This window comes from Enterobacter sp. MGH120, from assembly GCF_001037725.1.
Classification (GTDB): Bacteria; Pseudomonadota; Gammaproteobacteria; order Enterobacterales; family Enterobacteriaceae; genus Enterobacter; species Enterobacter hormaechei_C.
The window spans coordinates 2436185-2493855 of record NZ_KQ089940.1 but is presented as its reverse complement, the minus strand read 5'-3'; the positions used below and the strand labels follow the sequence as shown (position 1 = coordinate 2493855).

Below are 57671 nucleotides of genomic sequence, written 5' to 3'. Positions count from 1 at the left end.
TAAAGGCGCTGAACTGGCGAACTCCTTCAAACCTGATGTGATCATCGCACTGGGTGGCGGTTCCCCAATGGACGCCGCGAAAATTATGTGGGTGATGTACGAACATCCGGAAACTCACTTCGAAGAACTGGCGCTGCGCTTTATGGATATCCGTAAACGTATCTACAAGTTCCCGAAAATGGGCGTGAAAGCGAAAATGATCGCCGTCACCACCACTTCCGGTACTGGTTCAGAAGTGACGCCATTTGCCGTTGTGACTGATGACGCAACCGGTCAGAAATACCCGCTGGCTGACTACGCACTGACGCCAGATATGGCTATCGTTGACGCCAACCTGGTCATGGAAATGCCGAAATCACTGTGTGCGTTCGGTGGTCTGGATGCGGTAACTCACGCTCTGGAAGCTTACGTTTCCGTACTGGCTTCTGAGTTCTCTGACGGTCAGGCTTTGCAGGCGCTGAAACTGCTGAAAGAAAACCTGCCAGCTTCTTACAACGAAGGTTCGAAAAACCCTGTTGCGCGTGAACGTGTACACAGTGCGGCAACCATCGCGGGCATTGCGTTTGCTAACGCCTTCCTGGGTGTCTGTCACTCCATGGCGCACAAGCTAGGTTCACAGTTCCACATTCCTCACGGTCTGGCGAACGCCCTGTTGATCAGCAACGTTATCCGCTATAACGCCAACGACAACCCAACCAAGCAGACTGCATTCAGCCAGTACGACCGCCCACAGGCGCGCCGTCGTTATGCTGAAATCGCAGATCACCTGGGTCTGAGCGCACCGGGCGACCGTACTGCCGCGAAGATCGAGAAACTGCTGGCATGGCTGGAGAGCCTGAAGGCTGAACTGGGTATTCCTAAATCTATCCGCGAAGCAGGCGTTCAGGAAGCTGACTTCCTCGCTCACGTAGATAAGCTGTCTGAAGATGCATTCGATGACCAGTGTACTGGTGCTAACCCGCGCTACCCACTGATTTCCGAACTGAAACAGATCCTGCTGGATACTTATTACGGTCGTAACTTCACTGAAAGCGATGTCGCTGCCGTAAAAGTTGAAATCCCCGAAGTTGTAAAGGCTGACAAGAAAGCGAAGAAAAATGCTTGATTGACAGTATGATAAAAAAACCCGCCGCTGGCGGGTTTTTTTATATCTGAGGATCCGTAAAACATTCTTATTATTTTCGATTGTCGCCCTGTAACGCCGTCAGCGAGCCTACAGCCAGCGCCTCTTTATAATGCTTGCGGCAGACCGAGACATAACGTTCATTGCCTCCTATCACCACCTGCTCGCCATCAGCATAGGGTTTACCCGACTGGTCCAGGCGAAGAACCATACTTGCCTTGCGGCCACAAAAGCAGATTGTTTTCAGCTCAACCAGCTTATCCGACCAGGCGAGCAGATACTGACTGCCGGCAAATAACTCCCCACGAAAATCGGTACGTAATCCATAGCAAAGAACGGGAATATCCAGCTCATCAACGACCTCTGAAAGTGCATGGACCTGCTCTCGGGTCAGGAACTGGCTTTCATCTACCAGCACGCAATGGACAGGCTTAGAGGCATGCTCGGCACGAATGTCCTCCAGCAGGTCCGTTTCAGGGTTAAACAGCCTTGCAGGCGACGAGAGCCCTATTCTTGAGCTCACCTTCCCTGCCCCAAAGCGATCGTCGATTTCGGCGGTATAAACAACGGTACGCATCCCCCGCTCCTGATAATTGTATGAGGATTGCAGTAACGCCGTCGATTTCCCTGCATTCATTGCCGAATAGTAGAAATAAAGTTGTGCCATTGGCCGAAGAACCCTAATCAATGTGTAATATTCCCGATGGATCATTGTACCATATTTTGTACCGTCATCAGCGGCGGGCTGCGCTCTCCAGCCTGCCATGCATCAGTAAATCCTTCGCGAATAGCGCAAAATAATGCGTTAAAACAGGCAGTAAAGGCATTAAACACTGACAATAAGGTGAGTCCGCAACCAGAGATAACACTTCTTTTTATAGTGTCTTCTTCGTTCATTAAAATTCACTATTTATTAACTATTCTTGTCTTCGCTGCGCTTACTCGGGGTAATACAAAAGGCTGATATTTATCAACCGCAACTATAATTCCTGAGGTAAAAGTCACAAAACATACACGCAAATGACGCGCTTTTGCCGTTTGAAACGATATCTCACAGACCCAACAAACAATGAAATTTAAGTTAGCGTAATTAATAATAGCGTCGTTTATTTTGTATTTTTTGAATTCCTTACATTCCCACCTATTGCACAAGTGAAATTAAGGCTCTATTATTAGGACAACAAACCCACCCCCATTATAAGTTTGAGATTACTACAATGAGCGAAGCACTTAAAATTCTGAACAACATCCGTACTCTTCGTGCGCAGGCAAGAGAATGTACCCTTGAGACGCTTGAAGAAATGCTCGAAAAATTAGAAGTTGTAGTTAACGAACGTCGTGAAGAAGAAAGCGCTGCTGCGGCTGAAATCGAAGAACGTACACGTAAACTGCAACAGTATCGTGAAATGCTGATTGCCGATGGTATCGATCCAAACGAATTGCTGAACAGCATGGCTGCGGCTAAAACCGGTACCAAAGCAAAACGCGCGGCACGTCCTGCTAAATATAGCTACATCGATGAGAACGGCGAAGAGAAAACCTGGACCGGCCAGGGCCGTACTCCTGCTGTAATCAAGAAAGCAATGGACGAACAAGGTAAACAACTGGATGACTTCCTGATCAAGGATTAATCTGGAAAGATTCTGAAAAATCCCGCTTAATGCGGGATTTTTTATGCCTGTAATATTTGCCCGAACATCTCCTTACATTCTGTCATATTGTGAGGCTCCCTATTTAACGTCCCTGACAATCCCCCGCCAATTACGGAGCGACAGGCATAAAAAAACCGGTGGGCATCGCTCCACCGGTCTTGTTCACTGGGCTGTGAGTTTATTACTTAATACCCACGCTACCTTTGAGCCAGGCTTTAAATTCTTCACCCAGGCTGTTATGGCGAATACCATATTCGACGAATGCCTGCATATAACCGAGCTTATTCCCGCAGTCATGGCTCTTACCTTTCATATGGTAGGCTTCCACGGTCTCTTTCTCGATCAGCATATCGATAGCATCCGTCAGCTGGATTTCATCGCCCGCACCCGGAGGCGTTTTCGCCAGCAGAGCCCAAATTTCAGCGCTCAGTACGTAACGACCAACGACAGCAAGGTTAGACGGCGCGACGTCCGCTTTAGGTTTTTCAACAACGCCAACCATCGGTACGCTTTCGCCAGGTTGCAGGTCAACGCCTTTGCAGTCAACCACGCCGTAAGCGGTCACGTCGTCGACTGGCTCAACCATAATCTGGCTGCTGCCGGTTTCGTCGAAGCGTTTAATCATTTCCGCCAGGTTTTCCTGGGAAAGATCGGACTCGTACTCATCAAGAATCACGTCAGGCAGAATAACCGCGACCGGCTCATCGCCCACTACCGGGTGTGCACACAACACTGCGTGCCCCAGGCCTTTCGCCAGCCCCTGACGAACCTGCATAATGGTAACGTGTGGAGGGCAAATAGACTGCACTTCCTCCAGCAGCTGGCGCTTAACGCGTTTTTCCAGCATTGCTTCGAGTTCGAAACTGGTATCGAAATGGTTTTCGATAGAGTTTTTAGATGAATGCGTCACCAGCACAATTTCGGTGATACCTGCTGCAATACATTCATTCACGACATACTGGATTAATGGCTTATCAACCAGAGGCAGCATCTCTTTTGGGATTGCCTTCGTCGCTGGCAACATCCTGGTACCCAATCCCGCCACCGGGATAACGGCCTTTCTGACTTTCGAATTAAGGGCAGCCATTGAAATTCTCCTGAACTGTTCAAGTTTTGAACTTTTATGCATTGAATAACGCGTTGAGTATACAGTCTCAGCCACTAATACGGGTCTGAAAAGAACGCGTTGCCGATCAATTAAGACAAATACGCATGAAACTTGCAGCAATAGTAGCACTGCCAGCAAAAACACAGGTAAAGCAATCTGAAAAATAAAATCTGACTGCTTACTCCGTGGACAACATTAAGCGTAACCGCCCTCCGGCACCCCAAATTTGGCACTGCCAGGAGGTGCAGCGATGGCTAATTTGATTAAGGTAAGTATTTCCCAGCGTACCCAACGGCACGCCGTTGCTCACCTGAATATGGTGTTCGCCAGTATTCAGCGTGGCATTTAAACCCGCAGAGACCAGAATAAGGTTATTCAACCCGCTGTGATAATAGCCAACCAGAAGCGGGAACTGCCCCGGCAAATTGGCCTGGCGAAAAAGTTGGTTGACCTGTTTTAGTAAACTGCCTAACTCAGGAAGTCGTTGCCCCTGATGGGATAATTGTTCCTGTAGCAATCCATTAAACAGCGCACGGAGTAATAAGGCCGCCAGAACGCCGTTATCTCCCGCCCGGGTAACATCCAGGCAATAAAAAGCGAGGTCAGAATCTGATAACGGCGCAATATCCAGCACCAGCCCAGGCTGGTCAGCCGCTACCAGCTGGCGATAATTTACTCTGCAATGAGAGATATTTTGCTGCACCGGCGGCTGAAGTTCCTGAAGCAGCTTCGCGGCCGCGAGCGGATTACTGACTAAAGCATCCCAGTCCTGGAAAAGACGTTCTTCTTCTTCCACCCGGGAATTAAACATATTGGGATACAGGCAGGCCAACACCGTTTCACGCAGACGGTTCAAATCTTTAACCGGTTTGAGCAGAATATCCTGCACACCTAAACGCAACGCCTTAGCAATATCCGCCATATTTTCGGTTGCCGAGATCACCAGTATCGGTGTCTGATAACCTTCATTACGCAGGTTTTCCACCAGCATTAATCCGTCCATGCGCGGCATTTCAAGGTCGCAGATCATCAGATCAGGCGCCATGCTGGCCATTTTTTCCAGTGCCTCGACGCCATCTTCGGCAAGGGACGTGGTTGCACCCAGTGAGGATAACCACGAATCCAGTAGCGATCGGAAAACGGGCTCGTCTTCTACTATCAAAATATGTTTTCCGGCCAATGGCTGTGTCATGGTTCCTCCCCTGGCTGACAGTTACTCAATAGTGGCATGCTATTGGTACTATCGCCTGTCAGATTTTGCTGAAGTAATCAAAAAAGTGCTCAACGTGCTGTACGCACAAAAGGCAACAGTTCATCTATTTTCTTTTCGACGGCTAACGAGCCCGCTGCTATGGCGGCCTCAGCCCGGTGGAAATCAAGGGTAGAGATTTGTGGACAATAGGGTTGAATAAGAATATCCGGAGGATCGCCAGCCATACGGTTTCGCTTCAGGCGATTCTCAAGGATTTGAATAGAGGTCGTCATGATTTCAATGGCGTTCGGCGCGGTCACCGCGCGACGGGCGGTCAGGCGCCCTATTCTGCCGCGTAATCGCGCATGCCAGGCAAGTTTCTCTTCTTCCGTGTCATCGCTCTGAAGATTAACCGGCATCAAATCCTGCTGCATAAGGTGTGCGTCGTGCTGTAAATCCACGGCAATAACGATATCCGCCCCCATGGCGCGCGTCAGAGAGACAGGGACAGGATTCACTACGCCCCCATCAACGAGCCAGTAGCCGTTGTGAGGCACAGGCGCCATTAACCCCGGCATGCTACAGGATGCACGAACGGCGAGATGTATATCCCCTTCAGTGAGCCATAACTCCCTGCCCGTACTGAGGTTGGTTGCAACGGCCCCGAAAGGCATTTGGCAGTGGCTGAAGTCAGCGAGGGGCATTATCTTACGAAACTGATTGAACACGCGTTCGCCGCGCAGCAGGCCGCCACGCTGCCAGGAGAGATCCATCAGGCGCAGCACATCCCAGTAACTGAAGGAGCGCACCCAGCTTTCAAGCTCCGGAAGCTTACCGCAGGCGTACGCGGATCCGACCAGCGACCCGATAGAACATCCTGCGACAATATCAACGTCAATCCCCATCTGGTTTAAGGTATTGATAACGCCAATATGTGACCAACCCCGGGCTGCACCTGAGCCCAACGCCAGTCCAATTTTTACCTTTCTCATTAGCCCTGTTTTACTTCCCCTGGATTCCCGACATAGCGTCAACGCACCTGCTCAGTTAACATATTGCTACCTTAAGCGTTTAACGCCTTATTTTTTGTTCCAGGAAGAGAATCGTGTCTCAACTCTGCCCCTGTGGTAGCGCTCTGGAGTATAGCCTATGTTGCCAGCGATATCTTTCTGGCGAGCAGGTTGCACCAGACCCGTCACACCTTATGCGCTCGCGGTATACTGCTTTTGTGATCAAAAACGCAGACTACCTGATTAAAACCTGGCATCCGTCCTGCCATGCTGCCGATTTTCGCCAGGAGATTGAAGCCGGATTTGCCAACACCGTCTGGCTGGGCCTCACCGTCTTTGAAGCCGCTCCCGGCCGCGATGCCAACGAGGGCTATGTCAGTTTTGTCGCCCGCTTTAGCGAACAAAACAAACCCGGCGCCATCATTGAACGCTCACGGTTCTTAAAGGACAGCGGGCAATGGTATTATATTGACGGCACACGTCCGCAATTCGGTCGTAACGATCCCTGCCCCTGTGGTTCAGGAAAAAAATTTAAAAAGTGTTGCGGCAGTAATGCCTGACAACTCAGACTTCGCAAATACATAAACAGGATTTCCCGGCGATGCAATCATTACAACGTAAAGTTCTGCGCACTATCTGTCCCGATCAAAAAGGGCTGATCGCACGAATTACCAACATTTGCTACAAGCATGAACTGAATATCGTGCAGAACAACGAGTTCGTTGACCACCGTACCGGTCGCTTCTTTATGCGTACCGAACTGGAAGGCATTTTCAACGACACAACCCTGCTTGCCGATCTGGACAGCGCCCTGCCGGAAGGCTCGGTGCGTGAGCTTAACCCGGCGGGCCGTCGCCGCATTGTCATTCTGGTCACCAAAGAGGCGCACTGCCTGGGCGATCTGCTGATGAAAGCCAACTACGGTGGCCTGGACGTCGAAATTGCCGCCGTCATTGGCAACCACGAGACGCTGCGTACGCTGGTTGAACGTTTCGACATTCCGTTTGAACTGGTCAGTCACGAAGGCCATACCCGTGAAGAGCACGACAACCTGATGGCTGCTGCGATTGAAGCGCATAACCCGGACTACGTGGTGCTGGCGAAATATATGCGCGTGCTAACGCCATCCTTCGTGGCGCGCTTCCCGAACAAGATTATCAACATCCACCACTCCTTCCTGCCCGCCTTTATTGGCGCGCGTCCGTATCACCAGGCATACGAGCGTGGGGTGAAGATCATTGGCGCAACCGCGCACTACGTGAATGACAATCTGGACGAAGGCCCAATCATCATGCAGGACGTAATTCACGTGGATCACACCTACACGGCAGAAGATATGATGCGTGCTGGCCGTGACGTTGAGAAGAACGTACTGAGCCGTGCGCTGTATCAGGTACTTGCCCAGCGCGTCTTTGTGTACGGCAACAGAACGATTATTCTTTAATCCTTCGGAAAATGAATTGATTAGCTTTACGCCTTTACGGATAAAAAGCAGGCAAACAGCTTCATTTCCCTAAAGGAATGCTTTACAGGGGCGTCTCATTTGATATGATGCGCCCCGCTTCCAACAGGAAGCAGGCCAGTTAAAAGCATTACCCCGTGGTGGGGTTCCCGAGCGGCCAAAGGGAGCAGACTGTAAATCTGCCGTCATCGACTTCGAAGGTTCGAATCCTTCCCCCACCACCATCTCCAGCTTTACCTCAAAATATGAATTACCCCTGGTGGGGTTCCCGAGCGGCCAAAGGGAGCAGACTGTAAATCTGCCGTCATCGACTTCGAAGGTTCGAATCCTTCCCCCACCACCATCACTTCCAGATTCTTAAGCACTCATTCAAGCACAATGCACCATATTTCTCGATGCCGGGAGTAATCCTTCCCTGCCTGTTTTCCACGGTGGCGCTTCGCTTACCGGGGCTACAAATAGGGTCTGTAGGCCGGGTAAGGCGCAGCCGCCACCCGGCATCCGCACGCCCCGCTGGATCGGGGACAAAAAAAACCCCGCAAATGCGGGGTTGTATTAATACAGCGAATCAGCGACGAGCACGCACAATCTGATATTTGCGCGTCAGGTACTCCACCGGCGCACTCCAGATGTGCACCAGGCGAGAGAACGGGAACAGCACAAACAGGGTCATACCCAGCACCAGGTGAACGCGGAAGATAAACGCCACGCCGTCCAGATGCTCAGAAGCGCCCCCGCGGAAGGTCACGACAGACTGCGCCCATCCCACCAGCTTCATCATTTCGCTGCCGTCCATATGCTGCGCAGAGAACGGAATGGTCAGCAGACCAAGCGCACACTGCACCATCAGCAGGGAGAGGATCAGGATGTCCGCTCCGGTCGTGGTAGCCCGCACGCGTGGGTTGAACAGACGGCGTTTCAGCAGCAACAGACCACCCACCAGGGTCATCACGCCGCAGGCGCCGCCGGCAATCATCGCCATCTTCTGCTTCACGTCAATCGGCAGCCACGCTTCGTACATCCAGTGCGGGGTCAGCATCCCCAGGAAGTGACCGGCGAAAATCCCCAAAATCCCGATGTGGAACAGGTTTGACGCCAGGTTCATCCCTTTACGATCCAGCATCTGGCTGGAGGCAGCACGCCAGGTGTACTGGCCATAGTCATAACGCAGCCAGCTTCCCACCAGGAATACGGTGCCCGCGATATACGGGTAAATGTCAAAGAAGAACATATTCAGGAAGTGCATTAGTGCTGTCCTCCGTTAGAGATATTCAAATATTGCGGAGCCACCGCTCCGGCAAAACGACGCTGATGCGCGGAGATTTCAGATTCGCCACAGCTCTGGTCAGCAAAGAATTTCACCTGCTCCTCTTCCCAGACGGCATCCAGTGCTTGTGGGGTATCGTCACGGGCTTCATCCGCGATTTTTTCCGCCACTTTTTGACTGTCAACCGAGGCGTTAGCCAGTTTCACCAGCAGATCGAACAGGACTGCATAGCTGCTCTCACGTTGCTGGAGACGCGCGCCGAGCAACGCCAGAATGGGAGCAATGTCCTGCAACCCGCCCAGCGCTTCCTCTTTCGGCAACTGCGCCAGATATTCCAGATACAGCGGCAGGTGATCCGGCAGCTCGCGGCTGTCGAGTTGCAAACCGTGCTGCTCGTACTGGCCCATCAGATCCACCATCGCCTGACCACGGTCGCGGGATTCACCGTGAACGTGTTCGAACAGCAGCAGAGACGTGGCACGGCCCCGGTCAAACAGCTGGCTGTAGTCCGCCTGCGCATCAAGAAGATCGCGTGCCAGCAGATCGCGGAGGAAAACGCCCAGCTTCTGGGCATCCTCTTTATCCAGGTTTTCAGATGACGCGAGTGCATCAAAGAGTTCCTGTTGATGCTGCACAAGCGCAGCATCAGGGTACTCGAGCAGACGCGAAACAATGACGAGTTCAATCATTGGTGCGGCTCCGTTTTGCTGGTCACATCCATCGCGTCAATGCGGCGGCTGTTGAACAGGTTGAATTTGCTGTCTGACCCGTGGCAACCGTCGCCAAAGGTAAAGCCACACCCACTTTTCTCCGGGAAGGCCTCGCGAGCCAGTTCACGGTGGCTGCTCGGCACCACGAAACGATCTTCGTAGTTAGCGATTGCCAGATAGCGGTACATCTCCTGCGCCTGCGCTTCGGTCAGACCAACCTCCTCCAGCGCGCGGGTATCGTTAACGCCGTCAACGGTTTCGGCACGTTTGAAGTGACGCATCGCCAGCATACGTTTCAGCGCCAGCAGGACCGGCTGGGTATCCCCTGCGGTGAGCAGGTTGGCCAGATACTGAACCGGAATACGCAGGCTTTCCACGTCCGGCAGAATGCCGTTGCTACCCAGTTCACCCGCGTCCGCCGCAGACTGAATCGGAGACAGCGGCGGCACGTACCAGACCATCGGCAGCGTGCGGTATTCCGGGTGCAGCGGCAGGGCCAGCTTCCAGTCCATCGCCATTTTGTACACCGGGGACTGCTGTGCGGCGTCAATCACGCTCTGCGGAATACCGTCTTTCAGCGCCTGCTCAATAACCTTCGGATCGTTTGGATCGAGGAAGACGTCCAGCTGACGCTGATACAGATCTTTCTCGTTCTCGGTGCTTGCGGCATTTTCAATCGCGTCCGCGTCGTACAACAGCACGCCGAGGTAGCGGATACGACCTACGCAGCTCTCTGAGCAGACGGTCGGCATACCGGCTTCGATACGCGGGTAGCAGAAGATGCACTTCTCAGACTTACCGCTCTTCCAGTTGAAGTAGATTTTTTTGTACGGGCAGCCGGTGATGCACATACGCCAGCCGCGGCACTTGTCCTGGTCGATCAGCACAATGCCATCTTCTTCACGCTTGTAGATGGCGCCGCTTGGGCAGGTCGCCACGCAAGCCGGGTTAAGGCAGTGTTCGCACAGGCGCGGCAGGTACATCATGAAGGTGTTTTCGAACTGGCCGTACATCGCCTTCTGCATGTTCTCGAAGTTCTGGTCTTTGGCGCGTTTTTCGAACTCGCCGCCCAGAATCTCTTCCCAGTTTGGACCGCTGGTAATTTTGTCCATGCGCTGGCCGGTGATCAGCGAGCGAGGACGGGCGATCGGCTGGTGTTTGCTTTCCGGCGCGTTGTGCAGGTTCTGGTAGTCGTAATCAAACGGCTCGTAGTAATCATCAATGCCCGGCAGATGCGGGTTAGCGAAGATTTTACCCAGCAGCATGGCACGGTTACCCATGCGCGGTTGCAGTTTGCCGTTGATTTTACGGATCCAGCCGCCCTTCCACTTCTCCTGGTTTTCCCAGTCGGTCGGGAAGCCGGTGCCCGGCTTACTTTCCACGTTGTTGAACCAGGCGTACTCCATACCTTCACGGCTGGTCCAGACGTTTTTACAGGTGACTGAGCAGGTATGACAGCCGATGCATTTATCCAGATTCAGCACCATGCCGACTTGTGAACGAATTTTCATTTTACGCTCTCCTGTACCTGGTCATTACCTTCGCCATCTAACCAGTTAATATTCTTCATCTTACGTACCACCACGAACTCATCGCGGTTCGATCCTACGGTGCCGTAGTAGTTAAAGCCGTAGGCCAGCTGGGCATAACCACCGATCATGTGGGTCGGCTTCGGCGTAATACGGGTCACGGAGTTGTGAATACCGCCGCGCTGCTCGGTGATCTCAGACCCCGGCAGGTTAACGATACGTTCCTGCGCGTGGTACATCATGGTCATCCCGGCCGGTACACGCTGGCTCACCACCGCACGTGCCGTCAGGGCGCCGTTGCTGTTGAACACTTCGATCCAGTCGTTATCTTCGATACCCAGATCTTTGGCGTCCGCTTCGCTCATCCAGACGATTGGCCCCCCGCGCGACAGCGTCAGCATCAGCAGGTTGTCGCTGTAGGTGGAGTGGATACCCCACTTCTGGTGCGGCGTCAGGAAGTTCAGCGCCTTCTCAGGGTTACCGTTCGATTTCGCGCCCATCACCGCTTTCACGGAGCGGGTGTCGATTGGCGGACGGTAAACCAGCAGGCTTTCACCGAAGTCACGCATCCACTGGTGATCCTGATACAGAGACTGGCGGCCAGAAAGCGTGCGCCATGGGATCAGCTCGTGAACATTGGTGTATCCGGCGTTATAGGACACATGTTCATCTTCGAGGCCAGACCAGGTCGGGCTGGAGATAATCTTGCGCGGCTGGGCCTGTATATCGCGGAAGCGGATTTTCTCTTCCTCTTTATTCTTCGCCAGGTGCGTGTGGTCACGACCGGTAAACTCACTCAGGGCCGCCCACGCTTTCACCGCCACGTGGCCGTTGGTTTCCGGGGCCAGGGTCAGGATCATCTCTGCCGCATCAATTGCCGTGTTCAGCATCGGCTGGCCTTTCGCCGGACCGTCTGCTTTGGTGTAATTGAGCTTGCGCAGCAGATCCATTTCGCTCTGGGTGTTCCAGGCGATGCCTTTACCGCCGTTACCGATCTTCTCCATCAGCGGGCCGATAGAGGTAAAGCGTTCGTAAGTTGCCGGGTAATCACGTTCAACCGGAATAATGTGCGGCGCGGTTACGCCCGGGATCAGATCGCACTCGCCTTTTTTCCAGTCCTTCACGTCCAGCGGCTGCGCCAGTTCGGCAGCGGAGTCGTGCTGGATTGGCAGCGTCACCACGTCGGTCTCTTTGCCCAGGTGCCCTACACAGACTTCAGAGAATTTCTTCGCAATGTCTTTGTAAATTTCCCAGTCGCTTTTTGATTCCCACGCCGGGTCAACGGCCGCCGACAGCGGATGAATAAACGGATGCATATCCGACGTATTCATGTCGTCTTTTTCGTACCAGGTGGCAGTAGGCAGCACGATGTCGGAGTACAGGCAGGTACTGGACAGACGGAAGTCCAGCGTCACCACCAGATCCAACTTGCCGTCGAGACCGTTGTCTTTCCACTCCACTTCTTCCGGCTTCACGCCGCCCTGCTTGCCGAGATCTTTACCCTGAATACCGTTTTCGGTACCGAGCAGGTATTTCAGCATGTACTCGTGGCCTTTACCGGAAGAACCCAGCAGGTTAGAGCGCCAGATGAACAGGTTACGCGGATGGTTTTTACCGTTCTCCGGCTGTTCTGCCGCGAAGCGGATTGAGCCGTCTTTGAGGGATTTAACGGTGTAGTCCACCGGTGACATGCCCGCCTGCTTCGCCGCTTCCGCAATACGCAGCGGGTTCGTACCCAGCTGCGGCGCAGACGGCAGCCAGCCCATACGCTCAGCGCGCACGTTGAAGTCAATCAGGTGGCCGCTGTAGCGGGATTTATCCGCCATCGGCGACAGCAGCTCCTGGGCGGTAACCGTCTCGTAGCGCCACTGGCTGGAGTGGTTATAGAAGTAGGAGGTGCTGTTCATGTGACGAGCCGGACGCTGCCAGTCAAGGGCAAACGCCAGCGGTTGCCAGCCGGTCTGCGGACGCAGTTTTTCCTGGCCCACGTAGTGCGCCCAGCCGCCGCCGCTCTGCCCGACGCAGCCGCAGAAGATCAGCATGTTGATCAGGCCGCGATAGTTCATATCGAGGTGATACCAGTGGTTCAGACCGGCACCGACGATGATCATGGAGCGACCGTGGGTTTTGTCGGCGTTTTCCGCAAATTCGCGGGCGATACGGGTGATCTGGGCGCGTGGCACACCGGTGATCTGCTCCGCCCAGGCTGGGGTATAAGCCTTCACGTCATCATAGCTGGTCGCGCAGTTTTCGTCGTTCAGGCCGCGCTCCAGGCCGTAGTTCGCCATGGTCAGATCGTAGACGGTAGTGACCAGAGCAGTAGAACCGTCCGCCAGTTGCAGGCGCTTCACCGGCAGCTTGTGCATCAGAACGTTTTGCAACTCAACCTTGTTGAAGTGCTCGGAACCTTCACCACCAAAGTACGGGAAGCCGACATCGGCGATCTCATCCTGGCTGCCCAGCATGCTGAGACGCAGCTCCGTCTCTTCACCCGTAGTGCCGTTACGCTGCTCCAGGTTCCATTTGCCTTTTTCGCCCCAGCGGAAGCCGATAGAACCGTTTGGCGCCACCAGCTCGCCGTTGCTGTTGCAGGCGACCGTTTTCCACTCCGGGTTGTTTTCCTGACCCAGCGCATCCACCAGATCCGCGGCACGCAGCATACGGCCTGCGGCGTAATAGCCGTCACGCTCTTCGAGCATCACCAGCATTGGCATGTCGGTATAGCGACGCACGTAATCGGTGAAATACTGGCTTGGCTTGTCGAGGTGGAATTCACGCAGCATGACGTGGCCCATCGCCAGCGCCATTGCGGCATCGGTACCCTGTTTCGGCGCCAGCCACAGGTCGCACAGTTTGGCGATTTCGGCGTAGTCCGGGGTCACGGCGACGGTTTTGGTCCCTTTGTAACGTACTTCGGTAAAGAAGTGCGCATCCGGGGTACGGGTCTGCGGAACGTTAGAGCCCCAGGCGATGATATAGCTGGAGTTGTACCAGTCAGCGGACTCCGGCACGTCGGTCTGCTCGCCCCAGGTCTGAGGCGACGCTGGCGGCAGGTCGCAGTACCAGTCGTAGAAGCTCAGGCAGGTACCGCCGATGAGTGACAGGTAGCGCGCGCCGGAGGCGTAAGAGACCATCGACATCGCCGGGATTGGCGAGAAGCCTGCCACACGGTCAGGACCGTAGGTTTTCACGGTGTAGACGTTAGAAGCCGCAATCAGCTCGTTCACCTCTTTCCAGGAAGAACGAACGAAACCACCGCGACCACGCGCCTGTTTGAAGCTTTTCGCTTTGTCGGCATCTTCAATAATGGAGGCCCAGGCATCAACCGGATCGCTGTGCTGCACTTTCGCTTCACGCCACATTTTCATCAGGCGTTTACGCATCAGCGGGTATTTCAGACGGTTGGCGCTGTAGAGATACCAGGAGTAGCTGGCCCCACGCGGGCAGCCGCGCGGCTCGTGGTTCGGCATATCCGGACGGGTACGCGGATAATCGGTCTGCTGCATTTCCCAGGTCACCAGACCGTTTTTAACGAAAATCTTCCAGCTACATGAGCCAGTGCAGTTTACGCCGTGGGTAGAACGGACAACTTTGTCATGCTGCCAGCGTTGACGGTAACCGTCTTCCCAGTCCCGGTTGGTATCCAGAACCTGGCCGTGCCCATCGGCAAAAGTTTCACCCTTCTGTTTGAAGTAGCGAAACCGGTCCAAAAATTTGCTCATCGGGTATCTCCTGTGTGGAGCCTGTGGCTCTCTAAATCGACATTGCTGATTTGCAGCGAAGGTAACGCTATGAAAGATGGTGAGAATTGATAACGATCAAGACGAAGGGGGACTCTGAGGGGGGGTATTAGATCAAATACCACCAAAGCGGTAGCCGTTAATATTTTTTAACTTTATGATTTATATAGATATATTTTATTTATCGTACAATAAGCGAGGCAAAATTTAACATCTTAGGTATTAAGGGGTAGAAACACCTGTAAAGCGATGGCGATCACAGCGTTACCTGCGTATGACCACAGGAAAAGCTATTAGTATGTTGTAACTATTTAGCGATTAAAAAAAGCGCGGCACTCAGGCCGCGCAAACGGATAATCAAGCTTACTTGTTTTTCTTGGTATTACGGCCATATACCAGCCAGGTGATGACCACGCAGGCGATATAGAAGACGAGGAATATTTTCATCGCACCCGCCGGAGAGCCGGTCAGATCCAGTGAGATGCCGAACGCTTTTGGAATAAAGAAGCCGCCAATCGCGCCAATCGCAGAGATAAACCCAAGCGCCGCAGCGGTATCGGTGGCGGCTTCACGCATTGCCTGCTCGTCGCTCCCACCCTGCGCTTTGACGCGGTCCATGGTCAGCTTGCGGAAGATGACAGAGATCATCTGGAAAGTAGACGCACTGCCCAGCCCGGCGGTCAGGAACAGCACCATGAATACGCCGAAGAAGGCAAAGAAGTTACCCCCCTCACCACCCGCAGGCAGCGTCAGGAACAGCAGCGCACAGAAGATGGCCATCACAACAAAGTTCACCAGCGTAACGCGCGTTCCCCCCAGACGGTCGGAGATCATCCCGCCCAGCGAACGTGCCAGCGCGCCGATAAACGGACCGAAGAAGGCAAACTGAAGGATCTGCACGTCCGGGAACTGGGTTTTAGACAGCATGGCAAAACCTGCGGAGAAACCGATGAACGAGCCGAAGGTCGCCAGATACAGCAGCGCCATCACCCACAGGTGGCCACGCTTCAGCACTGGCAGCTGCTCGCTCAGTGACGCTTTGGACGCGGACAGATCGTTCATGAAGAACCACGCAGCCAGGGTAAAGACCACCAGGAACGGTACCCAAATCCAGGAGGCGTTTTGCAGGAACAGCACGGAACCGTCGGGCTGCGTCACACCGCCGCCGCCAAAGGCCGCAAAGATGGAGACAGAGATCGCCAGCGGGGCAATCAGCTGCATCACGCTCACGCCCATATTACCGAGGCCGCCGTTAATGCCCAGCGCACCACCCTGCTTCGCTTTCGGGAAGAAGAAGCTGATGTTTGCCATACTGGACGCAAAGTTCGCCCCCGCAAAACCGCACAGCAGAGAGATAATCACGAATACGCTAAACGGTGTGGAGGTATCCTGCACCGCAAAACCGAGCCACACGCACGGTACGATCATGATCCCGGTACTGAAAGCCGTCCAGCGACGACCACCAAAGACCGGCACCATAAACGCGTAAGGAACGCGCAGCAGTGCGCCTGAAAGCGACGGCAACGCGGTCAACATAAACAGCTGATCGGTGGTAAAGGTAAAGCCCACTTTTGGAAGGTTAACCGCAACCGCACTAAACAACATCCAGACGCAAAACGCCAGTAACAGACATGGAACGGAAATCCACAGATTACGACTTGCTACACGATGGCCGCGCTGTTGCCAGAACGCCGGATCCTCTGGACGCCAGTCTGTAATAACGGCACCAGTTTCCCTTTCGGGAGCGGAAGAGTGACTCATAGACACCTCTGATTCTCGAATGATGCTGCAAACATTAGGGCTTTAGAGCGGCGGTAAGTTGATATAAATCAAAGGAAAAGTGGGAGGTTTTGCGGCGAAAAAAAAGCCATCACTCTTAATGAGTAGATGCAAAACGTAAAAAAGGTGTGGTTTTTCACGGTGCTGACGCATCCCTGCTTCGTCCACCCACTAACCGCTACCCCTCTGGCAATTTAGAGGTAATCCTTTATTGGTATGGGTATACTCCAGGGTATGCACCAGAATAGCGCCATTCCTGCAATCAGGTCACGTCAGGAGCCCGGCAACTCTATGTTAAAAAGATGTTTATCTCCGCTGACGCTGGTTAACCAGCTGGCGCTTATTGTTCTGCTGTCCACCGCTATCGGCGTGACCGGCATGGCTATTTCTGGCTGGCTGGTACAGGGTGTACAGGGTAACGCGCATGCCATCAACGAGGCAGGCTCGCTACGTATGCAGAGTTACCGGCTGCTGGCGTCGGTGCCGCTGACGCAGGCTGACCAACCGCTTATCGACGAAATGGAGCGTACCGCATTCAGCCCTGAACTGGAAAGAGCCGCCATCCGTGACGGTCAGCAATCTCAGCTTAAGGCGCTTCAGGGCTACTGGCATACCCAGCTGGAGCCTGGGTTAAAGCGGGCGGAAGACCGGGAAACGGTCGCCCGGGACGTCGCCGGGTTTGTGTCACGCATCGATCATCTTGTCTCCTCATTCGATCGCACCACAGAGTTACGCATTGACCGTGTGGTGATGGTTCACCGCGCAATGGCGCTGTTTATGGGTTTGCTGCTAATTTTCACGGTTATCTGGCTGCGCGCGCGGTTGCTTAACCCCTGGAAACAGCTCCTGGCGATGGCCCGCGCCGTCACACAGCGCGATTTTACCCAGCGCACGCACATCAGCGGGCGCAACGAAATGGCGATGCTCGGCGAGGCGCTCAACACCATGTCGGCAGAGCTATCAGAAAGCTACGCGGTACTGGAACAACGCGTCCAGGAGAAAACCGCCGGGCTTGAGCAGAAAAACGAGATCCTCTCTTTCCTCTGGCAGGCGAACCGTCGCCTGCATATGCAGGTCCCGCTTTGCGAACGTCTCTCGCCGGTACTGAACGGCCTGCAAAATCTGACTCTGCTCCGCGATCTTGAGCTTCGGGTTTACGACGTTGAAGATGAGGAAAACCATCAGGAATTTACCTGTCAGTCGGACATCTCCTGCGACGATAAAGGGTGTCATCTGTGCCCGCGCGGCTTGCCGCCACTTACCACCAGCGGCACGACCCTCAAGTGGCGGCTGATGGACAGCCATACCCAGTACGGTATTTTGCTGGCCACCCTGCCCGCCGGACGTCACCTGAGCCACGACCAGCAGCAGCTGGTCGATACGCTTGTTGAGCAGCTCACGGCCACGCTGGCGCTCGACCGCCACCAGGAGAAACAGCAGCAGCTGATCGTGATGGAGGAGCGTGCCACCATCGCCCGCGAGCTTCACGACTCCATCGCCCAGTCCCTCTCCTGCATGAAGATGCAGGTGAGCTGCCTGCAAATGCAGGATGAAGGCATGCCCGAGAGCAGCAAACAGCTGCTCAGCCAGATCCGCAACGAGCTTAACACCTCGTGGATTCAGCTTCGCGAGCTGCTGACCACCTTCCGTTTGCAGCTCACCGAGCCGGGGCTGCGCCCTGCGCTGGAATCCAGCTGTCAGGAGTTTAGCGCCCGGCTGGGCTTCCCGGTGAAGCTGGATTACCAGCTGCCACCGCGTTTTGTCCCCTCTCACCAGGCGATCCACTTGCTGCAAATTGCCCGCGAAGCCCTGAGCAACGTGCTCAAGCATGCCGAGGCGACGGCCGCCACGGTCACCGTCAGCTGCCAGGATAATCAGGTGAAGCTCAGGGTTCAGGATAACGGCCGCGGCGTGCCGGAAAATGCCGAACGAACGAACCACTATGGTTTAATTATCATGCGAGACCGCGCGCAAAGCCTGCGCGGTGATTGCCAGGTTCGCCGGGGAGAGTCAGGTGGCACCGAAGTTGTGGTCACCTTTATACCCGAAAAGCCCCTCATAACTGCTCAAGGAGAAAACCATGACTAATCAGGAACCGGCATCTATCCTGTTGATTGACGATCATCCGATGCTGCGCACTGGCGTTAAACAGCTTGTCAGCATGGCGCCAGATATCACCGTCGTCGGGGAAGCCAGTAACGGCGAACAGGGTATTGAACTTGCCGAATCGCTCGATCCTGATTTGATCTTGCTCGATCTCAACATGCCGGGCATGAATGGCCTGGAAACCCTCGACAAGCTGCGGGAGAAATCCCTCTCTGGCCGGGTGGTGGTCTTCAGTGTCTCAAACCATGAAGAAGACGTGGTCACCGCTCTCAAGCGAGGGGCAGACGGCTATCTGCTGAAAGATATGGAGCCGGAAGATCTGCTTAAGGCGCTGCAACAGGCTGCCGCAGGCGAGATGGTGCTGAGTGAAGCGTTAACGCCGGTACTGGCCGCCAGCCTGCGTGCGAACCGCGCCACGTCTGATCGTGACGTCAGCCAGTTGACCCCGCGCGAGCGTGACATTCTGAAGCTGATTGCCCAGGGGCTGCCGAACAAAATGATCGCCCGCCGTCTGGACATCACCGAGAGCACGGTCAAAGTGCATGTCAAACACATGCTGAAAAAAATGAAGTTAAAATCCCGCGTCGAAGCCGCCGTCTGGGTGCATCAGGAGCGCATTTTTTAACTTACTCATCCGGCAGCAACTTCCACCGTGGATCGTCGGCAGGCATTGCGACGAGCGGTTGCACCACGGAAAGCGTGATCTCATTGGAGGAGACACGCTGCCCATCCTTATCTTCCACCACGGCCGTAAGCCGCCATGTATTTTTCGCCCCTTCCGAATCATCCCATGCAGGCATGATCACACTCCAGCCATCGCTGCTGTTGCCGTTTGCCGGTGAGGTCAGGCTGAGCGCCTGGGTATCACCCAGCCAGTGGATCTGCCGGATACCGTGCGTGCTGCGAATTTGCAGCTTCAGCATCACCGTTTCGCCTGGCTTAAGATCCCACGGCGGCGTGGCCAGATATACCGAGAGGGTTTTGCGCTGACGGAATTCCATCACGGGCAGATTATCGCGATCGGGTGAATCATAGCGGCTGCCCCGCAGCGAGCGCGTCGCCGCCACTTCCCCGGCGGAAAGCTGTTTCGCCAGCGGCACGCCAAAACGATAGTTGAGCTTCAGCCCGAGGTTATTCTGGCTAACGCCGCTCTCCCCCTGCTTATGGGCAGCGGTCAGGGTGACCAGCGGTACGGGGGTATAGTTCAGCCCCAGGTTGACCGCAACCGGGTTGTGATACCCCGTACCGCTGTTAAACAGATCGACGTTATCGCCAAAATACTGTTCAAAGCTGACGCTGGTGTTCAGGTGGTGAAACCAGGGAAGCCAGGCTTTGGCCGTTACGTCGTATCCGCGCGCCATGCGCTGCTCGCGGATGTCGGAACGCGGCTGCCAGCCAGCGAACGGCTGGTAGTAATTGGCCGACAGGCGCAGGTTTTCACCCCACGCCTCTGCGCCCAGCCCGGCACGTTGCAGGTTGTCTTCCAGCAGGTTGTCGTAAAAAGTGTTGTAGCCCAGCAGCCAGTTTCCGGCAACCCAGCGCTGACCTGCCCCGACGTTACTCACCAGCCCGTCTGTCTGCTGCGTCAGCCCAAGCTGGCTCCAGCTCAGATAGCGGGTATTGTCGTTCCAGGGGATAAACCAGCTTCCGCTGCTGCCGTTAAAGTTGCCGTCGTCATCCACCAGCACATTGACGTTGGCGTTTCCCCAGGGTGAAAGCCAGGATTCAATCTGCTCGTTGACTTCCCCGCTCACGGCATCCCGCACCTTGCCAAACGCGAACTGTCGCGCCTGCTGCCCGGCCGTCAGGCCGTTATCGGTCATACTGGCTTCACCGAAGGCCTTAGCCATTTCAGCCAGATGCTTTTCGCCTTCGCTGGTCGGTTGCGCCATGCCGAGATCCGGCAGACTATCGCCGTTGTTATCAAACGGATTTTGCGCCTGCTGCACGAAGGATTTCGGCGCACCATGAACGGCTCCAGCCGTAAAAAGGGGGAGTAACAGCAAAAAACGGATGCGGGACGATACAGCCTTCAACGTCGTCAATCAGAACCTGTGTTTATGAACAAACACTTATTATGTTAACGCCATAAGCCCTGAAAACCAGTCTTAAGAGAAATTTCAGGAATATCCTGAAAAGATTTGTCGGGTGGCGGCTTCGCCTTACCCGACCTACAAATTCGTACCGGTGCGAAGCCGCCACCCGACGCCCTTTCACTATTATCCCAACAGCGCTTTCAGCTCCGGCACGCAGGAACCACAGTTCGTGCCGCAGCGCAGCTTCACGCCCAGCGCTGGGGCAGAATCACAGCCTCCGGCTATTGCCTTACGTATCGTATTTTCACCCACGCTGAAGCAGCTACAGATAATTCGCCCGGGATCGGCATCTTCGTCCGGCCGTTGCCCGTGCAGCAGCGCATGGCGTTCAGCAAGTTGGACGGGCGCAGCAGCAAAGGCTTCTTCAATAAACGCATGCGCCAGCGCCGGCAGCGTATGGCCCTCCCAGTAGCCCAGCATCAGCTCACCGTGATGCCAGGCGAGCACGCTGCTGCGTTCTCCCGTCTGTGCCACCTGTAACTGCCAGCCCCGACCGCTGGCGTACGCCATGATCCACGACAGCAACGGCTGCTCCCCCGCCACCGTCAGACGTGAGGCTTTACGCCACCAGCAGACCGACGGCGGCAGCGCTGGCAGCTCGCGGGCATACAGTTCACCCTGCCAGGCGGGTAGCCAGGGCATGATCCTCACCGCGGTTTGTTTACTCTCCGGCTGGCCGGACCCGGCATCAACCCGCCCTTCCACCAGCGCATTGACCTTACCCTGCCGGGCAAATTGTGCGTTCCAGTGCATCGGCGCAAACAGCTCGCCTGCACGCTGCGCGGTGGAGATACGTACTCTGGCAACCATCACTCCGCGCGGGGAGCTTACCCGCGCCAGCTGGCCGTCAGTCAGCCCGGCGCGCGCCGCATCGGTTGCGTTCATCTCAACAAAAGGCTCATCGATATGCTGCATCAGACGCGGAACATACCCCGTGCGCGTCATGGTGTGCCACTGATCGCGGATCCGCCCGGTATTCAGTATCAAGGGGTACCATTCGTCGACGCCTGCCCCATGCGGGGAGGGGTCAACCGGAACAAGCGTTCTTTGCGGGAAATCACCGGCATGCCACTGATACGGCGCCAGCTCGTCCCACGCCTCTCGCGACAGCGACGCCAGTTCGCGCAGGTTTAGCGCCCGTTCGCCGTTATTTTCAAACGCCGTCAGCGCCGCATGTTCACAAAATATCTCCTGAGGGTGTTCCCAGGCGAAGGCATCGCCATAACCGAGCTGGTCTGCGATCCGGGCGATGATCCACCAGTCCGGTCTGGCCTCGCCCGGCGCAGGCAGAAAGGCGCGCTGGCGGGAGATACGGCGTTCAGAATTGGTCACCGTGCCGTTTTTCTCGCCCCAGCCCAGGGCGGGAAAACGGATATGGGCAAACCGGCTGGTGTCCGTCTCCTGCATCACCTCAGATACCATGACCAGCGGGCAGGCCGCCAGCGCCTGGCACACCGCGTGGCTGTCGGGAAGTGACACGGCAGGGTTGGTGCCCATGATCCACACCGCCTTCACCTCGCCGCGGGCAATGGCGTCAAACAGTTCCACCGCCATCAGGCCCGGGGTCTGCGCCAGCCGTTCCGTTCCCCAGAAACGCGCCACGCGCGAGAGATCGTCCGGCTCGAAGTTCATGTGCGCCGCCAGCTGGTTCGCCAGTCCCCCCACTTCCCGCCCGCCCATGGCATTTGGCTGTCCGGTCAGCGAAAACGGGCCGCAGCCAGGACGGTTGAACTTCCCGCTGGCAAGATGCACGTTAATGATGGCGTTGCACTTGTCGCTGCCGCTGGAGGACTGGTTGATCCCCATGGTGTAGAGCGTGATCGCGCGTGGCGCGGTGACAAACCAGTCGTAGAAGGTGCCAATCTCGTCTGAAGGCAGATCGCAAAACGCCGCCACGCGAGGGATCGGCCACTCGCCGCGCCCCTGAATCAGATTGAGCAACCCCACAAACAGCCCGGCGTCACTGCCGGGTCTGAGCGCGAGGTGGAGATCGGCGATATCGCAGGTGGCGGTTTTACGCGGATCGATCACGACCACTTTCATCTGCGGATTGTTGTGTTTTGCCTGCACCAGCCGCTGATACAGCACCGGATGCGTCCAGGCCGCGTTCGAGCCAACGAGTACCACCAGATCGCTGTTTTCCACGTCCTCGTAGCTGCACGGCACCACGTCTTCACCGAAGGCGCGTTTGTAGCCCACCACCGCCGATGACATGCACAGCCGCGAGTTGGTATCAATGTTCGCCGCCCCGATAAAGCCTTTCATCAGCTTGTTGGCGGCATAGTAATCCTCGGTCAACAGCTGGCCGGAGGCATAAAACGCCACCGCCTGCGGCCCCCATTCGTTGATAATGTTCCGCAGCCGCTCGCCCGCTTCGCCCAGCGCCTGCGGCCATGCCACCTCCCGGCCATCGACAACCGGGCGCAGCAGTCGTCCCTGTAGCCCCGTGGTTTCCCCAAGGGCGGATCCTTTTACGCACAGACGACCGAAATTCGCCGGATGAGTTTCATCCCCCCGAATGCTCACCTTTTCACCGTCTGCGCTGGCGACCACGCCGCAGCCCACCCCGCAGTAAGGGCACGTTGTCCGGGTTTCCGTCATGAGGCCTCCGCGCGCATCACCAGCTCTTCATTTCCAACCCACACCTTGCCGTTTTCGATTTTTACCGGCCAGGCACGCACCGCAGGCGCCCCGCTCTCAGCCTGACACCCGTCGCGCAGACGAATACGTTGCTTGTAGAGCGGCGAGATCACCACCGGTTCCCCCGCCGCATCGCCGAGGATGCCGCGTGAAAGCACGTTCGCGCGGCTGCCCGGCTCCCGATCGTCGAGGGCATAAACGGTTTTGCCAAAGCGGAACAGCGCAATCGGTTTGCGCCCAAGATGCGCGCCAATGCCCGCCTGCTCCGGGATCTCGTCGATATTACAAATTTCCTGCCAGCGCTTGTTCCCCTCCGCGGCGGGGACGTTTACCGCGGTGCGGAACAGCGCCAGGCGGTCAGGATCGTTAAGGGTGGTTTGCCATTCGCACTGGTAGGTCTCCACCACCCGGGCTATCTCCTGCTCCAGCTCGTGGGCGATCCCCAGGCTGTCGTTGAGGATCACCTCGCGCAGATAGTCGAGGCCGCCTTCCAGGTTATCCATCCAGGTACTGGTGCGTTGCAGACGATCTGCCGTGCGAATGTAGAACATCAGGAAACGGTCAACGGTGCGGATCAGCGTTTCGTCGTCCAGATCGCTGGCGAAGAGATCCGCGTGGCGCGGCTTCATCCCGCCGTTGCCGCACAGATAGAGGTTCCAGCCTTTGTCCGTGGCAATCACCCCTACGTCTTTGCTCTGCGCCTCTGCGCACTCACGGGTACAGCCGGAGACCGCCATTTTGATTTTGTGCGGCGCGCGCAGCCCCTTGTAGCGGTGCTCCAGCCTGACCGCGAGGCCGGTGGAATCCTGCACGCCGTAGCGGCACCAGGTCGACCCGACGCATGATTTCACCGTGCGCAGGGATTTCCCGTAAGCATGTCCGGTCTCAAACCCGGCCTCTACCAGCGCCTGCCAGATTTCCGGCAACTGTTCGAGCGTGGCGCCAAACAGGTCAATACGCTGCCCGCCGGTAATTTTGCTGTAAAGGCTATAGCGTTTCGCGATCTGGCCGATGGCGATCAGCCCGTCGGCGGTCACTTCACCCGCAGGCATCCGCGGGACGATGGAGTAGGTTCCGTCCTTCTGAATATTGGCGAAATAGCGGTCGTTGGTGTCCTGCAACGGCAGATGCGCCGGTTTCAGCAGATACTCGTTCCAGCAGGAAGCCAATACCGATCCCACCAGCGGCTTACAGATCTCGCACCCGTGTCCCTGACCGTAGCGGCTGATAAGCTGGTCGAAGGTGCGGATATGGTTGACGCGCACCAGGTGATAAATCTCCTGACGCGAGTACGGGAAGTGTTCGCAGATATCCTTTTTCACCTCCACGCCCTGCTCTGCAAGCTGGAACTCCATCACCTGCTTCACCAGCGCGCTACAGCCTCCGCAGCCGGTCGCCGCTTTGGTGCACTGCTTAATGGCGCCGATATCCGTCGCACCCGCGCTTACCGCCTGGCAGATATCCCCTTTGCTGACGTTATGACACGAACAGATCTGCGCGCTTTCCGGCAGCGCCGCCACGCCCAGCGCTTTCGGCGCGCTGCCTGACGATACGGGTAAGATCAGCGTTTCCGGCTCTTTTGGCAGGCTGATGCCGTTGAGCATCATCTGCACCAGCGTGGCGTATTCGCTGGCATCGCCCACCAGCACGCCACCCAGCAGGGTTTTGCTGTCGTGGCTGACCACAATCTTTTTGTAGATTTGCTGCGGCCCGTGCGTCCACTGGTAGCTCAGCGCACCCGGCGTGCGCCCGTGAGCATCGCCAAACGACGCCACATCCACGCCCAGCAACTTGAGTTTGGTACTCATATCCGCGCCGGTGAAGCGCTTCTCCTCACCCGCCAGCACAGCGGCGGCCACGCGCGCCATCTGGTAGCCCGGTGCCACCAGGCCAAAGATTTTCCCATCCCACAGCGCGCATTCACCGATGGCAAGCACATCCGGATCCGAGGTCCGGCAGCCGTCGTCAATGCAGATCCCGCCGCGCTCGCCGACAGCCAGCCCGCTGCTGCGCGCCAGCGCGTCCTGCGGACGAATACCAGCAGAGAAGACCACCATGTCCGTTTCCAGCTGTTCACCATCGGCAAAGCGCAGCACCAGCCCGTCGTCTGCGGTGGCAATCTCCGTCGTCGATTTACTGGTGTGTACCCCTACGCCCAGCGCCTCAATTTTCTTGCGCAACATTGCCGCGCCGTCGCTGTCGAGCTGCACCGCCATCAGGTTAGGCGCAAACTCCACCACGTGGGTTTCCAGCCCGAGCTGCTTAAGCGCATTCGCCGCCTCCAGCCCCAGCAGGCCGCCGCCAATTACCACGCCGCGGCGAGAGCCTGCCGCATGGGCCGCAATGTTGTCCAGATCGTCGAGGGTGCGGTAGACAAAACAACCCGGCAGATCGTTGCCCGGAACGGGTGGTACGAACGGGTACGAGCCGGTCGCCAGCACCAGCTTGTCCCAGTGAGTCTCATGGCCACTGGCGGTACGCACTACGTGTGCATCACGATCGATAGCGACGATCTGCTGCGAGAGGCGCAGCTCAATGCCGTTATCGGCAAAGAACGCCCCCGCCACCAGCGAGAGCGAGTCCGCGCTGCGTCCGCCAAAATATTCCGACAGATGCACGCGGTCATAGGCGGCATAGCGCTCTTCGCCAAAAACAATAATCTGATACTGCTGATGCAAATTGCGGTTAACGCAGTCTTCGAGGAAATGATGGCCGACCATACCGTGCCCAACCACCACCAGAGTAGGTTTTGTCATAGCGTTCTGTCCTGCAACCTGCGGTTGCGTTGTGAAACGATCGAACAGCCAGTCCGCGTGGGCGGGCGCAGCCGTTGCCAGTAAATCGGTAAAGGTTGCCGCGCTGCGGCAGTCACCCATCAGCAGCACGCCAGCCAGCGCCCCCTGATGGATCAGTAAACGTCGATAGTGACGGGTCAGCGGGTCCCATGAACTCCAGACCACATCGTCCGCCTGCGCCGTCGCGCGTCCGAGGCTGAACAGCGCCACGCCGGTCATCTTAAGGCGCACGCCGTTGTCGGTCAGGGTAAACGGCGCGGTGACCTCCCCGGCCAGCCGCGCGGCAAGAATATCCGCCTGCGCCAGACAGGGGGCGACCAAGCCAAACGTCTGGCCGTCAATTTCGCAGCACTCGCCGATGGCGTAGATATCCGGCACGGAGGTTTGCATCTGCTGATCCACCACGATGCCGCGCGCGCAGCGAATGCCGCTGGCTTTTGCCAGCGCGACGTTGGGCTGTACACCCGTAGCCAGCACCACGCGCGTGGCGGCGATGCGGCGTCCGTCGAGCAACGTCACGGCATCGTCAGCGATGGCCGTGATGCCGGAGGCGAGTTCACAGCGTACGCCCCGCTTCGCCAGCGCCTCGTCAAGCAGCAGTCCCGCCTGCTGATCCAGCTGCTGTTCCATCAGCCACGTGCCGCGATGGATAAGCGTGACGTTGTCACCGTTTCGCGCCAGGGCTGCCGCTGCCTCCACGCCGAGTACGCCGCCGCCCAGCACTACCGCCGGCCCGGAGATATTCTGGATGGCGCGGGTCTCTGCCAGGGTGCGAAAGGTGAACACATGCGGTGCATCGCCGCCGGGGATCGGCGGCACTACAGGGGTAGACCCGGTGGCAAACACCAGCGCATCCCAGCCCAGCGTGCGAGCAGAGGTATGCACTTCACGCGCGTTGACGTCTACTGCGAGCGCCTTTTCTCCTCGCAGCACCGTCACGCCTCGTGCCGTGTACCAGTCTTCATCGTGCAGACAGATGTGCTCCGCCTGCTTTTCGCCACCCAGCACCGGTGAAAGCTGGATGCGGTTGTACGCCTGCTCAGGCTCGTCACCGATGACGGTGATAGCGAAACGACCGGGAACACGCCCGGTGAGCGACGCAATCAGCCGGGTTGCCGCCATACCATTACCGATAATGACCAGTCGCATCGTGCCCCCTCATTACGCCGCTTTCGGCTGTTTTTCGTAGAGGAAATGGAGGATCTGCTGGCGCATGTGGTGATAGCGGCTGTCATCCGCCAGCTGCACCCTGTTGCGCGGGCGCGGCAGATCGACGCGCAGGATCTCACCCACGGTGGCCGCCGGGCCGTTGGTCATCATCAGTACGCGGTCAGAGAGCAGTACCGCCTCGTCCACATCGTGGGTGATGAGCACGATGGTGGTGTTCAGCGCCTGCTGGATCTGCATCACCGAGTCCTGAAGATGGGCACGCGTCAGCGCATCGAGCGCGCCAAACGGCTCATCCATCAGCAGCACTTTCGGCTTCATTGCCAGCGCCCGGGCAATCCCGACGCGCTGCTTCATACCGCCGGAGATCTCCCCGGGGCGCTTATGCAGCGCGTGGCCCATCTGCACCCGGTCGAGGTTGTGCTCAATCCACGCTTTGCGCTCGGCCTTACTCATGGTGTGACGGAAAACCTGATCCACCGCCAGCGCCACGTTGTCGAAGCAGGTCAGCCACGGCAGCAGCGAATGGTTCTGGAACACCACCGCACGCTCTGGCCCCGGCCCGGCGATTTCGCGGTTGTCACAAATCAGCCCGCCTTCTGTCGGCAGCGTGATCCCGGCGATCAGGTTTAACAGCGTCGACTTGCCGCAGCCGGAGTGACCAATCAGACTGACGGTTTCGCCCTCGTGGATATCAAAAGAGACGTTTTGCAGCGCCAGAAACTCGCCGCTGGCGGTGGAAAAACGCTGGCTCACGGCCTGGACCTGAATTAACGGTTTCATCTTCACTCCTTATTTTTCCTGCCAGCTAAAGCGACGGGCGATCAGCATCAGCCCCTGCTCCAGCAGCAACCCGACCACGCCAATGATGACGATGGCGATGAGAATGTTTTCGACGTTGAGGTTGTTCCACTCATTCCAGATCCAGAAGCCAATGCCTATACCTCCGGTGAGCATCTCGGCGGCGACAATCACCAGCCAGGCAATGCCAATGGAGAGGCGTACCCCGGTCAGCACCGCAGGCAGTACGGCGGGAAAAAGAATGCGACGCATGATGGTCCACTCTGAGAGTTGCAACACCCGGGCCACGTTGAGGTAGTCCTGCGGAATACGGCGTACCCCTTCAGCGGTGTTGATCACCATCGGCCAGATGGAGCAGATAAAAATGGTCCAGCTCGATGCAGGCTCCGCTTTCTGGAACAGCAGCAGGCCGATAGGCAGCCAGGCCAGCGGGCTGACCGGACGCAGGAGCGCGATCAGCGGGTTGAACATGCGCGAGAAAAAGGTGAAGCGGCCAATCAAAAAGCCCAGCGGAATGCCCGCCATCGCTGCCAGACCGAAGCCGATGGCGACGCGCTGCAACGACGCCAGCACGTTCCAGCCAATGCCCATATCGTTTGGCCCGTCGCGATAAAACGGATCGGCAAACAGGGTCATGGCCGAATCGAGCGTGCTGAGCGGCGTCGGAAAGCCTTTACTGTTTATCGCCGCCAGCTGCCAGAGCACCACCAGCAGGCCGAGACCGAGCAGCGCCGGGATGACGCGCTGTAAAAAATCATTCATCCGACGCGTAAACACTGGCGTACGACGGCGAACCTGTAGCGGAGGCAGGACAATCACTTCCCCGCTCTCTGACGTCTCTTGTGGTTTTGTATTTTGCAGATGCTGCATACTCAGGCCCCTTTACGGTGAATGGCGAAGCGGTTGGCGTACCCTTCCGGATCGGTGCCGTTCCAGACGGTGCCGTCCATCAGGGTGCTGCTGCGATACGGTGATGACGGTGTGGACATGCCGCCCACGGCAGTCGCGGCATCCTGCCAGACCGCGGTCTGGTTAATGCGCTGTGCAATGCCCGCGTAATCCGGCGCGGCGTTGAGCAAGCCCCAGCGGCGGAACTGGGTTAAGAACCACATCCCGTCTGAGAGATACGGGTAGCTCACGGCACCCTCGTTGAAGAAACGGATCGGGTGCGCATCCTGCCAGCGCTGACCGACCCCGTTGTCGTACTCGCCAAGCATACGTCCGGTGAGATACTGTTCCTTGCAGTTGAGCCAGGCGCGGCGCGAGAGGATCTGCGCGGTTTCGCGTTTGTTTTCCGCTGACGCCTCGATCCAGCGCGTGGCTTCCATCACGGCGCTCACCAGCGCCCGTGCGGTGTGCGGATTTTTCGCCACCCAGTCGCGTCGGGTGCCGAGGATCTTTTCCGGGTGATCGGCCCAGATGGACTGCGACGTGGCGGCGGTAAACCCGATGCGGTCGTTAATCGCCCGCGCGTTCCACGGCTCGCCAACGCAAAACCCGACCATGTTGCCAATGCGCATGTTCATCACCATCTGCGGCGGCGGCACCACCACGGTGCGCACGTCGTCAAACGGGTTAATCCCCGCGCTGGCCAGCCAGTAGTAGAGCCACATGGCGTGCGTTCCCGTCGGGAAGGTATGCGCGAAGGTGTAGGTTCCCGGCGCCTGCTGCGCAATCAGCTTTTTCAGCCCGTCGAGGTCACGAACGCCCTTCTCCGCCAGATCGCTGGAGAGCGTAATGGCCTGACCGTTCTGGTTGAGGGTCATCAGGTTCGCCATCTGCTGCGGCTTGCCCGCGATACCCAGCTCCAGACCGTACAGCAGGCCGTAAAGAATATGCGCAGCGTCCAGCTCGCCCGCCACCAGCTTGTCGCGCACCGCCGCCCAGCTCGCCTCTTTGGTAGGTACAATGGTAATGCCGTGTTTTTTATCGAACCCTTTCAGGGCCGCGATAACCACGGGCGCGCAGTCGGTCAGGGGGATAAACCCGATACGCACGGTATCCTGCTCCGGCTTATCTGACCCCGCCGCCCATGCGGCCTGCATGACACCCGGCAACAGCATCGCACCACTCGCCAGCATGCTGGCCTGCAATAACCGCCGTCTCGACAAATCCGCCATAATTGCTCCTGAAAAAAGGCAAAAAAAAGCGCCCGACGGTGCTGAAGCACCGCTGGACGCCTTTATCCCGAAGACGCATGCACCGCCGTTGGCGCATCGTCGAAAATGGTTAATCTGTTAATGCAAAGGTAATGCCAGCTTTTCATCCCTGGCGTTACGGGGTTTCTGCAAGAAGAGCGCTGTATTACGCACCTCAATCAGGCATAAATTGCCCACTGACTGTGCAACTACTCCCCAGGGGGTATCTTCCACAGATTTTTCACCGTAAGCAGCGCACGGGCGATATCTACCATGCGTTGGTTTTTATCCATCGCCATTTTGCGCAGGGCGGTCCACGCCTGCTCCTCGCTCATGTTCTGGTGCGTCATCAGCACGCTTTTGGCTTTGTCGATGGTCTTACGCTCCTCCAGCGTGTCGCGCAGGGAAGCAAGCTGACGGGAGAGTTGCTCAATTTCACGCGCCTGCTGGCGCACCAGCGGCAGCAGCGGTTTATCCGGAAATCGCGCCAGGATATCGTCGTGTTCATCGTCTGCGTGCAGGTTTTCGCTATAGCGGCGTTCCTCAACTGCCGTCATTAGATCGGCAATTGCCACCTCCTCCAGCGTGCGCAGGTGCTCAAGGCGCGCGGTTTGCAGGGCAAACCATTTGAGGGCGGTATCGCCGTTATCTGCCGGAGGCTGGCGGGTGCACGCTTCACGCCTGAGTTTTTCAGTCTCCAGACCCGGCTGGCAGTTGAGGATAAACGTCTCCTGCACGTCTGGAGTGCAATGGGAGATAAAAACCTCAAAGCAGGCCTGCTGGCCATCAATGCGATCCACCAGCCGCTGGCGGGTTTCATCGTCAAAGAATCCCTGGGTAAAACCAATAGCCCCCAGCGCCCGCTCTTGTCCCACAAGTTCTTTGCCCTGCATCAGGCTGTAAAGGGCCACAAATCGGCCCGCGATGTGCGGATCGTCAATGCTGTCGCTGAGTTGGGGTACGATACTGAGCAAATGACGCAGTATGCGGCTGTAATGTTCCATCGCCTGCGGCGCGGTGACGCATTGACCTTTAACGCCATCACGCAGCGCCGTTAGCGTCTCAAGGCCGTGCAGTGCGCTGGCAATACGTTCGCACAGGGCGCTGCCCGGCAGCGGTTCGTTAAACTGAAGGTGCAATGCGGCGAGGTTTTCATCCACCAGGGCCCTGCTGGCCTTGCATTCAGGCGCGTACAATTTGCCCTGCGAGCAGAGCCAGACATTTGACGCACCGCGCTCGCACTGTAGCATATGCACCAGTCGACTGATGCCGTTCACCAGTGCGCCCAGCTGCGCCAGTCTGCCGAGCTGTTCCTCGCGCAACATTCTCGCACGCTGGAACCATTCGGTTGCGCCAGGGGAACTGCCAGCCACTATCGTCATCGTTTCTCTCCCCGATACGTATTCTTCGGTACGAGAAGCAATATTCGTGCCTTTTCAAAGAACAGGAGTCAACATGCAGAAGATTGTGATCGTCGCCAACGGTGCGGCCTACGGCAGTGAATCCCTTTTTAACAGCCTGCGCCTGGCAATCGCGCTGCGCGATAAGGAGAGTGAGCTGGAGCTGCGCCTCTTTTTGATGTCCGACGCCGTCACGGCCGGGCTGAAGGGGCAAAAACCCGCAGAGGGCTACAACATTCAACAAATGCTGGAGATCCTGACCGCGCAAAACGTTCCGGTCAAACTGTGCAAAACCTGTACCGACGGGCGCGGCATTACCGGGCTGCCGCTGATTGATGGCGTGGAAATTGGTACGCTGGTGGAGCTGGCTGAATGGACGCTTTCCGCCGATAAAGTATTAACTTTTTAATAATAACCCGCTAAAAATATTATTTTCTTATGTACGCGGTTTCAGCATCAAGTTTACCTGCACCGTTGCCGATAGGCATGGAAACAACACAGCAGGTATTACACTTATGTTCAGATCCATTCGCGCCCGCATCATTGCCGCGACGACAGGCTGTCTGGTCGTCGCCCTTCTTCTTAATACCATTATTAACTTTCAGGTCACGCGCCAGGATAATCAGCAGTCGCAGCGCGATATTCTGACCAGCACCAGCGCCAGCCACAACATGGCGATTGCCGACTGGGTGAACAACAAAATGACCGTCATCACCTCGGCGCAGCCAGTCGCGCTCAGCGACGATCCGGTTCCGGTGTTTAAACAGCTTGCGCTGGCGGGTGGATTCACCAACGTCTACGTGGGTTATGCCAGCAAAACGGCTAAATTTTCTGACCCAACCGGGGTACCCGCTGATTACGATCCCACCCTTCGCCCGTGGTATCAGCAGGCCGTCAGCGCTGATGGCCCGGTAGTGACTGCACCCTATGTGGACGCGGGCACCGGGAAACTGGTGGTGACGTTCGCGGTACCGGTTAAAGAGCAAGGTGCCCTGAAAGCGGTGGTGGCGGGCGATGTGGCAATGGACAGCGTGGTAGCTAACGTGCGCGGTATTCACCCGACCCCGGCCAGCAGCGGACTGCTTCTGGACAGCAACGGCACCGTTATTGCCGGCAGCGATCCTGCGCTGACGCTTAAGCCTTTTACGGAGACGATCAAAGGGACCGATTTTGCCGCCCTGAAAAGCGGCAACCTGATTGACGGAACGTTTAACGGACGCGAAAAAACGTTCCTGGCCACCGCCGTACCGGGGACGCACTGGCTGCTGGTTGTGGCGCTCGATAACAGCGATGCCACCGCCGGGATGCGGTCATTGCTGAAAGCATCTGCACTATCTCTGGCGATCCTTGCCCTGCTGAGCGGAGCCCTCATGCACCTCCTGATTGCCCGCCTGCTTAAGCGGCTGTCCGGTATCCGTGACGCGATGAACAGCATTGCCAACGGTACTAACGATCTGTCGCAGCGTCTGCCGGATAAGGGGGGCGATGAAGTGGCGCAAATTGCGCAGGCGTTTAACGCCTTCAGCGATAAGCTTTCTGTGGTGATGGTCCAGCTGCGTGATGCCAGCGCCTCAGTGAAAAACGCCGCGCATGAGATTGCGGCAGGTAATCAGGATCTTTCCGGGCGTACCGAGCAGGCGGCATCAAGCCTTCGCGAAACCGCCAGCGCCGTGGAAGAGATCACGGCCTCCGTTACGCAGTCAAACGAGTCGGCAGCAGAAGCGAACGAACAGGCGAGCAAGGCCTCTGCCGCCGCATCCCGCGGCGGCGACGTCGTCGCTCAGGCCATCAGCACCATGCAGTCCATCGAACTGGCTTCCGCGAAAATCGGCGATATCACCAGCGTCATTGACGGCATCGCCTTCCAGACCAATATTCTGGCGCTTAACGCCTCGGTGGAAGCGGCGCGTGCCGGGGAGCAAGGCCGTGGGTTCGCGGTCGTTGCGGGGGAAGTACGTAACCTGGCCAGCCGCAGTGCTCAGGCGGCGAAGGAGATCAAATCCCTTATTGATTCCACCACCGAAAGCGTTGCAACCGGCTCCCGGTTTGTGCACCTTGCGGGCGACAGCATGGATGAGATCCGCGCCAGCGTCGGGAGCGTGTCAGGCATTATGCGTGAAATATCCATTGCCACCCGCGAGCAGATGAAAGGGATCCATGAGATTAACCACGCGGTGACTCACCTGGATCGCATGGTGCAGCAGAACGCCGAACTTGTTGTACAGTCTGCTGCGGCGGCCAGCGCGCTGCAAAGCCAGGCAGGCGACCTTGCTGAGACCGCTGGCCATTTCCGCATATAATTTTTCCCGGGCGCGCGTTAAGCAGGGTAAACGCGCGTCCGCTGAAAGGTTTCAGGGATTTTGTCATTTTTGTTTAATCGTTGCGCCATTTTTTGATCGAAATCAGCATCCCACCCCTGCCCCTTTGGTGTTATGCAATGAGTAAATTGTGAACAACATCACGCTCGGGATGGGCAAAAACGACGGGGTATAAAATGGCACGAGTTAAAACGAGTCTGAAACTGTTTGGCGGGGATACGGTAGTGGTGCGTTGCTCAGAGCGTTGCCGCATCCATCTGATGAGTACAAAAGGACAGAAGCAATCGCAGGCAGATATCCTTACCGTCCAGGACGATAAGGCCTGGCTGACGGTGCCTTACACCGGCACCTGGGATGTGCTGATCGACAGCCACAGCCAGTCGCTCGAACATTCCGTAAGTTACGTGGCGGCATAACCGTAAACGCCCGGTCAGCCGGGCGTATTATCAGGCAAAACCCGGCCGCAGCGTATTGCTGAGCGGGTTCCCTTCCAGCAGCGCTTTCACCTTCACCACCAGCTCACTCAGACAGTCGTCCTGCATACCGAGACGCGTCAGCTCCTGATCGAGCGAGAAAAGGTACTGGGCGTTAGTGCCCAGCGGTCCGCTGGCGGCGGCAATCAGCGGGGCAATCACCTGGGTTCGGGTATCGGCTTCATACAGCGGGTGGCGCGGATCCATAATGAACACCAGCGCGTTGACGGTGCGCCCGTCATCCAGTTCCAGCTTGCACCAGCTGGGCATATAGCAGCCCGTGATCATCTCGCGCTTCCACAGCAGCGTCAGCTCATCTTCCAGCGTGGTATCCGGCAGCCGGTATGCCACGCCCGTGGTGCGCCCGCCCTCTTTTAGTGCAAGCATGCGGCCAGGCTGACAGGCGCTGCCACGTCCGGCGGTCAGGCGCAAACAAAAGGCGCGGTGCCACCCTGGCAGCGTTCCGGTTGCTGATTCAACAAATTCGAGCGCCGGGTTCCACATCAGCGAGCCGTAACCAAAGATCCAGACCGGGCCATCATCCGGGCGGCAGGCCAGCGTTGCCGCAAGCGACGCCGCACGTTGTTCAGCCGACCACAGAAGCGATTCCTCAATAGCACCAAATGCCGTCTTACAATCTGCCTTCATCAAGAAATCACGCGTTAACACATTCCACCTCCGCCACTGCATGCTTCCTTGCGACATCTGTAATTCGCCTTCCCGGCATTCTGTGCTGTTCATTTTAACAGCAGTTGAGCAACGATAAGCAATTCGCGGGCCAGATGCAATACAGCGGCAGGTCAACCGCCTGAAATGTCAAAATGGAGGCAGCGTGTTATTTGGCGGCTATTTCTTTTTGTGCCATTTATCATCGTCCCCTTTCTCATAGTCATTTTTCACGGCGGCCCAGGCCACCTTATGCGCCGTCTCTTCACGGCTGGCATCGTCCCGGCGATCTTCTTTATCTTTGTACTGATCCCAGGCGCTGTTAAAGGCTTCTTTGTAGATATCCTGGGCGTGGGCAGGCAATACGTTTTGCACGTTATCCGGTAATTCGCTTTTCGATTTGTATGGCATCGTTAACCTCTCTTTTGGCTAAAAGATAAGTGTGGACGACGATACGCGAGGGTGCCACTCGACAGAAAGAAATGAACAATATAAAAATGTAATTCATTGTTATTAAACTAATATTTAACAGAGATAAGGCATTATAAGCCTCAGACATAAAAATTATAATAAAGGGTAAAATTAAGTAAAAAATACAGGGTATTTAACAGATTTCTGTTAATTTAATACCTTTAAAATCTATCTATAATTACAAGCACCTGCATTGTTGGAGAAACACATGACAGCAACACACGAGGCGGTAAAAACCCGCCACAAGGAGACCTCTCTCATTTTCCCGGTTCTGGCACTGGCTGTGCTGCTCTTCTGGGGAAGCAGTCAGTCATTGCCAGTGGTTGTGGGGATCAATATTCTGGCTCTGGTGGGTATTTTAACCAGTGCATTTAGCGTGGTACGCCATGCGGATGTGTTAGCCCACCGTCTTGGAGAGCCGTATGGGTCATTAATTTTAAGCCTTTCGGTTGTGATTCTTGAAGTCAGTTTAATTTCCGCATTAATGGCCACCGGCGACGCCGCGCCAACGCTAATGCGCGATACGCTCTACTCCATCATTATGATTGTTACCGGCGGCCTGGTCGGTTTTTCACTTTTATTAGGTGGTCGCAAATTTGCCACCCAGTACATGAACCTCTTTGGCATTAAACAGTACCTGATCGCCCTGTTCCCGCTGGCGATTATTGTGCTGGTATTTCCGATGGCGCTGCCGGGTGCAAATTTCACCACCGGCCAGGCGCTGCTGGTGGCGCTGATTTCCGCGGCGATGTACGGCGTGTTCCTGCTGATCCAGACCAAAACGCACCAGAGCCTGTTTGTTTACGAGCATGAAGACGACGGCGACGACGATGACCCGCATCACGGTAAGCCGTCGGCCCACAGCAGCGCGTGGCATACGGTTTGGCTGATCGTGCATCTGATTGCCGTTATTGCGGTCACCAAGATGAATGCGAACCCGCTGGAGGCGCTGTTAACTGAACTGAACGCGCCGGTCGCCTTTACCGGTTTCCTGGTGGCCCTGTTGATCCTGTCGCCAGAAGGTCTGGGAGCGCTGAAAGCGGTGCTCAATAATCAGGTGCAGCGGGCGATGAATCTGTTCTTCGGCTCCGTTCTGGCGACCATCTCTCTTACCGTTCCGGTGGTGACGCTGATTGCCTTTATGACGGGGAATGAATTGCAGTTTGCGCTGGGTGCGCCGGAGATGATTGTGATGGTGGCATCCTTGCTGCTGTGCCAGATTTCCTTCTCCACCGGCCGCACCAATGTGCTGAACGGCGCGGCGCATATGGCGCTGTTTATTGCGTATCTGATGACGATATTTGCGTAGCCTTTTTGCCCAGCGGCGCTTCGCTTGCAGGGCCTACGGGTTTTGTAGGCCGGGTAAGCGCAGCGCCACCCGGCAATATGCCCCATAAAAAAACCCGCCGAAGCGGTTTTTTTTATTAGTTGCTGGTATCCAGCTCGTCGAAGCTCTTCACCAGATCGTCAATCGCTTTGATCTGTTTCAGGAACGGCTCCAGCTTATCCAGCGGCAGCGCGGATGGACCGTCGCATTTCGCGTTAGCCGGATCCGGGTGCGCTTCAATGAACAGACCCGCCAGGCCGGTTGCCATACCGGCGCGCGCCAGTTCGGTCACCTGCGCACGACGCCCGCCAGACGCGGCGCCAAACGGGTCGCGGCATTGCAGGGAGTGGGTCACGTCGAAAATCACCGGGGACTGGTTAGAGACGTTCTTCATCACGCTGAAGCCCAGCATATCCACAACCAGGTTGTCATAACCGAAGTTTGAACCACGGTCGCAGAGGATCACCTGGTCGTTACCGCCTTCGATAAACTTGTCGACGATGTTACCCATCTGGCCAGGGCTCACGAACTGCGGTTTTTTCACGTTAATCACGGCACCGGTTTTCGCCATCGCTTCTACCAGGTCAGTCTGGCGAGCAAGGAACGCCGGAAGCTGAATCACGTCTACCACATCAGCCACGGGCTGTGCCTGAGACGCTTCGTGCACGTCGGTGATCACTTTCACGCCAAACGTCTGTTTCAGCTCCTGGAAAATCTTCATCCCCTCTTCCAGGCCCGGGCCACGGTAGGAGTGAATGGAGGAGCGGTTGGCTTTGTCAAAAGAGGCTTTAAACACGTACGGGATGCCCAGCTTTTGGGTCACGGTCACGTAGTGTTCGCAGATGCGCATAGCGAGATCGCGGGATTCCAGAACGTTCATACCGCCAAACAGCACGAACGGCAGATCGTTTGCCACGTTGATATCACCAATGCTAACCACTTTTTGTTTCATAGGATCGCCTTATTCAGGTGTGAATCGGAATTAAGATTAATGCAGTGTAATGTGTTTATGCGCGATCGCGTTAATCTGCGCGCGGATCATCTCGCTGATCGGGTCTTCCGGACATTGCTCGACGAAATAATTCAAATCATTCAGCGCCACGTGCTCGCAGTCGAGCTGCGCATAAATCAGGCCGCGGTCGCGGATTTCGTACGGATCTTCCGGATTGAACTGCAACAGCACTTCGCTTGCGCGCAGAGCCAGCTCCATCTGACGCTCTTCCATCAGCGCAGACTTCAGCGTATCCAGGAGCTTGCGGATCACTTCGGCGTTATCGGCTTCATCGAGATCTTCATTGAACAGCTCAGCTATCGGGCTGATGTTGCCTTTCAGCCAGACGTCCAGCGTATGCTCATCCAGCGTGTCGCCGTTAAACGGATTGATTAACCACATCTCACCGTCCAGCCACTCCGCCCGCAAAATCATCTGCGTCGGGAAAATGACCGGCACCAGTGGAATATCCAGCTCGTGCGCAACCCACAGTAAAATGGCGCCCAACGCGACGGCACTGCCCTGACGATTTTTCAACACCTGGTCCAGCCACAGTGCGTCAGACAGGCGGTACACGCCTCGCGTGTCGCAGAAACCCCATTCGCCGTAGAAAAGCTCAATCAGCTTCTCTAATTGCCAGTCCTGCGGACGTGCCTGATTGATCTCTTCGCGCGCCAGGCTGACCAGATTCTCCAGTTCAGCGTAAACGTACTGTGACGTAAAATCGTCGCGGATCATCTCTGAAATCAGGATCATACCATCGCAGAGCGGCACTTTGTTAAATTCGAAATCGGCTAAGGACCTCATGACTTACCCCAGTAACGGTATTCTTGTGGTGGCGAGTTTAATGATGATGTACAGCACCACCAGACCCAGCAAAAAGGCGATAAACCCTGTCTGCTGGCTGCGCGGACGATGACGCCCAAGCGCGATAAAACCCAAAACGATGTAGATGATAACGCCAAACAGCTTTTCAGTCAGCCATGCGCCTTTATCAGTAAATGGCAGATAGCCGGTTTTCCACATTAACCCGGCTCCGGAAAGGAACAGCACCGTGTCGATACAGTGCGGGGCGATGCGTACCCAGCGGGCGTTAATCAGCGGATTGTTGCTGTAGCGCCACCAGTAGCGGGCAATGAAAAAGCCAATGGTCAGGGCAACGGAAATCAGATGAACGGAGATCAGCAGCGTAAACAGGCTCATGACCACTGCCCCAGCGTCAGACGTTCATTGCCGCCGTAATCCCGGCAGGTTTCCACGGCAGCGTATCCGGCACGCGTAAACAGCGCTCGCACCGCCTCTCCCTGCGTCCAGCCATGTTCCACCAGCAGCCAGCCACCGGGAAGCAAATGTTGTCGTGACGTTGTCACAATGTGATCGAGATCCGCAAGTCCCTGATTCGCAGCGACCAGCGCGGTCAACGGTTCAAAACGCACGTCGCCCTGCGCGAGATGCGGATCGTCTTCGTCGATGTAGGGCGGATTGCTGACAATCATTTCGAACACACGGCTTTCAAGCGCGGCAAACCAGCTGCTTTGCAGAACGGAAACATTGTTCAGCCCCAGCCGTTCAACGTTGCGCCGCGCGAGGGCGACCGCATCAGGCATCACGTCTACCGCCGTCACGGTGCAGTCCGGTCGCTCGCTGGCAAGCGCCAGCGCAATCGCGCCGGTGCCAGTACCGAGATCGAGGATCTGACACGGCTGCGCCGGTAACCGCGCCAGCGCCTGCTCCACCAGACACTCGGTGTCCGGGCGCGGGATCAGCGTGGCCGCTGAAACGTACAGCGGAAGTGACCAGAACTCGCGCTCGCCAACCAGATGCGCCACCGGCTCGCCGGTTTTACGGCGGGCAAGCAGTGCCTCCAGCTGCGATTGCTGTTCAGCGGTCAGCGCGGTTTCGCCGAAAGCCAGGAGATATGTGCGGGCTTTACCCGTCACATGCTCAAGCAGAATTTCGGCGTCGCGCTTCGGGCTTTCACTTGCAGAAAGCTCACTGGCGGCATGGCGTAACCAGCGCTGAAAATCCATTAATCCTGCTCGGACAGTGCCGCCAGCTGGTCGGCCTGGTATTCCTGCACGATAGGCTCAATCAGCATATCGAGCTTGCCTTCCATCGCCTCATCCAGACGGTAGAGCGTCAGGTTGATGCGATGGTCGGTTACGCGACCCTGCGGGAAGTTATAGGTACGGTTACGGTCGCTACGATCGCCGCTGCCCAGCAGGTTACGGCGGGTAGAGGCTTCCGCCTGCTGGCGTTTCGCCATTTCCGCCGCGTGGATACGGGCGCCCAGCACGGATAACGCTTTAGCTTTGTTCTTGTGCTGGGAACGTTCATCCTGACACTCAACCACAATCCCGGTGGGCAGGTGAGTAATACGGATAGCGGAGTCGGTGGTGTTAACGTGCTGACCACCTGCCCCTGATGAGCGGAAGGTGTCGATGCGCAGATCTGCCGGGTTGATATCCGGCAGTTCCGCTTCCGGCAGCTCCGGCATCACCGCCACCGTACAGGCTGACGTATGAATGCGTCCCTGAGATTCTGTCGCAGGCACGCGCTGCACGCGGTGACCGCCGGATTCAAACTTGAGACGACCGTACACGCCGTCGCCGCTGATCTTGGCGATAACCTCTTTGTAGCCGCCATGCTCGCCTTCGTTGGCGCTCATGATCTCCACGCGCCAGCGACGGGATTCGGCATACCGGCTGTACATACGGAACAGATCCCCGGCGAACAGCGCCGCTTCGTCGCCACCGGTACCGGCGCGGACTTCCACAAAGGCGTTACGCTCATCATCCGGATCTTTCGGCAGCAGAAGCACCTGAAGCTGCTGCTCCATCTCTTCTGAACGCGCTTTCGCATCCTGTAACTCTTCCTGCGCCATCTCGCGCATCTCAGGATCGTCGAGCATCATCTGCGCGGTTTCGATATCTTCCTGGACCTGTCGCCAGTCGGTAAAGCATTTTGAAACATCACTTAACTGCGCGTATTCACGCGACAGCGCGCGAAAACGTTCCTGGTCGGCAATGGTCCCGGCATCACCGAGCAGCGCCTGGACTTCTTCATGGCGCTCGTGCAGAGCTTCCAGTTTAGCGACGATAGAAGGCTTCATAGGCGTAAATGCACCTTGTCTTAGAAAATGGGTATAGGGCGCTATTCCAGCCCGAGGCTGTTGCGCAGAATAGTCAGGCGTTCATCGTCCCCGTCACGGGCAGCCTGCTGAAGAGATTTGGTTGGGGCATGGATCAGGCGGTTGGTCAGTTTCCAGGCCAGATCCTGCATAATCGCCTGCGCGTCGCCGCCCTGTTCAAGGGCCGCTAACGCTTTGGCCGTCAGGTCATCACGCACCTGCTCCGCCTGACCGCGGTATTCGCGGATGGTCTCGCTGACGCTTTGTGCGCGCAGCCAGGCCATAAATTCGCTGGTTTCCTGTTCAACGATGGTTTCCGCCTGCACAGCCGCCGCCTTACGCTGGGCAAGGTTGTGCGAAATGATGCTTTGCAGGTCATCCACGCTGTACAGGTAGGCGTTCGCCAGTTTGCCCACTTCCGGTTCGACATCACGCGGAACGGCGATATCCACCAGCAGCATCGGCTGATTGCGGCGGGATTTCAGCGCACGCTCGACCATCCCTTTCCCGATAATCGGCAGCGGGCTGGCGGTAGAACTGATAATAATGTCCGCCTCTTTCAGACGTTCATCGATGTCGCTCAGCGCAATCACCTCAGCGCCCACTTCATCTGCCAGCACCTGCGCACGTTCGCGGGTGCGGTTGGCGATGATCATCTTCTTCACCTTGTGTTCGCGAAGATGGCGCGCCACCAGCTCGATGGTTTCGCCCGCTCCCACCAGCATTACGGTGACGGTCGACAGGGATTCAAAAATTTGACGGGCAAGGGTACAGGCCGCGAAAGCAACCGAAACCGCACTGGCGCCAATGTCGGTTTCGGTTCGCACACGCTTCGCCACGGAGAATGACTTCTGGAACATTCGTTCCAGTTCGCTGGCTTTCAGATGCCCTTTCTGGGAATCCGCGAAGGCTTTTTTCACCTGCCCAAGAATCTGCGGCTCGCCCAGCACCAGCGAATCCAGACCGCTGGCCACGCGCATCAGATGGCTGACCGCATCGTTATCCTGATGCCAGTACAGGCTGTTGCGCAGCTCTTCTTCGTTGAGGTTGTGGTAGTCACACAGCCAGCGGATCAGCGCCTCGTGCAGGTTGTCCTGCTCTTCTACGCTCAAATACAGCTCGGTACGGTTGCACGTCGACAGCACCACGCCACCCTGCACCATCGGCTGTGCAAGCAGGCTGTCCAGCGCCAGGTCGAGCGTATCCGGCGAAAACGTAACGCGTTCTCGCAGTGAAACCGGGGCCGTTTTGTGGTTAATACCGAGTGCTAATAGGGTCATGTTGAGCGGGAGTAGTACCAGCGTTAATAAGGTTAGCAGGACGCATCATACAGGATGCGCGAGATCAATAAAAGAGACTGCCCCCTTTCGGAGTAATAGCTTACGCCACGCTTTGAGATAATTTGAACGTAGACGGTGGCACCCTTCAACGCTAGCATTAACAGTTATAACTGCAACGTATCTCAAGGATTTGTCATCATTATGACCCGAATGATTCGCCTGCTGCCTCTGGCGGCCCTGGTTCTGACCGCCTGTTCCGTTCATCAGCCGAAAGGCCCGGGCAAAAGCCCTGACTCACCGCAGTGGCGTCAGCACCAGCAGGACGTGCTGAAATTAAGCCAGTACCAGACCCGCGGTGCATTTGCTTATCTCTCTGACGAACAAAAAGTTTACGCTCGCTTCTTCTGGCAGCAAACGGGTCAGGACAACTATCGCCTGCTGCTGCTGAACCCGCTGGGCAGCACCGAGCTGGAGCTTAACGCGAAGCCTGGCGAAGCGCAGATCACCGATAACAAAGGCCAGCACTACACGGCAACCGACGCCGAAGAGATGATTGGCAAGCTGACCGGAATGCCGATTCCGCTCAATAGTCTGCGCCAGTGGATCCTCGGCCTGCCGGGTGACGCAACCGACTATACGCTCGACGATCAATACCGTCTGAGCCAGGTGAACTACACCCAGGGCGGTAAAACCTGGAAAGTGGTGTACAGCGCGTATGACAGCAAGACGCAACCGTCGCTGCCGTCCAATATGGAGCTGACGCAGGGTAGCCAGCGTATCAAGCTGAAAATGGACAACTGGATCGTTAAATGATGACCCACTGGCCCTCTCCCGCAAAACTGAACCTGTTTCTCTACATTACCGGGCAGCGCGCTGACGGCTATCACACCCTGCAAACGCTGTTTCAGTTTGTCGATTACGGCGACACCATCTCCATCGAACCACGTCAGGACGGGCAGATTTGCCTGCTGACGCCGGTCGACGGCGTGGCGCATGACGATAACCTGATCGTGCGCGCTGCCCGCCTGCTAATGAAAACGGCGTCGACGTCGGGTCGTCTGCCGGCGGGAAGCGGTGCGGATATCCGTATCGACAAACGCCTGCCGATGGGCGGCGGTCTTGGCGGCGGCTCATCAAACGCCGCGACTGTACTGGTGGCGCTTAACCACCTCTGGGGCAGCGGTCTGACGACGGACGAACTGGCAGCGTTAGGGTTGACGCTGGGCGCCGATGTACCGGTGTTTGTGCGCGGCCACGCGGCGTTCGCTGAAGGTGTCGGTGAAATCCTCACGCCGGTCGATCCGCCGGAAAAATGGTATCTGATCGTTCACCCCGGCGTGAGCATTCCTACCCCGGTCATCTTTAAAGATCCTGACCTGAAAAGAAATACCCCGGCACGGTCAATAAAAACGTTATTAAATTGTGAATTCAGCAACGATTGCGAGGATATCGCAAGAAAACGTTTTCGCGAGGTTGATGCGGTGCTTTCCTGGCTGTTAGAATACGCGCCGTCGCGCCTGACCGGTACAGGGGCCTGTGTCTTTGCTGAATTTGACACCGAAACCGCCGCCCGTCAGGTGCTTGAGCAAGCGCCGGTTTGGCTGCATGGTTTTGTAGCACGCGGGATGAACACCTCCCCCCTACAGCAGGCCATTCTGGCGCAGACTGAGTTTCGGTGACAACGTCACCCTGTTCCAGACGTTGCATCGCGCTCTTTAATACACCGCCTGGATAGCGTTTGCTTAGGCCCCGCAGTTTGCGGCGAACGCTATCCACCACTGGACGCATGCCTGAGGTTCTTCTCGTGCCTGATATGAAGCTTTTTGCTGGTAACGCCACCCCGGAACTAGCACAACGTATTGCCAACCGCCTGTACACTTCCCTCGGCGACGCCGCTGTAGGTCGCTTTAGCGACGGCGAAGTCAGCGTACAAATTAACGAAAATGTACGCGGTGGTGATATTTTCATCATCCAGTCCACCTGTGCTCCAACGAATGACAACCTGATGGAATTGGTTGTTATGGTCGACGCGCTGCGTCGTGCTTCTGCTGGCCGTATCACTGCTGTTATTCCTTACTTTGGCTATGCACGTCAGGACCGTCGCGTCCGTTCCGCGCGTGTGCCAATCACCGCTAAAGTTGTCGCTGACTTCCTGTCCAGCGTCGGCGTTGACCGCGTACTGACGGTTGACCTGCACGCAGAGCAGATCCAGGGCTTCTTCGACGTGCCGGTTGATAACGTATTCGGCAGCCCAATCCTGCTGGAAGACATGCTGCAACTGAATCTGGACAACCCGATTGTGGTTTCTCCGGACATCGGCGGCGTGGTACGTGCTCGTGCTATCGCGAAGCTGCTGAACGATACCGACATGGCGATCATCGACAAACGCCGTCCGCGCGCTAACGTTTCTCAGGTGATGCACATCATCGGTGACGTGGCTGGCCGCGACTGCGTGTTGGTGGACGACATGATCGATACCGGCGGTACGCTGTGTAAAGCCGCTGAAGCGCTGAAAGAGCGTGGTGCGAAACGCGTATTCGCTTACGCCACTCACCCGATCTTCTCCGGCAATGCGGTAAACAACCTCCGTAACTCCGTCATTGACGAAGTTGTGGTCTGCGATACTATTCCACTGAGCGACGAGATCAAAGCGCTGCCAAACGTGCGTACGTTGACTCTGTCCGGGATGCTGGCCGAAGCGATTCGTCGTATCAGCAACGAAGAATCGATCTCTGCAATGTTCGAACACTGATCGAACACGGCCAAAAAACCCGCTACGGCGGGTTTTTTTGTTTATAGTATTTATTTGTATGACTTATGCCTCCTTCACCTGCCATTCACATGACAGATGATGCGCACACGGATGATAGATAATTGTGAAAAACGTAACCTCCTCACATGTTCTGCCCTTTCGCGCCCTCATCGACGCCTGCTGGAAAGAGAAATACACATCGTCACGCTTTGTTCGTGACCTGATAGCCGGGATCACCGTCGGGATTATTGCCATCCCGCTGGCGATGGCGCTGGCGATTGGTAGCGGCGTCGCGCCGCAGTACGGGCTGTACACCTCGGCCGTTGCGGGGATTGTGATTGCGCTGACGGGCGGGTCCCGCTTCAGCGTCTCCGGCCCGACTGCCGCCTTTGTGGTGATCCTCTACCCGGTTTCCCAACAGTTTGGTCTGGCAGGCCTGCTGGTTGCCACCCTGATGTCCGGCATCTTTTTAATTCTGTTTGGTCTGGCCCGCTTTGGTCGCCTGATTGAATATATTCCCCTTTCCGTAACGCTGGGGTTCACCTCGGGGATTGGGATTACCATCGGGACCATGCAGATTAAGGATTTCCTCGGCCTGCAAATGGCCCATGTTCCGGAGCACTATTTACAGAAAGTGGGCGCGCTGTTTATGGCGTTGCCGACGGCCAACCTGGGCGATGCAGCCATTGGCATCGTTACCCTCGGCACACTTATCGTCTGGCCTCGCTTAGGCATTCGTCTCCCGGGGCATCTGCCCGCTCTGCTGCTGGGCTGCGCGGTGATGGGCGTTGTCAACCTGCTCGGTGGACAGGTCGCCACCATTGGCTCCCAGTTCCACTATGTTCTGGCGGACGGCTCACAGGGCAGCGGCATTCCGCAGCTGCTGCCACAGCTGGTTCTGCCGTGGGACATGCCGGGCTCAAGCTTCACCCTAAGCTGGGATTCCCTTCGCGCTCTGCTGCCTGCCGCGTTCTCCATGGCAATGTTGGGAGCGATTGAATCCCTGCTCTGCGCCGTCGTGCTCGACGGCATGACCGGCACTAAGCACAAAGCCAACAGCGAGCTGGTCGGCCAGGGCTTAGGGAACATCGTTGCACCGTTCTTCGGCGGTATTACCGCTACGGCTGCGATTGCCCGTTCCGCCGCGAACGTACGTGCGGGCGCGACATCACCGGTTTCGGCGGTCATTCACTCCCTGCTGGTGATCATGGCGCTGCTGATCCTTGCCCCGCTGCTTTCATGGCTTCCGCTCTCGGCCATGGCTGCGCTGCTGCTGATGGTGGCATGGAACATGAGTGAGGCGCATAAGGTGGTTAACCTGCTGCGCCGTGCGCCGAAAGACGACATTATCGTGATGCTGATCTGCATGTCGTTGACCGTACTGTTCGATATGGTTATCGCCATCAGCGTCGGCATTGTGCTGGCCTCGCTGCTGTTTATGCGCCGCATCGCGCAGATGACGCGTCTCTCCCCGGTTAACGTTGAGATGCCTGACGATGTGCTGGTGCTGCGCGTGATTGGCCCGCTGTTCTTCGCCGCGGCGGAAGGTCTGTTCAGCGATCTGGAATCCCGCATCGTGGGCAAACGGATTGTGGTGCTGAAATGGGATGCCGTCCCGGTGCTGGATGCCGGCGGTCTGGATGCCTTCCAGCGCTTTGTTGCCCGCCTGCCGGAAGGCTGCGAGCTGCGGATAAGTAACCTTGAATTCCAGCCCCTGCGCACCATGGCGCGCGCGGGCGTGCAGCCGATCCCTGGCCGATTGTCCTTCTACCCTAACCGTGAAGCTGCGTTAGCGGATCTGTGAGTCATCTGATGCAGAGACGCGTCTTTGCATCATCACCCCGATCGCCTGCTGGAGCCATTCAAGCACGGCAGGCGTCATCCACGTGCCTTTCATCAGATGCGGCTCCTGCTGCATGGCGAGGCGAAATTTTTGCTGGGTCTGCGGGTTTGTTCCCGCATAGGACTGGAATAAAACCAGCCAGTTTTCTGCCAGCTTTTGCGCATCGTCAGAAGCGGGACTGAGATTATCCCGCTGCGCCTGATGCAGCTTCGCCACCAGCGGCGGCCACTCCATCATCCGGTCAAAGTAGTGCGCCCGGGTAAAGGCCATCTCTTCGGCAGTGAGATATTTCTCCCAGATGCTGAGCTTTGATTCGGCAAACGCCCGCGTGATGTAATCAGTTATCTCCGGCGTAATGCCGGTTTGCTCCTGCATCTGCGGCTCCACGCTGTGCATCTCGTTCAGACGGGTCAAAAATTCCGGTTTGCCTGCGGTATCCTGCTCCAGGCGTCCCATCCACCGTGAAGCCAAATCGCTCGCCCGCGCGTCCGTGACGCTGACGTTCTGTTCCAGCAAGTGTTTAACCTCCGTCACCAGACCCGACCAGATATCCGCCAGCGCCTCTTTCTCTACCGCAAACGGCAGTTGCTGCAACTCTTCTTTGCTAAACCAGCGATCGTACATATTCATTAACTCCAGAGTCTGTAGCCAGGATTCCAGATCCGGCGTCGCATCGTCGGTCAGCCCGGTACGCAATTCCACCAGCCGGTTGCGCAGCGTATGGATGCTACGCAGTTGCTTGTCCAGCAGAGTGATTTGCCCGTCGAGTAATTCGGCTAATGACAGCGAACGCTGTTCCAGAAAATCCCTGATTTCGGCAAGCTCCAGTCCGGCTTTTGCCAGCGCCTGGATCATATGCAGACGCTGCACATCCGCCAGGTTATAAAGCCGGTAGCCTGCCGCGCTTCTGGCAGAAGGTAACAACAGCCCTGTTTGCTCGTAGTGATGCAAAGTCCGCACGGTGATCCCGGCACGTTTCGCCAGTTCACCCACCTGTATCAACATAACGGCTCCTTTTGTTCTGCCAGTGTCGTTACTCTGAAGCCTTACGTTACGTGAGGGTCAATGCGTCATGCAAAAAAAACGACTTCAGATGAAGTCGTTTCGGTGTTCTTTATGGGGCACTAGCTATGCTTGCGCTGGTCGCGGCGGCATCGTTTATCGTAATGGCGCACCCACCAGTATTTATCGCAGACTTCCTCATGTCCGCTCACGCGCGCCCCGGCGAGCCACAATACCGCACCAAGGAAGATACTCAGCACCGCGCCATGCGCAAAGTATTGTGGGAGGTCAAGCTGCGGTAATTGGTTTAAGATTGAATAACCGACACCGGCGACCATCACGAACAGTCCCAACCCCATTAGCACGTTACCGAGCATTGAAGCGTTTTTGCGTTTCATATGTCACCTCCGGAACTTTGGGTTGTCAGGGGAAAAGCCCCTTCTCCTTGTGTGTAAAGTATAGACAACGCCTCTTATATGAGTTGCGTGAATGATCACATTTACTGATCACTCCCGGACAAAAATTTACAAATAAGACATTGAACAGCTTGAAATTCTAATTGTTCAAAGAGGAAATTATTCGCATTTCGGTGTACAGCAGGCAGAACTTTGTCAAGCGGCGCGCCAGACAGTAAACTACGCGCCAGATCTGGAACCCATTAGGAAGTAAATCGTGACGATTAAACTGATTGTCGGCCTCGCCAATCCGGGCGCAGAGTATGCCGCTACCCGCCATAACGCCGGTGCCTGGTATGTTGATCTGCTGGCGGAGCGTTTGCGCGCTCCCCTGCGTGAAGAACCCAAGTTTTACGGGTATACCTCACGCATCAATCTTGCGGGTGCTGACGTGCGGTTGCTGGTGCCAACCACCTTTATGAACCTGAGCGGCAAAGCCGTGGCGGCCATGGCAACGTTTTATCGCATCAATCCGGATGAGATCCTGGTGGCCCACGACGAACTGGACCTGCCGCCAGGCGTGGCGAAGTTCAAACTGGGCGGCGGTCATGGCGGCCATAATGGTCTGAAAGACATCATCAGCAAACTGGGTAATAACCCTAATTTCCACCGTTTGCGCGTGGGAATCGGCCATCCGGGCGATAAAAACAAAGTTGTTGGTTTCGTATTGGGTAAACCCCCGGTTTCTGAGCAGAAGTTGATTGACGAAGCGGTGGACGAAGCGGCCCGCTGCACCGAGATTTGGCTTCAGGACGGCCTGACGAAAGCCACCAATCGACTGCACGCTTTCAAAGCGCAATAAACGGCGCCCTGGGGCTTTTTTACCGCGCGTCGCGCGGGTTACGTGTATAATAGGCGTAGTTATTTACTTTTCTTCAATCGGTTATCGTTAACGGATTGATTATCAAGATATTAAGGTGATTTAGAAATGGGATTCAAATGCGGTATCGTCGGTCTGCCAAACGTGGGCAAATCCACCCTGTTCAACGCGCTCACCAAAGCAGGTATTGAAGCGGCGAACTTCCCGTTCTGTACCATCGAGCCGAACACCGGTGTTGTTCCTATGCCCGATCCGCGTCTGGACCAGCTCGCGGAAATCGTGAAGCCACAGCGCATTCTGCCAACTACCATGGAGTTCGTGGACATCGCGGGCCTGGTAAAAGGCGCATCCAAAGGTGAAGGCCTGGGCAACCAGTTCCTGACCAACATCCGTGAAACCGAAGCGATCGGCCACGTTGTACGCTGCTTCGAGAACGACAACATTATCCACGTTAACAATAAAGTGGATCCAGCTGACGACATCGACGTCATCAACACCGAGCTGGCCCTCTCTGACCTCGACACCTGCGAGCGCGCCATTCACCGCGTGCAGAAGAAAGCCAAAGGCGGCGACAAAGACGCGAAAGCGGAACTGGCTGCGCTGGAAAAATGTCTGCCACAGCTGGAAAACGCGGGCATGCTGCGCGCGCTGAAAAACCTGACTGAAGAAGACAAAGCGGCGATCAAATACCTGAGCTTCCTGACCCTGAAGCCAACCATGTACATCGCCAACGTTAACGAAGACGGTTTCGAGAACAACCCGTATCTGGACAAAGTGCGTGAAATCGCTGCGGCTGAAGGCTCTGTAGTGGTAGCGGTTTGCGCTGCCGTTGAATCCGACATCGCTGAGCTGGACGACGCCGACCGCGAAGAGTTCATGGCCGAGCTGGGTCTGGAAGAGCCGGGCCTGAACCGCGTGATCCGCGCGGGCTATGAGCTGCTGAACCTGCAAACCTACTTCACCGCTGGCGTAAAAGAAGTGCGTGCGTGGACCATCCCTGTGGGTGCGACCGCGCCTCAGGCGGCTGGTAAGATCCACACCGACTTCGAGAAAGGCTTTATTCGTGCGCAGACTATCGCGTTTGAAGACTTCATCACCTACAAGGGTGAGCAAGGCGCGAAAGAAGCAGGCAAGATGCGTGCGGAAGGGAAAGATTACATCGTTAAAGATGGCGACGTGATGAACTTCTTGTTTAACGTTTGATTTGTTTTGAATGAAAAAAATCCACGCTTTGGCGTGGATTTTTTTTCGCGTGTCCTATCAATAGATAACTAGTTTGCCCGCTGGCCAAGTACCTGACCATCCACAGGGCATATGCCCAGCTTCATAAACATTAATTAAGCCTTCAAAAGCGAATGGCTCATGTAGTAAAGAACTATACGCATCTTCAAGCAAGTAATTCACAAGGTCCCATTTTAAGTTCTCAGTCATTGATCCTTTCTCAGACTCTGGGAAGATTATTTTTGGGATAATATCATTCTCCACAACTTTCTTAGCTTCTTTGACCAAAGAGTTCCAATATTGATATTTGTTAGTGTGTTTTTTTGCGAGATAGCCCGTTATTTCATAACCAGCCTCCAAGGTGGCACTTTCCCATTCATCGCTATTCAAGCCTTTTATAAATAAGCTAAGGGACTGAGCCTGGATAACACCAGGGAGTGTCGTTGCTACACCAAGATTAACAAACCAATTAATATTATTTAACCTATGTATTGCTAACTGGGATATCTTCATTTTTTAACCTGATTTATTCTACATGGGATTCTAGCTGCTTTCATACCACCAAGCCTGTCATGCTGTTTTATAATAAAACCCTATGATTTGTGTCACAGAGCTTTATTAAAAATATGAATATCAAAACAACAGCAATCGAAGTAAATAAATCGATTAAATTTTTAAATATTCTTTAAGAAAGATCTTCTTCTGCTACTAATCCATTAACAAAATTGGCAAATGAATTTGTCAGATATCTTTGAAGTTTTATGTGATTCTCTTGCATAGTCAAATCCTCATCAAAAGAATCTGTAGCAAAATATACTATTGAGTAATTGTCTAAATCTAGACAGAAGAAATTCCCTCCCCAATCATTTGCGAAAGGAAGCAGGTTTTTAGGAATCACTTCCCTATCCAACATGCTGATATAACAACCGTCGATTAAAGATCTAGGGTCATTATTTGTCTGACTATTATAAACAAACGGTTTAAACCCTGCCACCTCTACTGGCTCAAAATCTTCATCACCGTCCCACCAACTTTTCTCAGGAGTGCCACCATTAAATTGCAGATAATGTGAAACGAAATCATCCGGAAGAGTAATAGATAATTTCTCTTCCGTTTTAGTAATATCTGCACGTCCAATCTTTTTTTCACAGTTACTGAAATGGTTCATAGGTTATACCTCACTGATGACAGTTTGCACGCAATTTTTTCGGGACACGCCCCTTCAACCAGCCTTTAGAATGAGAAACAGCAATGGCTTCTTGGGAACCATATTTTACACCAAAATATTTCTCGAATTGTGAGACTGAGCCTTTATGTGGGAAAGTAGCTTCATGCGCAGAAGTTTTTACTAATTGCATTGTTGTCCTTCCTGTGGCTGGGTCAAAATCATCGACATGATGCCATGTATATCCAGTTGCATCGCTTTTAGAAATACCGGCTGCCTTGAAAGCCTCGGTGAAATCTCTATCTCGAGTTCCTTGCATTGTAATAGATACAATATTCTGTTTTGTTCCATTGATTGGGAAAAGATCTGGGCTTCCTGTAAAGTCGACTCCCTTTAATGCCAACCCCCACGGATCCACCCAACCCAGCGTATTCGGCGCATACTGGTAAAGGTTTATCCCCCCCGCCAGCCCTATCGGGTCCTGCTGCGTAAATCGTCCGCAGTCCGGGTCATAATACCGGAACAGATTGTAGTGCAGCCCTGTCTCACGGTCCAGGTATTGCCCCTGCATACGCAGGTTCTGGGAATATCCTGATACCTGCGTCTCGCTTTCCCGCAGCAGTTTGCCCCAGGCGCTGTTCACGCCTTCCCAGCGCACCTGCCCTTCGATATCCGTCATCCGCTCCGGCGTGCCGTTGGGCTGGCAGTGGAACCAGAAGATTTCCGGGGCATCAACGCCGTCGATACGCGCCAGCGGGTCGTAGCTGTCCTGATCGCTGTAGACGTAGGTGAGCGGCACATCTCCGTGCACCTCCTGCAACAGCCGGAACCCTTCCCAGACAAACCGGGTGGTGACCGGCTTGCCGGTTGGCTGTCCGCCCAGCATCTGGCGTCGCGTTTTGCTGATGCGTCGCCCGAGCGGGTCATAGCGGAAGCTGACCTGCGTCTGCGGCCTGTTGCAGTCCCGCGGCTGGCTGATGACCTCCGTCAGGCGGTGCTCGCCGTCGTAGCGGTAGTGCCAGCGGGTCTGGCCGTTATCCTTCTCCACGGTGCGGCCGTGGATGTCATAGCGCCAGCGAATGCCGTTCAGCTGCGTCAGGCGGTTGTGCGTGACCTTCTCAGCAGAGCCTTCGAGCGGGTTACCGGCAGCATCCCAGCGCCACTGCTCCTGGCCGGGCAGCGTGCCGTCCTGAACCAGCAGACGTCCGGCGCTGTCATACTGCCAGCGGTACCAGCTGAACGGGTTATCGTCCCGCTCTTCCCGCACCAGGTTATTGCGATAGTCGTAATCCCAGCGGCGGGACCAGCGGCGCGGCGACGGGCGCTGGGCATTGCCGGTAAAGACGTCCCGGCGATGCAGTCGGCCAAGGCGGTCGTATTCGCTGCGGGTGGTCAGCAGCCCCTGCGTACGGCTGGTTTCACGGTGGAGTTCGTCGCGGGTAAAGTCGGAGACCGACAGCTTATCAAGCGCGATGCTGAGCAGATGCCCGCTGCCGTAGTAGAACTGTTTCAGCTCCCGGCCATCGGGCAGCGTGACGGAGGTGCGGTTACCCAGCGCGTCATACTCCCACGCCAGCTCCCCGTGCTCGCCCGTTTCGCGCGTGACGCGCCCGAGCGCGTCATACTCAAACACAAGCTCCTGCTCGGCCTCGGCACTCCAGGCATCGGCTGAAAGCGCGGGATGCAGCCCAATCCGGCTCAGAAGGCCGGACGGGGTGTAGTGGTAGCGGGTCTGCCCTTCCGGCGTGGTGCGGGCGACCAGCTGGCCGCTCGCGCTCCAGGCGAAAGCGTGGGTGATGGCCTCCGGATGTCCGGCGGCAAAGGTGCGCGCTATCGTACGTCCGCAGGCATCGTAGCGATACTGCGAGGCCACGCCATCGAGTCCCACCTCTTCCAGCAGCAGCGAGTCTGCGCCCCAGCGGAACTGGTACGCTTCGCCGTTTTCGTTTTCCAGGGCAATCAGACGCCCGCGGCTGTCCCAGCGGCGGCGCACCTCTTCACCCTGCGTATTGCGGGTGGCGGTTAAGCGCCCTGCCTCGTCGTATCTGAACTCGCTCTCTTTCCCGTCGGCGCCCGCATGCTTCACCGGCAGACCACGTTCGTTCCATTTGAGCGACTCGGTCCAGCCTTCTGATCGGTCGAGCTGCACCGGACGCCCCGCGGCGTCGTAGCGGTAACGCGTCTCTTCGCCGTCGGCGCTTATCTCAGCCACCAGCCAGCCCAGCGGATGATAACGGTATTGTGTCACGCGGCCAGAACAGTCCGTCGCACGCACCATCTGCCCGGCTTCGTTGTACTCCTGGTAGCGGCTGTTCCCGGCGGCATCAACTTCTTCCACAACCTGACCAAACTCGTCCCGACGCAGCAGCGTGGTCTGCCCCATCGGATCCACCACGCGTTTCAGCCCGTGATGTTCGTCATACAGGAACCGGGTGGCGCTACCGTCGGCTTCGATGATGGACGCCGGAAGCGCACGGTGCTCCAGCCAGGTGGTGGTGCGGGTATTGCCGTCGGCGTCGATCTCCTGCACCCGGTTGCCCATCTCGTCATAGACGAAGGTAACGGCATTACCCAGCGGATCGATGCGACGCGTGAGGAGTTCGTTGTCATCCCACTCGTAGCGCCAGTTCTCACCGCGCTCGTCAACGTAGCGAACAATCAGGTTTTGCGCGTTCCAGTAATGCTTTCGCGTCTGACCGTCGTAGTGATCGACGGTCGTCAGCCCGGCGGCTAAATCGTAGGTAAAGCGACAGCCGTCGCCGGTGCTGGTGCGATTTTCCACCACGCGCCAGTGGTCGAATTTTTGCCAGCGGTATTCGCTCTCCAGCCCGCCCGGCAGACGGTGCCAGACCATCAGGCCATCATCGTTATAACGGTATTCACGGGTTACCACGCCGGAGGCATCCGTTGCGCTGGCCAGCTGGCCGCGCGCGTCGTACCCCCACTGCATCAGCGGCCATGTCTGGTTGCCGTCAAAATGGCTGGCAGCGGTAACGCGCTGCGGGAAACGTTCATCGTCATAGCGCAGGGTGACATCGATCGCTCGCGGCTCATCGTGCAGACCGACCAGCCGCCCGTGCTCATCCCATTCCGTCAGCAACGCGTTGCCGTACTCGTCGCTGAGGGAGGCCAGGCGCAGGATGGAGGGGTTAGCGCGGGTCGGTTTATACAGACGCCACACCGCGCCGTCATCGTCAGCTATCGCCACGTCGCCGCTCTCATTGCGGCGGATAATGATGCCTTCGCTGATGCTGTAAAACGCGCGGTCGACCGGCGGCAGTTCAAAGCTCAGCTCGCGCCCGGTTTCATCGAACCAGGTGGCGTTGTTTTCTTCCAGCGCCAGATAGCTGTCAAAGGTGGTAGCCCAGCCCAGACCGAAAAGCCCTTCGCGGGTGGTCAGGCTGTTGTAGCTGCGCTGCCAGCGCAGCGGAAAGCGCCCTGGCAGCGAGAAATCGAGTTCGTCGTCGTCATTCAGCACCTTCACGCCGGTAGCGGCGTGAACCGGGTGCGAGGAGCCGAACACGGCGTTGACGGCCATATCCGCCAGCATCCCGCCACCGGCAGCAGCCAGCGCGCAGGGCATGTTTTTCAGGATCTTGCCTGGCCGCCCGCGCAGCAGGGAGAGCGCAATCATCCCCAGCGCCAGACCCGGCGTTTTACCGCTTTTGATATCGCGGACCGTGAGCGTGTCGCCGCCTATGATCACGTTCGGGGAGACGTCGTCGGAAACGGTGCCCTCGCAGGTGGTGCGATCTTTTGCGCGCACCGCAGGCTGTCCGTTGATGAAGACGCTTTTCGAGCCTTCCGCCAGATACTGCGGCCCGGAGTGTTTATCACACGCCACCTTGTCTTCTTCCAGCGGCGAGGTCCCTGCGGCGGCAGAGGCGACGCTCGGCTGCCACATCTCGCTGCCGAACTGTCCGGCAGCGGAGAGCAGCATGCCCGCGTAGTCGGCAAAGCTGCCCGGCGACTGCGGCTCAGGGGACGGGGTATCGGCAGGGGTTAACGTCCCGGCGGCGCGTGCAGCGGGAAGTTTATTTGTCAGAACATTGCTCGAACCGGTGGTGATTTTGCCCGCGGGCGACGGCGGGAAAAGCGCGTTACCCAGCCCTTCAGCGGCGTTGCTGATATCGTCGGTGATCCCGGCGACGTTCGCCAGAACCCCGCCGATAATGCCGCTCAACAGACAGCTGGATCCAATCGCCGCCACGCCTGCTGCTGCGGCCCCGGCTCCCAGCAGTGGGGCCGCGACGGTCGCTGCCGCGCCCACCGCCGCGCCAATCACCGCATAGGCGGCACCTTCCGCCACAATGCTGGTAATATCAGCAAAAATGCTGGAGTGAATAATCTCGTCGCCCTTACGGGCCGCGTTGTTATCGCTCATGCCTTACACATTCCGGTTGTCGTTTAGCGTCAGACTCTGCTTCAGTGCGCTCCAGCGCGCCTCGTCCTCTTCCGTAAAGGCTTTTAAGGCCGAGAGGGTAAAAATTATCAGTACCGGTTTGCCCGGCGTCTGCACGGCCAGCTGTTTTTGCCACAGGCGCTGGCCGTTACGGTCAAAGGTGGTCTCAACTTCCAGCCCGTTAATTTTTCCGTCAGGCCCGGCTTTTACGTGCTGAAATTCGCTCTGGGCGATCTCACCCATCTGAGGACGCAGCACGTCCCACTGGCGGTGAAACTCTTGTTCGTAGTCGCTGCCATCCGGGATAACGCCGCGGCTGACCACCACGGACAGCCCGCTTTCGTCATCGCGAATGATGTTCATGCTGTTGTCCTGCCAGGCGGCAGGAAAAAGGGTAAAGGAACCTTCCTGGAGGGTGTATTTCATCGGTGAACTCGCGTCTAAAATTGCTAAAGGGTTTTACGTGCCGCCACGGACAACCCGGCGGCAGACAGAAAGCGGTTACTCTTCCGGGGGCGTAAATTTCTCCTGCACCGCCGCATCAATATCCCCTTTATGCCCTGACCCCGGCGCCGTTGTGCCCGGTTGGGTGCCCGACGTATTCAGGTGCAGCTTGCCGCCCGTGGTGATATAGCCGTCCCCTTCAACGAAGAAGTTGAACTCTTTGCCGATCAGGTTAATTTTGCCGTTAGCGTTAAGCTCAATAGCACTCTCGCCCGAGACCAGCCGCAGCTTCGTCCCGGAAGCAATAACATACTGCTCCACCGCTGCATCCAGCTTGCCTTTCCCCGTCAGGATCTCGGTTCCGCCTTTCACCGCCTGGATCTGATTAGCCTCCACGCGATGCAGCTCATTTTTCTTCACGTAATGGCTGCGCGCGCCGCCAACGGTGTGCGTTTCATCATTCTTGACGCTGGTGTCCATATTACGCTCGGCCTGGATCCACACCTGCTCTGCGCCCGCCTTGTCCTCAAAGCGCAGGGCGTTGGCGTTGTCCACGGAACCGTCCTTGGTGCGGCTCATAAAGCCCATCTGCGTCGCGGCAGCAGGCAGCGCCCACGGCGGCATGCTGGCTTCGTTATACACGCGACCAGTGATAATCGGACGGTCCGGGTCGCCGTTGATAAAGTCCACCACCACCTCATCGCCGACGCGCGGGATCTGCACCCCGCCGTAGCCCTGGCCCGCCCAGGCGCTCGACACGCGCACCCAGCAGGAGCTGGTGTCATCGCCCTTCGCCAGACGGTCCCAGTGGAACTTCACCTTCACGCGGCCGTATTTGTCCGTCCAGATACTTTCCCCCTGCGGTCCCACGACTTTCGCCGTCTGCGGGCCGTAGGTGCGCGGCCACGCCGTGCTCTGCGCCGGACGGTAGGACACCGACGCCGGGATAACGGTGAAATCGGTGCGGTGAATGGTTTCCCCCTCACCGCTCGCGTAGCGGTTCTCCTCGAAGTGGTAACCCGCCGCCGTCACCAGATACTCGCCGTTGTCACTGAAGAACGGCGCGTTGGTCAGGGTAAAGATGTGGCCCGGCGCAATGCCCGCCGCCGTGGCCGTCGCCTGAATCTGCTGATGCTCCACCTGCCAGCGCTCCTGACGGATGCGGGCGTAGAACTCCGCATGGCCTGTCTCCACAA

General features: G+C 56.6%; 48 protein-coding genes and 2 tRNA genes (2 of these 50 running past the window's edge). 18 read left to right on the top strand and 32 right to left on the bottom strand.

What is annotated here, in order from left to right; translation table 11 throughout:
- A protein-coding gene (adhE, locus tag SK54_RS11700; RefSeq protein WP_017693311.1) for a bifunctional acetaldehyde-CoA/alcohol dehydrogenase crosses the window boundary here: on the top strand, positions 1–1105 show its final stretch. 1577 nt of this gene lie to the left of the window's left edge; the window shows 1105 of its 2682 coding nt (coding positions 1578–2682); the start codon falls outside the window, past its left edge; the stop codon is at positions 1103–1105.
- A 70-nt stretch (positions 1106–1175) separates the two neighbouring features.
- On the opposite strand, the gene tdk is transcribed toward adhE, so the two are convergent.
- Positions 1176–1790, bottom strand: a complete 615-nt coding sequence (tdk, locus tag SK54_RS11695) for a thymidine kinase (RefSeq protein WP_003856726.1) — start codon at positions 1788–1790, stop codon at positions 1176–1178.
- 41 nt (positions 1791–1831) lie between these two features.
- Positions 1832–2020, bottom strand: a complete 189-nt coding sequence (locus tag SK54_RS22515) for a hypothetical protein (protein ID WP_123912598.1) — start codon at positions 2018–2020, stop codon at positions 1832–1834.
- Between the two features lie 320 nt (positions 2021–2340).
- Between SK54_RS22515 and hns the strand changes: the two genes are divergently transcribed.
- A complete protein-coding gene (gene hns / locus SK54_RS11690) occupies positions 2341–2754 on the top strand; it encodes a histone-like nucleoid-structuring protein H-NS (RefSeq protein WP_003856724.1) in 414 nt (137 codons plus the stop codon).
- 202 nt (positions 2755–2956) lie between these two features.
- Here the strand turns inward: hns and galU are convergent, their stop codons facing one another.
- From galU to rssA, 3 genes are all read right to left on the bottom strand, one after another.
- Positions 2957–3862: a UTP--glucose-1-phosphate uridylyltransferase GalU gene (galU, locus tag SK54_RS11685; RefSeq protein ID WP_003856723.1), complete on the bottom strand. Its 906-nt coding sequence runs from the start codon at positions 3860–3862 to the stop codon at positions 2957–2959.
- A gap of 199 nt (positions 3863–4061) precedes the next feature.
- On the bottom strand, positions 4062–5075 hold the full coding sequence (rssB, locus tag SK54_RS11680) for a two-component system response regulator RssB (RefSeq protein ID WP_003856721.1): 1014 nt from the start codon (positions 5073–5075) through the stop codon (positions 4062–4064).
- An 89-nt stretch (positions 5076–5164) separates the two neighbouring features.
- A complete protein-coding gene (gene rssA, locus SK54_RS11675; protein ID WP_023303848.1) occupies positions 5165–6067 on the bottom strand; it encodes a patatin-like phospholipase RssA in 903 nt (300 codons plus the stop codon).
- A 113-nt stretch (positions 6068–6180) separates the two neighbouring features.
- On the opposite strand from rssA, the gene SK54_RS11670 reads away from it, so the two are divergent.
- The 4 genes from SK54_RS11670 (at position 6181) to SK54_RS11655 (ending at position 7890) form a co-directional block, all read left to right on the top strand.
- The gene (locus SK54_RS11670) at positions 6181–6645 is read left to right on the top strand and encodes a YchJ family protein (protein ID WP_023303849.1); all 465 of its coding nucleotides are present in this window, start codon (positions 6181–6183) and stop codon (positions 6643–6645) included.
- A 41-nt stretch (positions 6646–6686) separates the two neighbouring features.
- Positions 6687–7529, top strand: a complete 843-nt coding sequence (gene purU / locus SK54_RS11665; protein WP_003856715.1) for a formyltetrahydrofolate deformylase — start codon at positions 6687–6689, stop codon at positions 7527–7529.
- A 157-nt stretch (positions 7530–7686) separates the two neighbouring features.
- Positions 7687–7771, top strand: a tRNA-Tyr gene (locus tag SK54_RS11660).
- A gap of 34 nt (positions 7772–7805) precedes the next feature.
- A tRNA-Tyr gene (locus SK54_RS11655) sits at positions 7806–7890 on the top strand.
- A 225-nt stretch (positions 7891–8115) separates the two neighbouring features.
- Here SK54_RS11655 and narI read toward each other — a convergent pair.
- The 5 genes from narI to SK54_RS11630 all read right to left on the bottom strand — a co-directional run bounded on the left by narI (position 8116) and on the right by SK54_RS11630 (position 16554).
- The gene (gene narI / locus SK54_RS11650; RefSeq protein WP_023303851.1) at positions 8116–8793 is read right to left on the bottom strand and encodes a respiratory nitrate reductase subunit gamma; all 678 of its coding nucleotides are present in this window, start codon (positions 8791–8793) and stop codon (positions 8116–8118) included.
- Positions 8793–9503 carry a nitrate reductase molybdenum cofactor assembly chaperone gene (gene narJ, locus SK54_RS11645; protein WP_017384242.1) on the bottom strand — a complete coding sequence of 237 codons (711 nt, stop codon included), beginning with the start codon at positions 9501–9503 and terminating at the stop codon, positions 8793–8795. Before narJ ends, narI begins: the two co-directional genes overlap by 1 nt.
- On the bottom strand, positions 9500–11035 hold the full coding sequence (narH, locus tag SK54_RS11640; RefSeq protein ID WP_017384243.1) for a nitrate reductase subunit beta: 1536 nt from the start codon (positions 11033–11035) through the stop codon (positions 9500–9502). Before narH ends, narJ begins: the two co-directional genes overlap by 4 nt.
- Positions 11032–14775 carry a nitrate reductase subunit alpha gene (locus tag SK54_RS11635; protein ID WP_032669675.1) on the bottom strand — a complete coding sequence of 1248 codons (3744 nt, stop codon included), beginning with the start codon at positions 14773–14775 and terminating at the stop codon, positions 11032–11034. The genes narH and SK54_RS11635 overlap by 4 nt, the downstream gene beginning before the upstream one ends.
- Before the next feature lie 381 nt (positions 14776–15156).
- Entirely contained in the window at positions 15157–16554 is a 1398-nt protein-coding gene (locus tag SK54_RS11630) for a NarK family nitrate/nitrite MFS transporter (RefSeq protein ID WP_017693303.1), read from the bottom strand.
- A gap of 309 nt (positions 16555–16863) precedes the next feature.
- Here SK54_RS11630 and narX point away from each other — a divergent pair, with 309 nt between their 5' ends.
- A complete protein-coding gene (gene narX, locus SK54_RS11625; protein ID WP_017384246.1) occupies positions 16864–18660 on the top strand; it encodes a nitrate/nitrite two-component system sensor histidine kinase NarX in 1797 nt (598 codons plus the stop codon).
- Positions 18653–19303, top strand: a complete 651-nt coding sequence (gene narL, locus SK54_RS11620) for a two-component system response regulator NarL (RefSeq protein ID WP_003856701.1) — start codon at positions 18653–18655, stop codon at positions 19301–19303. Before narX ends, narL begins: the two co-directional genes overlap by 8 nt.
- 1 nt (position 19304) lies before the next feature.
- On the opposite strand, the gene SK54_RS11615 is transcribed toward narL, so the two are convergent.
- From SK54_RS11615 to nasR, 7 genes are all read right to left on the bottom strand, one after another.
- Positions 19305–20723, bottom strand: coding sequence for a YchO/YchP family invasin (locus SK54_RS11615; RefSeq protein WP_017384247.1), 1419 nt, complete (start codon positions 20721–20723; stop codon positions 19305–19307).
- Positions 20724–20897: 174 nt separating this feature from the next.
- Positions 20898–23375, bottom strand: coding sequence for a nitrate reductase (locus SK54_RS11610; RefSeq protein ID WP_047365556.1), 2478 nt, complete (start codon positions 23373–23375; stop codon positions 20898–20900).
- Positions 23372–27358, bottom strand: a complete 3987-nt coding sequence (nirB, locus tag SK54_RS11605) for a nitrite reductase large subunit NirB (RefSeq protein ID WP_073971603.1) — start codon at positions 27356–27358, stop codon at positions 23372–23374. Before nirB ends, SK54_RS11610 begins: the two co-directional genes overlap by 4 nt.
- A gap of 12 nt (positions 27359–27370) precedes the next feature.
- Entirely contained in the window at positions 27371–28159 is a 789-nt protein-coding gene (locus SK54_RS11600) for an ABC transporter ATP-binding protein (RefSeq protein WP_015570359.1), read from the bottom strand.
- A gap of 9 nt (positions 28160–28168) precedes the next feature.
- Positions 28169–29047, bottom strand: a complete 879-nt coding sequence (gene ntrB / locus SK54_RS11595) for a nitrate ABC transporter permease (RefSeq protein ID WP_048247220.1) — start codon at positions 29045–29047, stop codon at positions 28169–28171.
- A 2-nt stretch (positions 29048–29049) separates the two neighbouring features.
- Positions 29050–30297, bottom strand: a complete 1248-nt coding sequence (locus SK54_RS11590) for a CmpA/NrtA family ABC transporter substrate-binding protein (RefSeq protein WP_032648522.1) — start codon at positions 30295–30297, stop codon at positions 29050–29052.
- A 227-nt stretch (positions 30298–30524) separates the two neighbouring features.
- A complete protein-coding gene (nasR, locus tag SK54_RS11585) occupies positions 30525–31697 on the bottom strand; it encodes a nitrate regulatory protein NasR (protein ID WP_045348620.1) in 1173 nt (390 codons plus the stop codon).
- Positions 31698–31770: 73 nt separating this feature from the next.
- On the opposite strand from nasR, the gene SK54_RS11580 reads away from it, so the two are divergent.
- The 3 genes from SK54_RS11580 to SK54_RS11570 all read left to right on the top strand — a co-directional run bounded on the left by SK54_RS11580 (position 31771) and on the right by SK54_RS11570 (position 34449).
- Positions 31771–32124: a DsrE/DsrF/TusD sulfur relay family protein gene (locus SK54_RS11580; protein WP_015570354.1), complete on the top strand. Its 354-nt coding sequence runs from the start codon at positions 31771–31773 to the stop codon at positions 32122–32124.
- Between the two features lie 106 nt (positions 32125–32230).
- Complete coding sequence (locus SK54_RS11575) at positions 32231–34015, top strand: methyl-accepting chemotaxis protein (RefSeq protein WP_048247218.1); 1785 nt, start codon at positions 32231–32233, stop codon at positions 34013–34015.
- A gap of 194 nt (positions 34016–34209) precedes the next feature.
- Positions 34210–34449 (top strand): hypothetical protein, encoded by a 240-nt coding sequence (locus SK54_RS11570; protein ID WP_015570352.1) that lies wholly within the window; start codon positions 34210–34212, stop codon positions 34447–34449.
- 30 nt (positions 34450–34479) lie between these two features.
- On the opposite strand, the gene SK54_RS11565 is transcribed toward SK54_RS11570, so the two are convergent.
- Entirely contained in the window at positions 34480–35175 is a 696-nt protein-coding gene (locus SK54_RS11565) for a gamma-glutamylcyclotransferase (RefSeq protein WP_017384255.1), read from the bottom strand.
- 177 nt (positions 35176–35352) lie between these two features.
- Entirely contained in the window at positions 35353–35583 is a 231-nt protein-coding gene (gene chaB, locus SK54_RS11560; RefSeq protein ID WP_003856674.1) for a putative cation transport regulator ChaB, read from the bottom strand.
- A gap of 268 nt (positions 35584–35851) precedes the next feature.
- On the opposite strand from chaB, the gene chaA reads away from it, so the two are divergent.
- A complete protein-coding gene (gene chaA / locus SK54_RS11555) occupies positions 35852–36952 on the top strand; it encodes a sodium-potassium/proton antiporter ChaA (protein WP_003856672.1) in 1101 nt (366 codons plus the stop codon).
- 115 nt (positions 36953–37067) lie between these two features.
- On the opposite strand, the gene kdsA is transcribed toward chaA, so the two are convergent.
- The 6 genes from kdsA to hemA are packed head-to-tail and all read right to left on the bottom strand — an operon-like array spanning position 37068 to position 42371.
- Entirely contained in the window at positions 37068–37922 is an 855-nt protein-coding gene (gene kdsA / locus SK54_RS11550) for a 3-deoxy-8-phosphooctulonate synthase (protein WP_003856671.1), read from the bottom strand.
- A 36-nt stretch (positions 37923–37958) separates the two neighbouring features.
- Complete coding sequence (gene sirB1, locus SK54_RS11545; RefSeq protein ID WP_006810913.1) at positions 37959–38768, bottom strand: invasion regulator SirB1; 810 nt, start codon at positions 38766–38768, stop codon at positions 37959–37961.
- 3 nt (positions 38769–38771) lie between these two features.
- A complete protein-coding gene (sirB2, locus tag SK54_RS11540; protein WP_023296762.1) occupies positions 38772–39164 on the bottom strand; it encodes an invasion regulator SirB2 in 393 nt (130 codons plus the stop codon).
- Complete coding sequence (gene prmC, locus SK54_RS11535; protein ID WP_045329996.1) at positions 39161–39991, bottom strand: peptide chain release factor N(5)-glutamine methyltransferase; 831 nt, start codon at positions 39989–39991, stop codon at positions 39161–39163. Before prmC ends, sirB2 begins: the two co-directional genes overlap by 4 nt.
- A complete protein-coding gene (gene prfA, locus SK54_RS11530; RefSeq protein WP_003856667.1) occupies positions 39991–41073 on the bottom strand; it encodes a peptide chain release factor 1 in 1083 nt (360 codons plus the stop codon). The genes prmC and prfA overlap by 1 nt, the downstream gene beginning before the upstream one ends.
- A 41-nt stretch (positions 41074–41114) precedes the next feature.
- Complete coding sequence (hemA, locus tag SK54_RS11525) at positions 41115–42371, bottom strand: glutamyl-tRNA reductase (protein ID WP_023296765.1); 1257 nt, start codon at positions 42369–42371, stop codon at positions 41115–41117.
- A 201-nt stretch (positions 42372–42572) separates the two neighbouring features.
- Here hemA and lolB point away from each other — a divergent pair, with 201 nt between their 5' ends.
- The 4 genes from lolB (at position 42573) to dauA (ending at position 46927) form a co-directional block, all read left to right on the top strand.
- Entirely contained in the window at positions 42573–43184 is a 612-nt protein-coding gene (gene lolB / locus SK54_RS11520) for a lipoprotein insertase outer membrane protein LolB (protein WP_003856665.1), read from the top strand.
- Positions 43181–44050 (top strand): 4-(cytidine 5'-diphospho)-2-C-methyl-D-erythritol kinase, encoded by an 870-nt coding sequence (gene ispE, locus SK54_RS11515; RefSeq protein WP_045911246.1) that lies wholly within the window; start codon positions 43181–43183, stop codon positions 44048–44050. The genes lolB and ispE overlap by 4 nt, the downstream gene beginning before the upstream one ends.
- A gap of 125 nt (positions 44051–44175) precedes the next feature.
- Complete coding sequence (prs, locus tag SK54_RS11510) at positions 44176–45123, top strand: ribose-phosphate diphosphokinase (RefSeq protein WP_003856663.1); 948 nt, start codon at positions 44176–44178, stop codon at positions 45121–45123.
- Positions 45124–45247: 124 nt separating this feature from the next.
- Positions 45248–46927, top strand: coding sequence for a C4-dicarboxylic acid transporter DauA (gene dauA / locus SK54_RS11505; RefSeq protein WP_048247217.1), 1680 nt, complete (start codon positions 45248–45250; stop codon positions 46925–46927).
- On the opposite strand, the gene SK54_RS11500 is transcribed toward dauA, so the two are convergent.
- Complete coding sequence (locus tag SK54_RS11500; RefSeq protein WP_048247215.1) at positions 46913–47971, bottom strand: MerR family transcriptional regulator; 1059 nt, start codon at positions 47969–47971, stop codon at positions 46913–46915. The two genes, dauA and SK54_RS11500, sit on opposite strands and share 15 nt — an antisense overlap.
- 119 nt (positions 47972–48090) lie before the next feature.
- Complete coding sequence (ychH, locus tag SK54_RS11495) at positions 48091–48366, bottom strand: stress-induced protein YchH (RefSeq protein WP_003856655.1); 276 nt, start codon at positions 48364–48366, stop codon at positions 48091–48093.
- A 274-nt stretch (positions 48367–48640) separates the two neighbouring features.
- Here ychH and pth point away from each other — a divergent pair, with 274 nt between their 5' ends.
- Both pth and ychF read left to right on the top strand, forming a co-directional pair.
- Complete coding sequence (gene pth / locus SK54_RS11490; RefSeq protein ID WP_006810922.1) at positions 48641–49225, top strand: aminoacyl-tRNA hydrolase; 585 nt, start codon at positions 48641–48643, stop codon at positions 49223–49225.
- 126 nt (positions 49226–49351) lie between these two features.
- Positions 49352–50446, top strand: a complete 1095-nt coding sequence (gene ychF, locus SK54_RS11485; RefSeq protein WP_010432886.1) for a redox-regulated ATPase YchF — start codon at positions 49352–49354, stop codon at positions 50444–50446.
- Positions 50447–50503: 57 nt separating this feature from the next.
- Here the strand turns inward: ychF and SK54_RS11480 are convergent, their stop codons facing one another.
- The 5 genes from SK54_RS11480 to SK54_RS11460 form a co-directional block, all read right to left on the bottom strand.
- The gene (locus tag SK54_RS11480; RefSeq protein WP_017384271.1) at positions 50504–50977 is read right to left on the bottom strand and encodes a hypothetical protein; all 474 of its coding nucleotides are present in this window, start codon (positions 50975–50977) and stop codon (positions 50504–50506) included.
- A 172-nt stretch (positions 50978–51149) separates the two neighbouring features.
- Positions 51150–51632, bottom strand: a complete 483-nt coding sequence (locus SK54_RS11475) for an SMI1/KNR4 family protein (RefSeq protein WP_017384273.1) — start codon at positions 51630–51632, stop codon at positions 51150–51152.
- A 10-nt stretch (positions 51633–51642) separates the two neighbouring features.
- Positions 51643–56013, bottom strand: coding sequence for an RHS repeat-associated core domain-containing protein (locus SK54_RS11470; RefSeq protein WP_048247214.1), 4371 nt, complete (start codon positions 56011–56013; stop codon positions 51643–51645).
- A gap of 3 nt (positions 56014–56016) precedes the next feature.
- Entirely contained in the window at positions 56017–56457 is a 441-nt protein-coding gene (locus SK54_RS11465) for a DcrB-related protein (protein ID WP_023303865.1), read from the bottom strand.
- A gap of 75 nt (positions 56458–56532) precedes the next feature.
- On the bottom strand, positions 56533–57671 hold the 3' portion of the coding sequence (locus tag SK54_RS11460; RefSeq protein ID WP_048247212.1) for a type VI secretion system Vgr family protein. It continues 784 nt past the right edge of the window; the window shows 1139 of its 1923 coding nt (coding positions 785–1923); its start codon lies off the right edge, out of view — the gene reads right to left on this strand; the stop codon is at positions 56533–56535.

Excerpts from the sequence above, each read along its gene's own strand:
- tdk (WP_003856726.1), bottom strand. The coding sequence starts at position 1,790 with ATGGCACAACTTTATTTCTACTATTCGGCAATGAATGCAGGGAAATCG.
- SK54_RS22515 (WP_123912598.1), bottom strand. The coding sequence starts at position 2,020 with ATGAACGAAGAAGACACTATAAAAAGAAGTGTTATCTCTGGTTGCGGA.
- hns (WP_003856724.1), top strand. The coding sequence starts at position 2,341 with ATGAGCGAAGCACTTAAAATTCTGAACAACATCCGTACTCTTCGTGCG.
- galU (WP_003856723.1), bottom strand. The coding sequence starts at position 3,862 with ATGGCTGCCCTTAATTCGAAAGTCAGAAAGGCCGTTATCCCGGTGGCG.
- rssB (WP_003856721.1), bottom strand. The coding sequence starts at position 5,075 with ATGACACAGCCATTGGCCGGAAAACATATTTTGATAGTAGAAGACGAG.
- rssA (WP_023303848.1), bottom strand. The coding sequence starts at position 6,067 with ATGAGAAAGGTAAAAATTGGACTGGCGTTGGGCTCAGGTGCAGCCCGG.
- purU (WP_003856715.1), top strand. The coding sequence starts at position 6,687 with ATGCAATCATTACAACGTAAAGTTCTGCGCACTATCTGTCCCGATCAA.
- narI (WP_023303851.1), bottom strand. The coding sequence starts at position 8,793 with ATGCACTTCCTGAATATGTTCTTCTTTGACATTTACCCGTATATCGCG.
- narJ (WP_017384242.1), bottom strand. The coding sequence starts at position 9,503 with ATGATTGAACTCGTCATTGTTTCGCGTCTGCTCGAGTACCCTGATGCT.
- narH (WP_017384243.1), bottom strand. The coding sequence starts at position 11,035 with ATGAAAATTCGTTCACAAGTCGGCATGGTGCTGAATCTGGATAAATGC.
- SK54_RS11635 (WP_032669675.1), bottom strand. The coding sequence starts at position 14,775 with ATGAGCAAATTTTTGGACCGGTTTCGCTACTTCAAACAGAAGGGTGAA.
- SK54_RS11630 (WP_017693303.1), bottom strand. The coding sequence starts at position 16,554 with ATGAGTCACTCTTCCGCTCCCGAAAGGGAAACTGGTGCCGTTATTACA.
- narX (WP_017384246.1), top strand. The coding sequence starts at position 16,864 with ATGTTAAAAAGATGTTTATCTCCGCTGACGCTGGTTAACCAGCTGGCG.
- narL (WP_003856701.1), top strand. The coding sequence starts at position 18,653 with ATGACTAATCAGGAACCGGCATCTATCCTGTTGATTGACGATCATCCG.
- SK54_RS11610 (WP_047365556.1), bottom strand. The coding sequence starts at position 23,375 with ATGACGGAAACCCGGACAACGTGCCCTTACTGCGGGGTGGGCTGCGGC.
- nirB (WP_073971603.1), bottom strand. The coding sequence starts at position 27,358 with ATGCGACTGGTCATTATCGGTAATGGTATGGCGGCAACCCGGCTGATT.
- SK54_RS11600 (WP_015570359.1), bottom strand. The coding sequence starts at position 28,159 with ATGAAACCGTTAATTCAGGTCCAGGCCGTGAGCCAGCGTTTTTCCACC.
- ntrB (WP_048247220.1), bottom strand. The coding sequence starts at position 29,047 with ATGCAGCATCTGCAAAATACAAAACCACAAGAGACGTCAGAGAGCGGG.
- SK54_RS11590 (WP_032648522.1), bottom strand. The coding sequence starts at position 30,297 with ATGGCGGATTTGTCGAGACGGCGGTTATTGCAGGCCAGCATGCTGGCG.
- nasR (WP_045348620.1), bottom strand. The coding sequence starts at position 31,697 with ATGACGATAGTGGCTGGCAGTTCCCCTGGCGCAACCGAATGGTTCCAG.
- SK54_RS11580 (WP_015570354.1), top strand. The coding sequence starts at position 31,771 with ATGCAGAAGATTGTGATCGTCGCCAACGGTGCGGCCTACGGCAGTGAA.
- SK54_RS11575 (WP_048247218.1), top strand. The coding sequence starts at position 32,231 with ATGTTCAGATCCATTCGCGCCCGCATCATTGCCGCGACGACAGGCTGT.
- SK54_RS11570 (WP_015570352.1), top strand. The coding sequence starts at position 34,210 with ATGGCACGAGTTAAAACGAGTCTGAAACTGTTTGGCGGGGATACGGTA.
- chaB (WP_003856674.1), bottom strand. The coding sequence starts at position 35,583 with ATGCCATACAAATCGAAAAGCGAATTACCGGATAACGTGCAAAACGTA.
- chaA (WP_003856672.1), top strand. The coding sequence starts at position 35,852 with ATGACAGCAACACACGAGGCGGTAAAAACCCGCCACAAGGAGACCTCT.
- kdsA (WP_003856671.1), bottom strand. The coding sequence starts at position 37,922 with ATGAAACAAAAAGTGGTTAGCATTGGTGATATCAACGTGGCAAACGAT.
- sirB1 (WP_006810913.1), bottom strand. The coding sequence starts at position 38,768 with ATGAGGTCCTTAGCCGATTTCGAATTTAACAAAGTGCCGCTCTGCGAT.
- sirB2 (WP_023296762.1), bottom strand. The coding sequence starts at position 39,164 with ATGAGCCTGTTTACGCTGCTGATCTCCGTTCATCTGATTTCCGTTGCC.
- prmC (WP_045329996.1), bottom strand. The coding sequence starts at position 39,991 with ATGGATTTTCAGCGCTGGTTACGCCATGCCGCCAGTGAGCTTTCTGCA.
- prfA (WP_003856667.1), bottom strand. The coding sequence starts at position 41,073 with ATGAAGCCTTCTATCGTCGCTAAACTGGAAGCTCTGCACGAGCGCCAT.
- hemA (WP_023296765.1), bottom strand. The coding sequence starts at position 42,371 with ATGACCCTATTAGCACTCGGTATTAACCACAAAACGGCCCCGGTTTCA.
- lolB (WP_003856665.1), top strand. The coding sequence starts at position 42,573 with ATGACCCGAATGATTCGCCTGCTGCCTCTGGCGGCCCTGGTTCTGACC.
- ispE (WP_045911246.1), top strand. The coding sequence starts at position 43,181 with ATGATGACCCACTGGCCCTCTCCCGCAAAACTGAACCTGTTTCTCTAC.
- SK54_RS11500 (WP_048247215.1), bottom strand. The coding sequence starts at position 47,971 with ATGTTGATACAGGTGGGTGAACTGGCGAAACGTGCCGGGATCACCGTG.
- ychH (WP_003856655.1), bottom strand. The coding sequence starts at position 48,366 with ATGAAACGCAAAAACGCTTCAATGCTCGGTAACGTGCTAATGGGGTTG.
- ychF (WP_010432886.1), top strand. The coding sequence starts at position 49,352 with ATGGGATTCAAATGCGGTATCGTCGGTCTGCCAAACGTGGGCAAATCC.
- SK54_RS11480 (WP_017384271.1), bottom strand. The coding sequence starts at position 50,977 with ATGAAGATATCCCAGTTAGCAATACATAGGTTAAATAATATTAATTGG.
- SK54_RS11475 (WP_017384273.1), bottom strand. The coding sequence starts at position 51,632 with ATGAACCATTTCAGTAACTGTGAAAAAAAGATTGGACGTGCAGATATT.
- SK54_RS11470 (WP_048247214.1), bottom strand. The coding sequence starts at position 56,013 with ATGAGCGATAACAACGCGGCCCGTAAGGGCGACGAGATTATTCACTCC.
- SK54_RS11465 (WP_023303865.1), bottom strand. The coding sequence starts at position 56,457 with ATGAAATACACCCTCCAGGAAGGTTCCTTTACCCTTTTTCCTGCCGCC.